Annotated in this window: 49 protein-coding genes, 5 tRNA genes, 1 other RNA gene, 1 pseudogene and 1 riboswitch (1 of these 57 running past the window's edge); of the genes and pseudogenes, 21 read left to right on the forward strand and 35 right to left on the reverse strand. The window is 54.0% G+C overall.

The window, feature by feature from the left end:
* Nucleotides 1-352: 352 nt before the first annotated feature.
* Entirely contained in the window at nt 353-1,942 is a 1,590-nt protein-coding gene (purH, locus tag LZP96_RS14710; RefSeq protein WP_064324404.1) for a bifunctional phosphoribosylaminoimidazolecarboxamide formyltransferase/IMP cyclohydrolase, read from the forward strand.
* A gap of 15 nt (nt 1,943-1,957) precedes the next feature.
* Nucleotides 1,958-3,250: a phosphoribosylamine--glycine ligase gene (gene purD / locus LZP96_RS14715; RefSeq protein ID WP_064324403.1), complete on the forward strand. Its 1,293-nt coding sequence runs from the start codon at nt 1,958-1,960 to the stop codon at nt 3,248-3,250.
* An 84-nt stretch (nt 3,251-3,334) separates the two neighbouring features.
* Here purD and LZP96_RS14720 read toward each other — a convergent pair whose 3' ends face one another.
* The 6 genes and pseudogenes from LZP96_RS14720 to nudC form a co-directional block, all read right to left on the reverse strand.
* Nucleotides 3,335-4,027, reverse strand: a complete 693-nt coding sequence (locus LZP96_RS14720) for a DUF1481 domain-containing protein (protein WP_064324402.1) — start codon at nt 4,025-4,027, stop codon at nt 3,335-3,337.
* 11 nt (nt 4,028-4,038) lie between these two features.
* On the reverse strand, nt 4,039-4,311 hold the full coding sequence (gene hupA / locus LZP96_RS14725) for a nucleoid-associated protein HU-alpha (RefSeq protein WP_002445246.1): 273 nt from the start codon (nt 4,309-4,311) through the stop codon (nt 4,039-4,041).
* 186 nt (nt 4,312-4,497) lie between these two features.
* The gene (locus LZP96_RS14730) at nt 4,498-5,088 is read right to left on the reverse strand and encodes a YjaG family protein (protein ID WP_064324401.1); all 591 of its coding nucleotides are present in this window, start codon (nt 5,086-5,088) and stop codon (nt 4,498-4,500) included.
* A gap of 41 nt (nt 5,089-5,129) precedes the next feature.
* Nucleotides 5,130-5,801 (reverse strand): annotated as a pseudogene (gene nfi / locus LZP96_RS14735) (deoxyribonuclease V).
* A gap of 9 nt (nt 5,802-5,810) precedes the next feature.
* Nucleotides 5,811-6,875, reverse strand: a complete 1,065-nt coding sequence (hemE, locus tag LZP96_RS14740; RefSeq protein ID WP_064324399.1) for a uroporphyrinogen decarboxylase — start codon at nt 6,873-6,875, stop codon at nt 5,811-5,813.
* A gap of 38 nt (nt 6,876-6,913) precedes the next feature.
* The gene (gene nudC, locus LZP96_RS14745; protein ID WP_064324398.1) at nt 6,914-7,687 is read right to left on the reverse strand and encodes an NAD(+) diphosphatase; all 774 of its coding nucleotides are present in this window, start codon (nt 7,685-7,687) and stop codon (nt 6,914-6,916) included.
* A gap of 94 nt (nt 7,688-7,781) precedes the next feature.
* Between nudC and LZP96_RS14750 the strand changes: the two genes are divergently transcribed.
* The 9 genes from LZP96_RS14750 to LZP96_RS14790 all read left to right on the forward strand — a co-directional run bounded on the left by LZP96_RS14750 (nt 7,782) and on the right by LZP96_RS14790 (nt 15,527).
* Nucleotides 7,782-8,279 (forward strand): Rsd/AlgQ family anti-sigma factor, encoded by a 498-nt coding sequence (locus LZP96_RS14750; RefSeq protein ID WP_064324397.1) that lies wholly within the window; start codon nt 7,782-7,784, stop codon nt 8,277-8,279.
* A 53-nt stretch (nt 8,280-8,332) separates the two neighbouring features.
* Nucleotides 8,333-8,441: riboswitch (TPP riboswitch) on the forward strand.
* A gap of 77 nt (nt 8,442-8,518) precedes the next feature.
* Nucleotides 8,519-10,414: a phosphomethylpyrimidine synthase ThiC gene (thiC, locus tag LZP96_RS14755; protein WP_064324396.1), complete on the forward strand. Its 1,896-nt coding sequence runs from the start codon at nt 8,519-8,521 to the stop codon at nt 10,412-10,414.
* Nucleotides 10,414-11,049: a thiamine phosphate synthase gene (gene thiE / locus LZP96_RS14760; RefSeq protein ID WP_064324395.1), complete on the forward strand. Its 636-nt coding sequence runs from the start codon at nt 10,414-10,416 to the stop codon at nt 11,047-11,049. The genes thiC and thiE overlap by 1 nt, the downstream gene beginning before the upstream one ends.
* Nucleotides 11,042-11,797, forward strand: a complete 756-nt coding sequence (locus tag LZP96_RS14765) for a HesA/MoeB/ThiF family protein (protein ID WP_064324394.1) — start codon at nt 11,042-11,044, stop codon at nt 11,795-11,797. The genes thiE and LZP96_RS14765 overlap by 8 nt, the downstream gene beginning before the upstream one ends.
* The gene (gene thiS, locus LZP96_RS14770) at nt 11,781-11,981 is read left to right on the forward strand and encodes a sulfur carrier protein ThiS (protein WP_064324393.1); all 201 of its coding nucleotides are present in this window, start codon (nt 11,781-11,783) and stop codon (nt 11,979-11,981) included. Before LZP96_RS14765 ends, thiS begins: the two co-directional genes overlap by 17 nt.
* Nucleotide 11,982: 1 nt before the next feature.
* A complete protein-coding gene (gene thiG / locus LZP96_RS14775; RefSeq protein WP_064324392.1) occupies nt 11,983-12,753 on the forward strand; it encodes a thiazole synthase in 771 nt (256 codons plus the stop codon).
* Nucleotides 12,750-13,883 (forward strand): 2-iminoacetate synthase ThiH, encoded by a 1,134-nt coding sequence (thiH, locus tag LZP96_RS14780; protein ID WP_258926135.1) that lies wholly within the window; start codon nt 12,750-12,752, stop codon nt 13,881-13,883. The genes thiG and thiH overlap by 4 nt, the downstream gene beginning before the upstream one ends.
* 1,018 nt (nt 13,884-14,901) lie before the next feature.
* A complete protein-coding gene (locus tag LZP96_RS14785) occupies nt 14,902-15,210 on the forward strand; it encodes a PTS sugar transporter subunit IIB (RefSeq protein ID WP_064324390.1) in 309 nt (102 codons plus the stop codon).
* Nucleotides 15,210-15,527, forward strand: coding sequence for a PTS lactose/cellobiose transporter subunit IIA (locus tag LZP96_RS14790; RefSeq protein WP_064324389.1), 318 nt, complete (start codon nt 15,210-15,212; stop codon nt 15,525-15,527). The genes LZP96_RS14785 and LZP96_RS14790 overlap by 1 nt, the downstream gene beginning before the upstream one ends.
* 89 nt (nt 15,528-15,616) lie before the next feature.
* Here the strand turns inward: LZP96_RS14790 and rpoC are convergent, their stop codons facing one another.
* The 13 genes from rpoC to LZP96_RS14855 all read right to left on the reverse strand — a co-directional run bounded on the left by rpoC (nt 15,617) and on the right by LZP96_RS14855 (nt 29,805).
* On the reverse strand, nt 15,617-19,840 hold the full coding sequence (gene rpoC / locus LZP96_RS14795; protein ID WP_064324388.1) for a DNA-directed RNA polymerase subunit beta': 4,224 nt from the start codon (nt 19,838-19,840) through the stop codon (nt 15,617-15,619).
* Nucleotides 19,841-19,916: 76 nt separating this feature from the next.
* Entirely contained in the window at nt 19,917-23,945 is a 4,029-nt protein-coding gene (rpoB, locus tag LZP96_RS14800; RefSeq protein WP_064324387.1) for a DNA-directed RNA polymerase subunit beta, read from the reverse strand.
* A gap of 320 nt (nt 23,946-24,265) precedes the next feature.
* Complete coding sequence (gene rplL / locus LZP96_RS14805; protein ID WP_064324386.1) at nt 24,266-24,631, reverse strand: 50S ribosomal protein L7/L12; 366 nt, start codon at nt 24,629-24,631, stop codon at nt 24,266-24,268.
* Between the two features lie 66 nt (nt 24,632-24,697).
* Nucleotides 24,698-25,195, reverse strand: coding sequence for a 50S ribosomal protein L10 (rplJ, locus tag LZP96_RS14810; protein ID WP_007704673.1), 498 nt, complete (start codon nt 25,193-25,195; stop codon nt 24,698-24,700).
* Between the two features lie 412 nt (nt 25,196-25,607).
* The gene (gene rplA / locus LZP96_RS14815; protein ID WP_006176745.1) at nt 25,608-26,312 is read right to left on the reverse strand and encodes a 50S ribosomal protein L1; all 705 of its coding nucleotides are present in this window, start codon (nt 26,310-26,312) and stop codon (nt 25,608-25,610) included.
* 3 nt (nt 26,313-26,315) lie between these two features.
* Nucleotides 26,316-26,744, reverse strand: a complete 429-nt coding sequence (rplK, locus tag LZP96_RS14820) for a 50S ribosomal protein L11 (RefSeq protein ID WP_064324385.1) — start codon at nt 26,742-26,744, stop codon at nt 26,316-26,318.
* A 156-nt stretch (nt 26,745-26,900) separates the two neighbouring features.
* A complete protein-coding gene (nusG, locus tag LZP96_RS14825) occupies nt 26,901-27,446 on the reverse strand; it encodes a transcription termination/antitermination protein NusG (protein ID WP_064324384.1) in 546 nt (181 codons plus the stop codon).
* A gap of 1 nt (nt 27,447) precedes the next feature.
* Entirely contained in the window at nt 27,448-27,831 is a 384-nt protein-coding gene (gene secE / locus LZP96_RS14830) for a preprotein translocase subunit SecE (RefSeq protein ID WP_049842136.1), read from the reverse strand.
* A 229-nt stretch (nt 27,832-28,060) separates the two neighbouring features.
* Complete coding sequence (gene tuf / locus LZP96_RS14835) at nt 28,061-29,245, reverse strand: elongation factor Tu (RefSeq protein WP_064324383.1); 1,185 nt, start codon at nt 29,243-29,245, stop codon at nt 28,061-28,063.
* A gap of 118 nt (nt 29,246-29,363) precedes the next feature.
* A tRNA-Thr gene (locus LZP96_RS14840) sits at nt 29,364-29,439 on the reverse strand.
* 5 nt (nt 29,440-29,444) lie between these two features.
* Nucleotides 29,445-29,519: transfer RNA gene (locus LZP96_RS14845), tRNA-Gly, on the reverse strand.
* Between the two features lie 117 nt (nt 29,520-29,636).
* Nucleotides 29,637-29,721, reverse strand: a tRNA-Tyr gene (locus LZP96_RS14850).
* An 8-nt stretch (nt 29,722-29,729) separates the two neighbouring features.
* Nucleotides 29,730-29,805: transfer RNA gene (locus LZP96_RS14855), tRNA-Thr, on the reverse strand.
* Between the two features lie 332 nt (nt 29,806-30,137).
* Between LZP96_RS14855 and coaA the strand changes: the two genes are divergently transcribed.
* Nucleotides 30,138-31,088, forward strand: a complete 951-nt coding sequence (coaA, locus tag LZP96_RS14865) for a type I pantothenate kinase (RefSeq protein ID WP_064328048.1) — start codon at nt 30,138-30,140, stop codon at nt 31,086-31,088.
* A gap of 53 nt (nt 31,089-31,141) precedes the next feature.
* Here coaA and dppF read toward each other — a convergent pair whose 3' ends face one another.
* The 10 genes from dppF to LZP96_RS14915 all read right to left on the reverse strand — a co-directional run bounded on the left by dppF (nt 31,142) and on the right by LZP96_RS14915 (nt 41,887).
* Entirely contained in the window at nt 31,142-32,155 is a 1,014-nt protein-coding gene (dppF, locus tag LZP96_RS14870) for a dipeptide ABC transporter ATP-binding subunit DppF (protein ID WP_064324382.1), read from the reverse strand.
* Nucleotides 32,152-33,135 (reverse strand): dipeptide ABC transporter ATP-binding protein, encoded by a 984-nt coding sequence (dppD, locus tag LZP96_RS14875; protein ID WP_064324381.1) that lies wholly within the window; start codon nt 33,133-33,135, stop codon nt 32,152-32,154. Before dppD ends, dppF begins: the two co-directional genes overlap by 4 nt.
* Nucleotides 33,136-33,145: 10 nt before the next feature.
* Nucleotides 33,146-34,048 (reverse strand): dipeptide ABC transporter permease DppC, encoded by a 903-nt coding sequence (gene dppC / locus LZP96_RS14880; protein ID WP_064324380.1) that lies wholly within the window; start codon nt 34,046-34,048, stop codon nt 33,146-33,148.
* A gap of 9 nt (nt 34,049-34,057) precedes the next feature.
* Nucleotides 34,058-35,077: a dipeptide ABC transporter permease DppB gene (dppB, locus tag LZP96_RS14885; RefSeq protein ID WP_064324379.1), complete on the reverse strand. Its 1,020-nt coding sequence runs from the start codon at nt 35,075-35,077 to the stop codon at nt 34,058-34,060.
* 156 nt (nt 35,078-35,233) lie between these two features.
* Nucleotides 35,234-36,841, reverse strand: a complete 1,608-nt coding sequence (gene dppA / locus LZP96_RS14890) for a dipeptide ABC transporter periplasmic-binding protein DppA (RefSeq protein WP_064324378.1) — start codon at nt 36,839-36,841, stop codon at nt 35,234-35,236.
* 621 nt (nt 36,842-37,462) lie between these two features.
* Nucleotides 37,463-37,595: non-coding RNA, RtT sRNA (locus LZP96_RS14895), on the reverse strand.
* Nucleotides 37,596-37,633: 38 nt separating this feature from the next.
* Nucleotides 37,634-37,710 (reverse strand) — tRNA-Pro (locus LZP96_RS14900).
* 91 nt (nt 37,711-37,801) lie between these two features.
* Nucleotides 37,802-39,493, reverse strand: coding sequence for a kdo(2)-lipid A phosphoethanolamine 7''-transferase (gene eptB, locus LZP96_RS14905; RefSeq protein ID WP_064324377.1), 1,692 nt, complete (start codon nt 39,491-39,493; stop codon nt 37,802-37,804).
* Between the two features lie 260 nt (nt 39,494-39,753).
* Complete coding sequence (locus LZP96_RS14910; protein ID WP_064324376.1) at nt 39,754-40,956, reverse strand: L-lactate MFS transporter; 1,203 nt, start codon at nt 40,954-40,956, stop codon at nt 39,754-39,756.
* A gap of 238 nt (nt 40,957-41,194) precedes the next feature.
* Nucleotides 41,195-41,887 (reverse strand): autotransporter domain-containing protein, encoded by a 693-nt coding sequence (locus tag LZP96_RS14915; RefSeq protein ID WP_064324375.1) that lies wholly within the window; start codon nt 41,885-41,887, stop codon nt 41,195-41,197.
* Nucleotides 41,888-42,043: 156 nt separating this feature from the next.
* On the opposite strand from LZP96_RS14915, the gene tag reads away from it, so the two are divergent.
* Both tag and LZP96_RS14925 read left to right on the forward strand, forming a co-directional pair.
* Nucleotides 42,044-42,625 carry a DNA-3-methyladenine glycosylase I gene (gene tag / locus LZP96_RS14920; protein ID WP_064324374.1) on the forward strand — a complete coding sequence of 194 codons (582 nt, stop codon included), beginning with the start codon at nt 42,044-42,046 and terminating at the stop codon, nt 42,623-42,625.
* Nucleotides 42,603-43,043, forward strand: a complete 441-nt coding sequence (locus tag LZP96_RS14925) for an N-acetyltransferase (protein ID WP_064324373.1) — start codon at nt 42,603-42,605, stop codon at nt 43,041-43,043. The genes tag and LZP96_RS14925 overlap by 23 nt, the downstream gene beginning before the upstream one ends.
* Here LZP96_RS14925 and LZP96_RS14930 read toward each other — a convergent pair.
* Nucleotides 43,012-45,339: a molybdopterin guanine dinucleotide-containing S/N-oxide reductase gene (locus LZP96_RS14930; protein WP_071892301.1), complete on the reverse strand. Its 2,328-nt coding sequence runs from the start codon at nt 45,337-45,339 to the stop codon at nt 43,012-43,014. The two genes, LZP96_RS14925 and LZP96_RS14930, sit on opposite strands and share 32 nt — an antisense overlap.
* Before the next feature lie 168 nt (nt 45,340-45,507).
* On the opposite strand from LZP96_RS14930, the gene LZP96_RS14935 reads away from it, so the two are divergent.
* From LZP96_RS14935 to ghrB, 6 genes are all read left to right on the forward strand, one after another.
* Nucleotides 45,508-46,170 carry an OmpA family lipoprotein gene (locus LZP96_RS14935; protein WP_064324371.1) on the forward strand — a complete coding sequence of 221 codons (663 nt, stop codon included), beginning with the start codon at nt 45,508-45,510 and terminating at the stop codon, nt 46,168-46,170.
* Between the two features lie 130 nt (nt 46,171-46,300).
* On the forward strand, nt 46,301-47,317 hold the full coding sequence (locus LZP96_RS14940) for a LacI family DNA-binding transcriptional regulator (RefSeq protein ID WP_064324370.1): 1,017 nt from the start codon (nt 46,301-46,303) through the stop codon (nt 47,315-47,317).
* A gap of 102 nt (nt 47,318-47,419) precedes the next feature.
* Nucleotides 47,420-48,169 (forward strand): sugar phosphate isomerase/epimerase family protein, encoded by a 750-nt coding sequence (locus LZP96_RS14945; protein ID WP_064324369.1) that lies wholly within the window; start codon nt 47,420-47,422, stop codon nt 48,167-48,169.
* A gap of 4 nt (nt 48,170-48,173) precedes the next feature.
* Nucleotides 48,174-49,112 carry a sugar kinase gene (locus tag LZP96_RS14950; protein ID WP_064324368.1) on the forward strand — a complete coding sequence of 313 codons (939 nt, stop codon included), beginning with the start codon at nt 48,174-48,176 and terminating at the stop codon, nt 49,110-49,112.
* A 65-nt stretch (nt 49,113-49,177) separates the two neighbouring features.
* On the forward strand, nt 49,178-50,458 hold the full coding sequence (locus tag LZP96_RS14955; protein ID WP_064324367.1) for an MFS transporter: 1,281 nt from the start codon (nt 49,178-49,180) through the stop codon (nt 50,456-50,458).
* A gap of 26 nt (nt 50,459-50,484) precedes the next feature.
* Nucleotides 50,485-51,459, forward strand: a complete 975-nt coding sequence (ghrB, locus tag LZP96_RS14960; protein ID WP_064324366.1) for a glyoxylate/hydroxypyruvate reductase GhrB — start codon at nt 50,485-50,487, stop codon at nt 51,457-51,459.
* A gap of 57 nt (nt 51,460-51,516) precedes the next feature.
* Here the strand turns inward: ghrB and cspE are convergent, their stop codons facing one another.
* On the reverse strand, nt 51,517-51,729 hold the full coding sequence (gene cspE / locus LZP96_RS14965; protein WP_006177792.1) for a transcription antiterminator/RNA stability regulator CspE: 213 nt from the start codon (nt 51,727-51,729) through the stop codon (nt 51,517-51,519).
* Nucleotides 51,730-51,972: 243 nt separating this feature from the next.
* On the reverse strand, nt 51,973-52,683 hold the full coding sequence (locus tag LZP96_RS14970) for a DUF3053 domain-containing protein (protein ID WP_064324365.1): 711 nt from the start codon (nt 52,681-52,683) through the stop codon (nt 51,973-51,975).
* A gap of 331 nt (nt 52,684-53,014) precedes the next feature.
* Here LZP96_RS14970 and LZP96_RS14975 point away from each other — a divergent pair, with 331 nt between their 5' ends.
* Nucleotides 53,015-53,293 (forward strand): HTH-type transcriptional regulator, encoded by a 279-nt coding sequence (locus LZP96_RS14975; protein ID WP_064324364.1) that lies wholly within the window; start codon nt 53,015-53,017, stop codon nt 53,291-53,293.
* 58 nt (nt 53,294-53,351) lie between these two features.
* On the opposite strand, the gene LZP96_RS14980 is transcribed toward LZP96_RS14975, so the two are convergent.
* The 3 genes from LZP96_RS14980 to glyQ all read right to left on the reverse strand — a co-directional run.
* Nucleotides 53,352-54,971: an ABC-F family ATP-binding cassette domain-containing protein gene (locus LZP96_RS14980; RefSeq protein ID WP_064324363.1), complete on the reverse strand. Its 1,620-nt coding sequence runs from the start codon at nt 54,969-54,971 to the stop codon at nt 53,352-53,354.
* Between the two features lie 278 nt (nt 54,972-55,249).
* Entirely contained in the window at nt 55,250-57,319 is a 2,070-nt protein-coding gene (gene glyS, locus LZP96_RS14985) for a glycine--tRNA ligase subunit beta (RefSeq protein ID WP_064324362.1), read from the reverse strand.
* 9 nt (nt 57,320-57,328) lie between these two features.
* Nucleotides 57,329-57,671, reverse strand: partial view of a glycine--tRNA ligase subunit alpha gene (gene glyQ, locus LZP96_RS14990; protein WP_064324361.1) — the 3' portion only. 569 nt of this gene lie beyond the right edge of the window; the window shows 343 of its 912 coding nt (coding positions 570-912); its start codon lies off the right edge, out of view — the gene reads right to left on this strand; the stop codon is at nt 57,329-57,331.

Genomic DNA, 57,671 nt, shown 5'->3' on the forward strand with positions numbered 1-57,671 from the left:
ACCCTGAATTTCAGGATTTTTTCTCTTCAACCGAACCGGCTGTTTGTGTGAAGTGATTCACATCCGCCGTGTCGATGGAGGCGCATTATAGGGAGTTCTCACGCCGCCGCAATACTTAAATGACAGAAAAATGACTGACTGCTGCAATCCCCAGCAAAACCCCGCCTTATACCTTTTTTCACACAGACTTATCCACAAGACTGCGAAAATTTGAAAAATGACGAGCGATGCGCAAACGTTTTCGTTAAAATGCCCGCGCAAAACAAGGATGCTCCGTTAGAGGTGTTAGATGAGTTTTTTGCGGAAAATTCATCTAACGCTCTCTGTTATCGTGAAATCCAGGGGATTTACCATGCAACAACGTCGTCCAGTTCGCCGCGCTCTGCTCAGTGTTTCTGATAAAGCCGGTATCGTCGAATTCGCTCAGGCACTTTCTGCACGTGGTGTAGAGTTGCTTTCCACCGGCGGTACCGCTCGCCTGTTAGCAGATAAAGGTCTGCCGGTAACGGAAGTCTCCGATTACACCGGCTTCCCGGAAATGATGGATGGACGTGTAAAGACCCTGCATCCAAAAGTACATGGCGGGATCCTGGGTCGTCGCGGTCAGGACGACGGCATTATGGACGAGCATGATATCGCGCCTATCGATATGGTTGTCGTTAACCTCTATCCGTTTGCCCAGACCGTTGCCCGCGAAGGCTGTTCTCTGGAAGATGCCGTTGAGAATATCGATATCGGCGGCCCAACCATGGTGCGCTCCGCGGCCAAGAACCATAAAGATGTGGCCATCGTCGTCAAGAGCAGCGACTACAACACCATTATTAATGAGATGGATGCCAATGAGGGTTCACTCCAGCTGGCTACCCGCTTCGACCTCGCTATTAAAGCCTTCGAGCACACCGCCGCGTACGACAGCATGATCGCCAACTACTTCGGTAGCCTGGTGCCTGCTTATCACGGCGAAACCAACGAACCTTCCGGGCGCTTCCCGCGCACGCTCAACCTGAACTTCATTAAGAAGCAGGATATGCGCTACGGCGAGAACAGCCACCAGCAGGCTGCCTTCTATATAGAAGAAGAAGTAAAAGAAGCGTCCGTTGCCACCGCACAGCAGGTTCAGGGTAAGGCGCTCTCTTATAACAACATTGCTGACACCGATGCCGCGCTCGAATGCGTGAAAGAGTTCAACGAACCCGCGTGTGTGATTGTGAAGCACGCCAACCCATGCGGCGTAGCAGTCAGCACGTCTATTATGGATGCTTACGATCGCGCCTATAAAACTGACCCCACCTCTGCATTCGGCGGCATTATCGCGTTCAACCGCGAACTGGATGCCGACACGGCACAGGCGATTATCTCCCGCCAGTTTGTTGAGGTCATCATTGCCCCTTCCGCAACCGAAGAAGCGTTAAAAATTACGGCGGCAAAACAGAACGTCCGCGTACTGGTTTGCGGTCAGTGGGCAGAACGTACCCCGGGTCTGGATTTCAAACGTGTTAATGGTGGCCTGCTGGTTCAGGATCGCGATTTGGGGATGGTCACCGCGAACGATCTTCGCGTCGTGACGAAACGTCAGCCCACGGAACAAGAGCTGCGTGATGCGCTGTTCTGCTGGAAGGTCGCGAAGTTCGTGAAATCCAATGCGATTGTCTATGCCAAAGAGAACATGACCATCGGAATAGGTGCAGGCCAGATGAGCCGCGTCTACTCGGCGAAAATTGCGGGAATTAAAGCAGGTGATGAAGGTCTGGAAGTGAAAGGGTCCGCGATGGCCTCTGATGCTTTCTTCCCGTTCCGTGACGGGATCGATGCCGCCGCCGCCGTGGGCATCACCTGCGTGATCCAGCCGGGTGGTTCTATCCGTGATGATGAAGTCATTGCCGCCGCCGATGAACACGGCATTGCGATGATCTTCACCGACATGCGTCATTTCCGCCATTAATCTTCGGAGCAGACAATGAAAGTTTTAGTAATTGGTAACGGCGGGCGTGAACACGCCCTGGCATGGAAAGCGGCACAATCTCCGTTAGTGAAAACCGTCTTCGTCGCACCGGGTAATGCGGGCACCGCGCTGGAACCTACTTTGCAAAACGTGGCGATTTCTGTCACCGATATTCCGGCGTTGCTGAGTTTTGCCCGGAATGAAAAAATCGATCTGACCATTGTTGGACCAGAAGCCCCGCTGGTGATTGGCGTGGTAGATGCGTTCCGTGCTGAAGGGCTGACGATTTTCGGCCCAACCGAAGGCGCTGCACAGCTGGAGGGCTCCAAAGCCTTCACCAAAGATTTCCTTGCTCGCCATAGGATCCCGACGGGTGAATACCAAAACTTCACCGACGTTGAGCCTGCGCTTGCCTATCTGCGTGAGAAAGGCGCGCCGATTGTGATTAAAGCGGACGGTCTTGCCGCGGGTAAAGGCGTGATTGTTGCGATGACGCTCGAAGAAGGCGAAGCCGCCGTGCAGGATATGCTGGCCGGTAACGCCTTTGGTGATGCTGGTCATCGCATCGTCATCGAGGAGTTCCTGGATGGCGAAGAAGCCAGCTTTATCGTGATGGTGGATGGTGAACACGTCCTGCCAATGGCCACCAGCCAGGATCACAAACGCGTCGGTGATGGCGATACGGGTCCAAATACCGGCGGGATGGGTGCGTACTCCCCTGCGCCGGTGGTCACCGATGAAGTTCATCAGCGCACCATGGAACGCATCATCTGGCCAACCGTGAAAGGCATGGCGGCAGAAGGAAATACCTACACCGGTTTCCTGTATGCAGGCCTGATGATCGACAAGCAGGGCAACCCGAAGGTAATCGAATTCAACTGCCGCTTCGGCGATCCGGAAACTCAGCCCATCATGCTGCGCATGAAATCTGACCTGGTCGAACTGTGCCTGGCGGCCTGCGATGGCAAGCTCGACGAGAAAACGTCTGAGTGGGACGAACGTGCCTCTCTGGGCGTGGTGATTGCGGCGGGCGGCTATCCAGGCAATTACAGCACCGGTGACGAGATCCACGGCCTGCCGCTGGAAGCAGTAGACGGCGCAAAAGTGTTCCACGCGGGCACAACGCTGTCTGACGACGATCGTGTCCTGACTAACGGTGGCCGCGTGCTGTGCGCGACCGCATTGGGTCACACCGTCGCGGAAGCGCAAAAGCGCGCCTATACGCTGATGGCTGATATTCACTGGAACGGCAGCTTTAGCCGCCAGGATATCGGTTATCGCGCCATTGCGCGCGAGCAGGGCGAGTAATTTAGCCTCACCCCTCTTCCACTGGGAGAGGGGATCTTACGCAGCCGGATAAGCGTTAGCGCCCTCCGGCTTCATCCGCAGAACTCAGAAGCTCTTCTCGGTTGGCTGCCAGGTGCAGAAATCTTCATTCGCCACCAGCAATAGCTGAGCCCCTTCCGGTGCTTCAAGCCACGCTACGCTCACTTCCAGTGATGAGTGACGCTGACGGCGTTCAATATGCGCCAGCGCCCAGGATTCCAGATCGGGCTTAACGGTTTGCCCTTCACAGGTGGTCACAGAGCCATCGGAATGCCAGCGTCCCTGACGTAACACCACCCTGCCCTGACGCAATGCGTCGCTGGTCTGACGAACCTGTTCAGCCCGGTAACGATAGAGCGCGATTTGATCGCTGGAGAGTTGTTGTTTTTGACCATCGATTTCGCGCTGCATAAAGCTGAGCTCGCCATGGTCATCAAAACGTACGCGAACGTGCTCGGGCGTTTTGCTGTAGATATTCAGTTCAATCAGCGTCAGCGCATCGCCTTGCCAGCGGTATTCTGCCGTAGAGGTGTTGCCGGTATGCCATGGACTGAACGCAGAAAGGAGGTGGACTTCGCCGTCCGTGTCTTTTCGCCAGACCCTTACCGCGCCCTGATCGGCGGCATAGCCGCTGGCGGTAAACGGCGGCAGGGAGTTGTCGTGGCTACAGGCTGAAAGCAATAACACGCCTGCCAGCGTGAGTGCGCCACGCCAGAAAGACAAAAGGGGCGAAATCGCCCCCTTGTTAAAACTGTTCACTGCCACGCTTATTACTTAACAGCGTCTTTCAGTGCTTTGCCAGAAACAAAGGCCGGTACGTTTGCAGCGGCGATTTTGATTTCTTTACCGGTCTGCGGGTTGCGGCCAGTACGCTCAGCGCGGTGGTTCACTTTGAAGGTACCGAAACCAACCAGTTGTACAGCATCGCCTTCTTTCAGAGACTCAGTAATAGCAGCCAGGGTGGATTCCAGAGCAGCTTTAGCCTGCACTTTAGACAGATCAGCCTTGTCCGCAATTACATCAATCAGTTGAGTCTTGTTCATAAGTTATCCTTTCAATGTGTTTATCGCTTGCTAAGCATCGAGTGCGACGAAAATGCCAAAAAAGCACTCTCCTGCATACACGCACCGATAGCCACTTTTTTTCGCCCCCCAAATGTAGACCAGACGGGGGGCAGAAGGGAAGAGTCGAGGTGCGACAAAACAGGCGTTAAATCACGTTTTATTGTCTCATTGGTTAAAAATTATACCAATATTACTCTCGCCCGCCTCACGTAAGTCCGCGCGCAGACCTTTAATCAGGTCAATATCGCGTTCTTCACAGTCGGCAAGGAGTCGGAAAATTTCCCACTGGATGTCCCATTCTTGCTCTACAGCCGGGTTTGCTCTCAGCTCTTCGTCGGTCATTTCACGACCTGCCTGGGTCATTTCCAGCATGGCGACCGTGGTAATGGAGGCCTTGCTGACTTCAATCGCATGCTCCAGCGTTTCGCCACTCAGGCGGGAGTGAATCAGCTCACTTAATGCAACGCAGGCATCGATGGCCGGGTAGACACCGTACATGTCAAAGTCATCCGCCGCCGGGATCGCCTCTTCCAGCTTTTCGAGCTGGGAGTCGAAGTTCACCTTCGCGTCTTTAACCGTCAGCGTTTCCCAGATTAAATCCAGGATGCGGCGATAAATCTGGCCTTCACCAAAGCTGGTCTGCTTACAGAACGCGGCATAGTTGGGATACATGCGCTCGCACAGGCAGGCCATAAACGTGGTGTGCTGCCAGCTTTCCAGCTTCTCAAGGCGCAGATGAATCGGGTTTTGTAACATGATGATGTCTCGAATCGGAAATTAGCCGCAGTTTACCTGAATCATGGCTGAATTTCCTGCCAACGAACAAAAGCAGGACGCCCGGATGCGACCGCATCCGCCCAGCGAGTGGGTTCAGGCAAGCGATACCCTGTCATACAGCGCTGCACCCAGGCCAGCGCACTGTCGGTACTGACCCGATGCCCTGTGGCAATAAACAGGGGATTACAGCGCGCTTTGCTGCGCCAGACCCACGCCAGTTGCTCGCCTTTGTCGAGAAGCGGTGCCAGCGCGCCGGGTTCGGCAGAAAGCGGTTCAAACTTCCCACAGAGCCGTTTCTAGGCGACGCCGATGGTCGGCACGTCCACCAGCAAGCCAAAGTGGCTGGCAACGCCCAGGCGGCGCGGATGGGAAATGCCATGCCCATCAACGAACAGCAGGTCGGGCTTTTGCGAAAGTTGCTCCCACGCTGCAAGCAGCGCGGGGTATTCACGGAAGGAGAGAAAACCGGGAATGTAAGGCATGGTGGTGGCGATACGCGCGACTTTGTACTCCACCAGCTCCAGCGAGGGGTACTTCAGTATCACCATCGCCGCCCGCGTCACTTCACCACCCTGCTCGAACCCCACGTCCGCGCCGCCAATGTACTGCGGGGGATCCGTATCCAGACGATCCTCGCGGATCACTGATGAGGCCAGTTCTATCTGTTGAGCGCGTAACGACGCGAGATCCATAACCACTCCTTACTTGTGATACTGGGCAGAAAGCCGATGCACCGCCTCCACAAAGACGCCAGCGTGTTCTGGCGGCACATCCTGGTGAATGCCATGACCGAGGTTAAAGACGTGTCCTTCACCCTGGCCGAAAGCAGACAGTATAGTCGACACTTCTTCTTCAATACGGGCAGGCTGGGCATAAAGCATAGACGGGTCCATATTGCCCTGCAGCGCCACTTTGTCGCCCACGCGACGGCGCGCCTCGCCGATGTCGGTGGTCCAGTCGAGACCCAGCGCATCACAGCCGGTTGCGGCCAGCGCTTCCAGCCACTGCCCGCCGCCTTTGGTAAACAGGGTAACCGGCACGCGGCGGCCTTCGTTTTCACGAAGCAACCCATCCACAATTTTATGCATGTAATACAGGGAGAACTGCTGATAATCGCGCCCGGTGAGCACGCCGCCCCAGGTGTCGAAAATCATCACCGACTGCGCGCCCGCTTTAATTTGCGCATTCAGGTACAAGGTGACGCTTTTCGCCAGCTTGTCGAGCAGCGCATGCAGGGCCAGCGGCTCCGCGTACATCATTTTTTTGATGAGGGTAAAGGCCTTGCTGCTGCCGCCTTCAACCATGTAGGTCGCCAGCGTCCACGGGCTGCCGGAAAAACCAATCAGCGGCACTTCGCCCTTCAGCTCGCGACGAATAGTGCGCACCGCGTTCATCACGTAACCCAGTTCGCCTTCCGGATCGGGGATCGGCAGTTTATCTACGTCGGCTTTGCTTTTGATTGGGGAGGTGAAGCGCGGGCCTTCGCCGGTTTCGAAATACAGCCCCAGCCCCATGGCATCCGGGATCGTGAGGATATCTGAAAAAAGAATCGCAGCATCAAGCGGGAAGCGACGCAGTGGCTGTAGCGTAACTTCGCAAGCCAGCTCCGCATTTTTGCACAGCGACATAAAATCGCCCGCCTCCGCGCGCGTGGCTTTATACTCCGGCAAATAGCGCCCAGCCTGGCGCATCATCCACACCGGGGTGATATCAACGGGTTGGCGCAGTAGCGCACGCAGATAACGATCGTTCTTCAGTTCGGTCATTTTTGCAGTTCCTTAAGCGTCATGGCCTCAGTGTAACACTACTCATACTCGGCCCGACACATTGCGACGGTATCTTCAATTAAGCGCCGCGCCACGGTGCCTGGTGGTGGTAACAGCGGCAAATCGTCGTAGCGATACCAGTTCGCGCTAAGCAACTCCTTCGGATCAATCACGATTTCCCCGCTGTCGTAGTCGGCCATAAAGGCGGTCATCAGCGACATAGGGAACGGCCACGGCTGAGAGGTCACATAGCGCAGGTTTTTAACCTTGATGCCGCTCTCTTCCATCACTTCGCGGGCGACGGTTTGTTCGAGCGTTTCGCCAACCTCAACGAAACCCGCCAGTACGGTATGAATGCCGTTACGGTGGCGAACGTGTTGCGCCAGCAGGATACTGTCACCGCGACGGATAGCCACGATAATGCAGGGGGCGATTTGCGGGTAGTAGCGCTCGCGGCAGTGACTGCACAGCAGCGCCCATTCGGTTTTGCTGGGGCGCATCGAATGACCACAGTAACCACAGAACCGGTGAGAACGGTAAAATTCAGCGAGCTGCACGCCGCGACCGGCAAGCTGGAACAGGCCCGGGTCAAGATCGAGCACCTGGCGAACCGATCCCATCTCCTGAGAACGATTTTGTTGGATCAACCACACCGGCTCGCCCTGCCACTCGCCGATCTTTAACGCGGGCTGGCCCGCAAGATCGAAATTTTTTGCCTCGCCGTAAGGTATTTCTCCCGCAGGAAGCCATAATTTTTGTTCATGGCTGACAATCCACCAGCCGCGATCTAATTTTTCAATTATACGATCCATATCTATTGCACAACCTTTGCTTCACAGGCATGTTGGTAACATTATTATTACATTTTGAGTGGGCAGCTTTTATCTCAACCTTGCGGAGTCAAACATGCTAAACCAGCTAGAAACCCTGACAGAGCGCGTTGGCGGAAGTAACAAACTGGTCGATCGCTGGCTGCATATGCGCAAGCATTTGCTCGTTGCCTACTACAATCTTGTTGGCATTAAGCCTGGCAAAGAATCGTATATGCGGCTCAATGAAAAAGCGCTGGATAACTTTTGCCAGAGTCTGGTCGACTACCTTTCCGACGGCCATTTCAATATTTATGAACGTATTATCCGTGAAATGGAAGGGACTAATCCGTATTTAACCGCTTCCAAACTCTACCCGCTGCTGGAAGCGAATACGCAACAGATCATGGATTACTACGATTCCACGCTTGAGAATGCTATCGATCATGATAACTATCTTGAGTTCCAGCAAGCGTTGTCTGACCTGGGCGAAGCGCTGGAGGGCCGATTCACGCTGGAAGATAAGCTGATCACCCTTGTGCTGGATAATAATCTGAAGGCGAGCAACGAAGAGAACATCGCGCGCCCTGCTTGAGTTATGAATCATTAACGTATAATTTACATGCACTGCTCCTGTTTCAGGGGAGCACATTCTTGTCGGAGTGCCTAGCGCGAAAGCCGGGCTGAGACCGTTAATTCGGGATCCGCGGAACCTGATCAGGCTAATACCTGCGAAGGGAACAAGAGTCAAACAGCTGTTGAATCGCCCTGGGCGATCCTCTCTTGCTTCATCCGTCGTCTGACAAGCCACGTCCTTCTTTTTTGGAATGAGCTATGTCTGCACCTAAAATGACCCGCCGCGAACAGCGCGCACAAGCACAACGCTTTATCGATACGCTCGAAGGTACCGCCTTTCCCAACTCAAAACGTATCTATATTACGGGTTCGCAGCCGAATATCCGCGTGCCCATGCGTGAAATCCAGCTCAGCCCAACGCTAATCGGCGGGAGCAAAGACACCCCCCAGTATGAAGACAACGAAGCGGTGCCGGTGTACGACACCTCGGGCCCGTATGGCGATCCCGATGTGGCGATTGACGTGCAGCAGGGGCTGGCAAAACTGCGTCAGCCGTGGATTGATGCCCGCCAGGACAGTGAAGACCTGCCCGTGCGCAGCTCCGCCTACACCAACGAACGTCTGGCAGACGATGGGCTTGATGAACTGCGCTTTACCGGCCTTCTGACCCCTAAACGTGCTCTGGCCGGGAAATGTGTGACGCAGCTTCACTACGCCCGCCGGGGGATCGTGACGCCTGAAATGGAGTTTATTGCCCTGCGCGAGAACATGGGACGCGAGCGTATTCGCAGCGAAATACTGCGTCATCAGCATCCCGGCGAAAGCTTTGGCGCTTGCCTGCCTGAAAACATTACGCCTGAGTTTGTCCGCGACGAAGTGGCTAAAGGACGCGCCATTATTCCTGCCAATATCAACCATCCGGAATCGGAACCCATGATCATCGGGCGTAACTTCCTGGTGAAGGTTAATGCCAATATCGGCAACTCTGCGGTGACCTCCTCTATCGAAGAAGAGGTAGAAAAATTGGTCTGGTCGACGCGCTGGGGTGCCGACACGGTCATGGACCTCTCTACCGGCCGGTATATTCACGAAACCCGCGAATGGATCCTGCGTAATAGCCCGGTCCCCATTGGTACCGTCCCGATCTATCAGGCGCTGGAAAAAGTGAATGGGATCGCTGAAGATCTCACCTGGGAAGCGTTCCGCGATACGCTGCTGGAGCAGGCTGAACAAGGGGTGGACTATTTCACCATCCACGCAGGCGTGCTGCTGCGCTACGTGCCAATGACCGCGAAACGCCTCACCGGGATTGTGTCGCGTGGCGGCTCCATTATGGCGAAATGGTGTTTGTCACATCATCAGGAAAACTTCCTGTATGTGCATTTCCGCGAAATTTGCGAAATCTGCGCGGCCTACGATGTCTCGCTCTCGCTGGGAGATGGCCTGCGCCCAGGGTCGATTCGTGATGCCAACGATGAAGCACAATTCGCCGAGCTACATACCCTGGGCGAGCTGACGAAAATTGCCTGGGAATATGATGTGCAGGTGATGATTGAAGGCCCGGGGCACGTGCCGATGCAGATGATCCGCCGCAACATGACCGAAGAACTGGAGCGCTGCCACGAAGCGCCGTTCTATACCTTAGGGCCGCTGACGACCGATATCGCGCCGGGCTATGACCATTTCACCTCCGGCATCGGTGCCGCCATGATCGGCTGGTTTGGCTGTGCCATGCTCTGCTACGTTACGCCAAAAGAGCATTTGGGCCTGCCCAACAAAGAGGACGTGAAGCAGGGGCTTATCACCTACAAAATCGCCGCGCACGCCGCCGATTTGGCGAAAGGCCATCCAGGCGCGCAAATCCGCGATAACGCCATGTCGAAGGCGCGCTTTGAATTCCGCTGGGAAGATCAGTTTAACCTGGCCCTCGACCCGTTTACCGCCCGCGCCTACCACGATGAAACCCTGCCGCAAGAGTCCGGCAAAGTGGCGCACTTCTGCTCCATGTGTGGGCCTAAATTCTGCTCGATGAAAATCAGCCAGGAAGTGCGTGACTACGCTGCCGCACAGGCGATTGAGGTGGGCATGGCGGATATGTCGGAAAACTTCCGCGCCAAAGGCGGCGAAATCTACCTCAAAAAAGAGGAGGCCTAATGTATCAGCCTGATTTTCCGCCCGTCCCTTTCCGGTTAGGGCTCTATCCGGTTGTGGACAGCGTGGAGTGGATAGAACGTCTGCTGGCCTCCGGGGTTCGCACGATCCAACTGCGCATCAAAGATAAACGCGATGAAGACGTTGAGGCTGACGTGGCCGCCGCCATTGCCCTGGGCAAGCGGGTTAACGCCCGTCTGTTTATCAACGATTACTGGCGGCTGGCCATTAAGCACCGCGCGTACGGCGTGCATCTCGGTCAGGAAGACCTGGAAACCACCGACCTCAACGCTATCCGCGAAGCCGGGCTACGCCTTGGCGTCTCAACGCACGACGACATGGAAATCGACGTGGCGCTGGCGGCACGTCCATCTTACATCGCACTCGGTCACGTTTTCCCTACCCAAACCAAACAGATGCCTTCGGCTCCGCAGGGTCTGGCTCAACTTGTGGAGCACGTAACGCGCCTGCGCGATTATCCCACCGTCGCCATTGGCGGCATCAGTCTGGCGCGTGCCCCAGCGGTACTGAATACCGGTGTAGGCAGCATTGCCGTCGTCAGCGCGATTACCCAGGCGGAAGACTGGTCGCTCGCGACCCGACAACTCTTGCAACTGGCAGGAGCAGGCGATGAATGATCATGACTTTATGCGCTACAGCCGCCAGATAATGCTTGAGGATATCGCGATTGACGGGCAGCAGAAACTGCTCGCCAGCCGGGTGTTGATTGTCGGACTTGGAGGGTTAGGCGCCCCCGCGGCGCTCTATCTGGCCGGTGCCGGGGTTGGCTCACTGGTGTTGGCTGACGATGACGACGTACATCTGAGTAATTTGCAGCGGCAAATCATCTTTACCAGCGAAGACATCGGCAGGTCAAAAGTTGACGTGTCTCAGGCGCGATTAAGCGAGCTTAATCCGGCAATTCACGTCACTGGGCTTCATGAACGACTGGCAGGAGAAAGCTTACGTCAGCAGGTTGCACAGGCAGATGTGGTGCTCGACTGCACGGACAATATGGCGACCCGCCAGGCGATCAACGCCGCGTGTGTGCGCCTCAACACGCCTCTGATTACGGCCAGCGCCGTGGGTTTGGGCGGACAGATGATGGTTCTCACGCCGCCCTGGAACCAGGGGTGTTACCGCTGCGTGTGGCCGGAGGAAGAAGAACCGCAGCGCACGTGCCGCACGGCAGGCATTCTTGGTCCGGTCGTCGGCGTAATGGGAACCTTGCAGGCGCTCGACGCCATCAAACTCCTCTGCGGGATGGCGGCTCCCAGCAACACGCTACGCCTGTTTGATGGACGCGCGGGAAGCTGGCGCCAGCTTGCCCTGCAGCGCGCCAGCGACTGCCCGGTTTGCGGAGGGCACCATGCGGATCACGTTTAATGACGAACCCATGCAGTGCCGGGAGGAATTAACGGTCGCCATGCTGCTCGATCAACTCTGCCAGCTGAAACCCGGCATCGCGCTGGCCCTCAACCAACAGATCCTGCCGCGTGAGCAGTGGGAACGTCAGCAGGTGCGCGACGGCGATAACATCCTGCTTTTTCAGGTTATTGCGGGAGGCTGATATGTTACGTATTGCAGACAAAACGTTTGATTCCCATCTCTTCACCGGCACAGGGAAATTTGCCTCACCGCAGCTGATGCTGGAGGCGATTCGTGAAAGCGGTAGCCAGCTCGTGACGCTGGCGATGAAACGCGTGGATCTCCGGAATCGTAGTGATGCCATTCTTGCCCCGCTGCTGGACGCTGGCGTGACGCTGCTGCCCAATACCTCTGGCGCCAAAACTGCAGAAGAGGCCATTTTTGCCGCACAGCTTGCGCGTGAAGCCCTGGGTACACGCTGGCTGAAGCTGGAGATCCATCCTGACGCTCGCTGGCTATTGCCCGACCCTATCGAAACGTTAAAAGCCGCAGAAATGCTGGTGAAACAGGGATTCATCGTTCTCCCTTATTGCGGCGCCGACCCTGTGCTGTGCAAACGTCTGGAGGAGGTGGGCTGCGCCGCGGTGATGCCGCTGGGGGCCCCTATTGGTTCCAACCAGGGCCTGGAGACGCGTGCGATGCTGGAAATTATCATTGAACAGGCCACCGTGCCCGTCGTCATTGATGCAGGGATTGGGGTGCCCAGCCATGCGACGCAAGCGCTGGAGATGGGCGCGGACGCCGTGCTGGTCAATACGGCGATTGCGGTTGCCGACTGCCCGGTGACCATGGCGCGTGCGTTTCGTCTGGCGGTCGAAGCCGGCCTGCTGGCGCGTCACGCCGGGCCCGGCGCTCGTCAACGCGTAGCGCAGGCCACCAGTCCGCTCACCGGCTTTCTGGAGGCGTACCCATGAAGAGCTTTGTGGACCGCTGGCGGGAGCTGGACTGGGATGATATCCGACTGAAAATTCACAGCAAAACCCCGGAGGACGTTGAGCGGGCCTTAAACGCGCGTCATCCCGGCCGGGAAGAGATGATGGCGTTACTCTCCCCTGCCGCAAGTGCCTTACTGGAACCCATGGCCCAACGCGCGCAGCGTCTTACCCGTCAACGTTTCGGCAATACGGTGAGTTTTTACGTTCCGCTCTATCTCTCGAACCTTTGCGCCAATGACTGTACGTACTGTGGTTTCTCTATGAGTAACCGCATCAGGCGCAAAACGCTGGACGAACACGAGATTGCCCGCGAGTGTGCAGCCATTAAAGCGCTGGGATTTGACCACCTGTTGCTGGTGACCGGAGAGCATCAGGGGAAAGTCGGAATGGACTATTTTCGTCAGCATCTTCCCGCCATTCGACGCCAGTTTTCGTCCTTGCAGATGGAGGTTCAGCCTCTGTCGACGCAGGAATATGCCGAGTTGAAAACGCTCGGGCTGGACGGGGTGATGGTTTATCAGGAGACCTATCACCCGAAAATGTATGCCCAACATCATCTTAAAGGTAAAAAGCAGGGTTTCTTCTATCGTCTGGAGACCCCTGACAGGCTAGGCCGTGCCGGAATCGATAAAATCGGTCTTGGGGCGCTCATTGGTTTATCTGACAGCTGGCGTGTAGATTGCTTTATGGTGGCCGAACATCTGTTATGGCTGCAACAACACTACTGGCAAAGCCGCTATTCCGTCTCTTTTCCCCGGCTGCGGCCGTGCGCGGGGGGCATTGAACCTGCGTCTCTGATGGACGAACGGCAGTTAGTCCAGACGATTTGCGCGTTCCGCTTGCTCGCCCCCGAAGTAGAACTCTCGCTCTCAACGCGTGAGTCTCCGGCCTTCCGCGACCAGGTGATCCCGCTGGCCATTAACAACGTGAGCGCTTTCTCTAAAACGCAGCCGGGCGGTTACGCTGATGATCATCCCGAACTGGAGCAGTTTGCCCCTCACGACGCTCGTCGACCTGAAGAAGTGGCAGAGGCGTTAACGGCGCAAGGTTTACAGCCGGTATGGAAAGACTGGGATAGCTGGCTGGGGCGCGCGTCGCAAAACCGCTGAAAGAAGATGTAACGAAACGGAATGATTACAAAGCGGCTCGTAGAGCAGTGAATGGCAGATTGTTGTGGTCCGCGTGTTTTCTTATTCTGCCGCCGTCAGCAACGGAAGCTGACCAGGGCGAAAAGCTTCTTCCTCGTTTCGCCCTGCCTTCGCGTCTGCCGCTCGGGCAATTCAACTGGGTGATTGATAACATTATAAAAAAGCCCTGACCATTGCAGTCAGGGCTTTTAAGGTACTGCGAACTTCAAAATTAACATTAATAGACTTAATTGCGGATTACTGCTTATGAGACTGCTGTTTAATGTACAGGTTTAACACAGATAATATTGGATGCTTCAAATTTTCCAAAAGACTCCTCTATTAGTTGTTTAACTTACGCGCCCGCCAAATAAATACGGCGGCATCTTAAACAAGTACATTCCCCATCGCGACATAAACTCTTTGATGCATTGCCTTACTGCTTTGCGGTTCACTTACATAAAAACCATCACCGCAACTTTTTACTCTTAAAACATGGCGTTACATCGTCGCGCTTTCGATACTTCTTTGCGATTTCCTGTTTCAACATCGAGACCTTGAAGCTTTAGCGAAGCGAGAAACATTATTTATCCCGTTTCGACTAACCCAAACAACATAACTTCGTGGCCTTCATCGCAACCCCCAATAAAGCTCACTAACACTTTCTGGATAAACAGCATATAACGCTTTCTCTGCTGTTGAGTACCAATCTACACAGTTGAAATGCAGAGTCAATACTGTTTTTAATAACATGCAAATATCAACAGTACTTTATTAACGCGGCCATTTTCGTCCCGCCGGCCAATGCTCAACGATCGCATTATTCGCGTCAAACCGCCCCTGCACTTTGCTCCGTCTCAGATTTGTTTAGCAGAATTGTAACCGGTTTCAGAAAAACCAGAATTCTTTGTGATGCCTGACACACAATCGCGGTAAAGCGGTTGTTGAAGCGGTCTGCACGGGATAATTATCAATAAACACATGTAGATCGAGGCTGACTATGAAGAACATCGTTTTATGCTGTGCAGCGGGAATGTCTACCAGCATGCTGGTTCAACGCATGAAAGACGCCGCGCAGAAAAAAGGGGTCGAAGTAAGTATCAAAGCCGTTCCGGTTGCGGAGTTTAAAGACATTATCGCCACAGCGGATATCGTTTTACTGGGGCCACAGGTGAAGTACGAGCTTGCCAAACTGCAGGCGCAGGCTGAACCGCTGGGTAAACCCGTCGCAGTGATCGACATGATGGATTACGGCATGATGAAAGGCGAAGCCGTTCTGGAAAAAGCGCTTAAGTTACTGGAGTCATAATGGAAGATTTAGAAACCACCATCATGGAACTGCTGGTCAATGCTGGCGCGGCGCGTAGCGCTGCTCTGACTGCATTGCAGCTGGCGCGTAAGGGTGAGTTTGACGAAGCCGAAAAGGCGATGGAAGAGTCACGCGACTACGTTAAGCAGGCACACACCATCCAGACACAGCTGATCGGTTTTGACGAAGGCACCGGAAAGCTGCCGGTCAATCTCATTACCGTTCACTCACAGGACCACCTGATGAATGCAATGGTCATCCAGGATCTGGCGGGCGATATGATTGAGCTTTACCGTCGACTGCCGCTGGTCAACTGATTAACGCCAAACGACACTCAACTCATCAGGCCCAGTAACAGCATAAAAAAAACCCGCCGAAGCGGGTTTTTTATTGGCTGCATCAACGATTAATCGTTGTCGGAACCGCCCAGACCTGCGTTAAGCAGTTCTGCCAGGCTCGCGGATGCATCTTCAGCAGTGACCTGCGGTGCGGCTGGCAGTTCGCCCGCTGCACGACGACGCATACGATCCTGATGGTACGCATAACCGGTACCGGCAGGGATCAGACGACCCACGATGACGTTCTCTTTCAGACCGCGCAATTCATCACGTTTACCTGCAACAGCGGCTTCGGTCAGGACACGCGTTGTCTCCTGGAAGGATGCTGCAGAGATGAAGGACTCGGTTGCCAGAGACGCTTTGGTGATACCCAGCAGGTCGCGAGCATAGGTTGCCGCCACTTTGCCGTTCGCTTCCAGATCGCGGTTGGCAATCTTAACGCGAGAGTATTCAACCTGTTCGCCTTCCAGGAAGTCGGAGCTGCCAGTGCTTTCGATGGTTGCTTTACGCAGCATCTGACGAACGATAACTTCGATGTGTTTATCGTTAATCTTAACGCCCTGCAGACGGTAAACGTCCTGAACTTCGTTGGTGATGTAACGCGTAACCGCGTGAACACCACGAAGACGCAGAATGTCATGCGGCGCTTCTGGACCATCGGAAACCACATCACCACGTTCTACACGTTCACCTTCGAACACGTTGAGCTGACGCCATTTTGGAATCATCTCTTCGTATGGCTCGCTACCGTCTAACGGAGTGATAACCAGACGACGTTTGCCTTTGGTTTCTTTACCGAAGGAGATGATACCCGTGATTTCCGCAAGGATAGCTGGCTCTTTCGGACGACGTGCTTCGAACAGGTCAGCAACGCGTGGCAGACCACCCGTGATGTCCTTGGTACCGCCGGATTCCTGTGGAATACGAGCCAGCGTGTCACCCGCGCTGATCTGTACGCCATCTTCCAGCTGAACAATCGCTTTACCTGGCAGGAAGTACTGAGCCGGCATATCGGTGCCCGGGATCAGAACGTCGTTACCGTTGGCATCGAGGATTTTCAGTGCTGGACGCAGATCTTTACCACCTGCGGTACGTTCTGCAGAATCCAGAACCACCAGAGATGACAAGCCGGTCAGTTCGTCGGTCTGACGAGTAATCGTCTGGCCGTCGATCATATCCGTGAAGCGAATAAAGCCACCCACTTCGGTGATAACTGGCATGGTGTGCGGATCCCAGTTTGCAACGGTTTCACCGCCAGCAACCTGCTCGCCATCACCTTTTGCCATGACTGCACCGTAAGGTACTTTATAGCTCTCTTTGGTACGACCGAATTCGTCGATCAGCTTCAGCTCGGTATTACGAGAAGTCACGACCAGTTTACCGGCAGAGTTTGTAACCGACTTCGCGTTGCTGAGCTTGATGCTACCTTTGTTTTTCACCTGGATGCTGGATTCAGCAGCAGAACGAGATGCCGCACCACCGATGTGGAACGTACGCATCGTCAGCTGTGTACCCGGCTCACCGATGGACTGTGCTGCGATAACCCCGATGGCTTCACCTTTGTTGATGATGTGACCACGTGCCAGGTCGCGACCGTAGCAGTGTGCACACACGCCGAAGTCGGTTTCGCAACCTACAACGGAACGTACTTTCACGCTATCAACAGAGTTGAGTTCTAACAGGTCACACCATTGCTCATCGAGCAGGGTGTTACGTGTTACCAGGATATCCGCTGTACCCGGCTTCAGGATATCTTCAGCCGTGACACGACCCAGAACGCGGTCGCGCAGTGGCTCTTTCACGTCGCCACCTTCGATGACCGGAGTCATCAGAATGCCTTCGTGCGTGCCACAGTCATCTTCGGTGACAACCAGATCCTGCGCGACGTCAACCAGACGACGAGTCAGATAACCGGAGTTAGCCGTTTTCAGTGCGGTATCCGCCAGACCTTTACGCGCACCGTGCGTGGAGATGAAGTACTGGAGTACGTTCAGACCTTCACGGAAGTTCGCGGTGATTGGCGTTTCAATGATCGAGCCATCTGGCTTAGCCATCAGACCACGCATACCTGCCAGCTGACGAATCTGTGCTGCAGAACCACGCGCACCGGAGTCGGCCATCATGTAGATGCTGTTGAAGGAAACCTGCTGCTCTTCTACGCCGTCGCGGTTAACCACGGTTTCGGTTTGCAGGTTATCCATCATCGCTTTGGATACACGATCGTTCGCCGCTGCCCAGATATCGATAACTTTGTTGTAACGTTCACCTGCGGTGACCAGACCAGACTGGAACTGTTCCTGGATTTCAGCAACTTCAGCTTCTGCTTCAGAGATGATTTCCGTTTTCTTCGCCGGGATGACCATGTCATCAATACCAACAGAGACACCTGAACGCGCTGCATAAGCAAAGCCGGTGTACATTGTCTGGTCAGCAAAGATTACCGTAGGCTTCAGGCCCAAAATACGGTAACAGGTGTTCAGCATCTTGGAGATGGCTTTCTTGCCCAGCGCCTGGTTGACGATGGAGTAAGGTAAGCCTTTCGGTACGATCATCCACAGAATCGCACGGCCAACGGTCGTGTCTTTCAGGCTGGTGTTCGCAACGAATTCACCGTTAGCGTCTTTTTCATATTCAGTGATACGCACTTTGACACGCGCATGCAGTGAGGCCAGGCCAGCGCGATAGATACGCTCAGCTTCTTTAGGGCCAGACAGCACCATGCCTTCGCCTTTGGCGTTAACACAGTCACGGGTCATGTAGTACAGACCCAATACAACGTCCTGAGAAGGAACGATGATTGGCTCGCCGTTCGCTGGTGACAGAATGTTGTTGGTAGACATCATCAGCGCACGCGCTTCCAGCTGAGCTTCAAGCGTCAGTGGAACGTGTACTGCCATCTGGTCACCATCGAAGTCGGCGTTATAGGCCGCACAAACCAGCGGGTGCAGCTGGATAGCTTTACCTTCGATCAGAACCGGTTCAAATGCCTGGATACCCAAACGGTGCAGGGTTGGTGCACGGTTCAGCAGTACCGGGTGTTCGCGGATAACTTCGTCCAGGATATCCCAAACGACAGCTTCTTCACGCTCAACCATTTTCTTCGCGGCTTTGATGGTGGTGGCCAGGCCACGCAGTTCCAGCTTGCCGTAAATGAATGGTTTGAACAGCTCCAGTGCCATTTTCTTCGGCAGACCGCACTGATGCAGACGCAGGTATGGACCTACGGTGATAACAGAACGACCGGAGTAGTCAACACGCTTACCGAGCAGGTTCTGACGGAAACGACCCTGTTTACCTTTGATCATGTCGGCCAAAGATTTCAGAGGACGTTTGTTAGAACCGGTGATTGCACGACCGCGACGACCGTTGTCCAGCAGAGCATCGACCGCTTCCTGCAGCATACGTTTTTCGTTACGTACGATGATGTCAGGCGCAGCCAGATCCAGCAGACGTTTCAGACGGTTGTTACGGTTGATGACGCGACGATACAGATCGTTCAGGTCAGACGTCGCGAAACGACCACCATCCAGCGGTACCAGTGGACGCAGATCTGGCGGCAGAACCGGCAGAACGGTCAGGATCATCCACTCTGGTTTGTTACCAGACAGGACGAACGCTTCCAGCAGTTTGATACGCTTGGTCAGCTTTTTACGCTTGGTTTCGGAATTCGTTTCGTTCAGCTCTTCACGCAGCTGCTCGCACTCTTTCTCCAGATCCATGTTTTTCAACAGGGCCTGAATAGCTTCCGCACCCATCTTCGCGTCGAATTCGTCACCGAACTCTTCCAGCGCGTCCAGATACTGTTCTTCGGTCAGAATCTGGTTACGTTCCAGATTCGTCATCCCGCCTTCGATCACAACATATGATTCGAAGTACAGAACACGTTCGATATCACGCAGCGGCATATCCAGCAGCAAACCGATACGGGACGGCAGTGATTTCAGGAACCAGATGTGAGCCGTTGGAGACGCCAGCTCGATGTGGCCCATGCGTTCACGACGCACTTTAGTCTGGGTCACTTCAACGCCGCACTTCTCACAGATCACACCACGGTGTTTCAGGCGCTTGTACTTACCGCACAGGCACTCGTAATCTTTTACTGGCCCGAAAATACGCGCACAGAAAAGGCCGTCACGCTCAGGCTTGAACGTACGGTAGTTGATGGTTTCCGGCTTTTTAACTTCACCGAAAGACCATGAACGGATCATGTCTGGCGAGGCCAGAGCAATTTTGATCGCATCAAACTCTTCGGTTTTAGTCTGCGCTTTCAGAAACTTTAATAAATCTTTCACGGATTTGCTCCCGTCGGAGTTAGCACAATCTGGTGCCGGGTTTTATCCCGGCACCAGTGACCTGTTTGAGCGAGAGTTACTCGTCTTCCAGCTCGATGTTGATACCCAGAGAACGAATCTCTTTCAACAGTACGTTGAAGGATTCTGGCATACCTGGTTCCATCTGATGGTTGCCGTCCACGATGTTTTTATACATCTTGGTACGACCGTTGACGTCATCAGACTTAACGGTAAGCATTTCCTGCAGGGTGTATGCCGCGCCGTATGCTTCAAGCGCCCATACTTCCATCTCACCGAAGCGCTGACCACCGAACTGTGCCTTACCACCCAGCGGCTGCTGAGTAACCAGGCTGTAAGAACCGGTAGAACGCGCATGCATCTTGTCATCAACCAGGTGGTTCAGTTTCAGCATGTACATATAGCCGACGGTAACCTGGCGCTCGAATTGCTCACCGGTACGTCCGTCGAACAGCGTGATCTGACCAGAAGTTGGCAGGCCACCCAGCTGTAACAGTTCCTTGATTTCAGACTCTTTCGCACCGTCAAAGACTGGCGTTGCGATTGGCATACCTTTTTTCAGGTTCTCAGCCAGACGCATCACTTCATCATCAGAGAAGGTGTTCAGGTCAACTTTCTGACGAACATCAGTACCCAGATCGTACGCACGCTGGATGAATTCGCGCAGTTTCGCGACTTCTTGCTGCTGTTTCAGCATGGCGTTGATCTTCTCGCCAATACCTTTCGCAGCCATACCCAGGTGAGTTTCAAGGATCTGACCAATGTTCATACGAGACGGTACGCCCAGCGGGTTCAGTACGATATCTACCGGCGTACCGTTAGCATCGTGCGGCATATCTTCGATCGGGTTGATCTTAGAGATAACACCCTTGTTACCGTGACGACCTGCCATTTTATCACCAGGCTGAATCTGACGTTTAACGGCCAGATAGACTTTAACAATCTTCAGCACGCCAGGTGCCAGATCGTCGCCCTGAGTGATTTTACGGCGTTTCGCTTCGAGTTTTTTCTCGAACTCGTGTTTCAGTTCGTCGTACTGCTCAGCCAGTTGCTCCAGCTGATTTTGTTTCTCTTCGTCGGTCAGGCCCAGTTCCAGCCAGCGATCGCGAGGCAGTTTGTCGAGCTTCTCAGCTTCAACACCACCGGCAACCAGCACCGCGTAGATACGACCAAACAGGCCCGCTTCGAGGATCTGCAGTTCTTCAGACAGGTCTTTCTTCGCCTGCTTCAGCTGCATCTCTTCGATTTCCAGCGCACGTTTGTCTTTTTCTACGCCATCACGGGTAAAGACCTGAACGTCGATGATCGTACCGGAAACACCGTTTGGTACGCGCAGAGAAGAGTCTTTAACGTCAGACGCTTTCTCACCGAAGATGGCGCGCAGCAGTTTCTCTTCTGGCGTCAGCTGGGTTTCACCTTTCGGCGTCACTTTACCAACCAGAATGTCGCCGCCGGTCACTTCAGCACCGATGTAAACGATACCGGATTCATCCAGTTTGGAGAGCGCAGCTTCACCCACGTTAGGGATGTCAGCGGTGATCTCTTCTGGCCCCAGCTTGGTGTCACGGGACACACATGCCAGTTCCTGAATGTGAATCGTGGTGAAACGATCTTCCTGAACCACACGCTCGGAGACGAGGATGGAGTCTTCGAAGTTGTAACCATTCCACGGCATGAACGCTACGCGCATGTTCTGACCGAGCGCCAGTTCACCGAGATCGGTAGACGGACCATCTGCCAGCACGTCGCCGCGCTCAATAGGTTCACCCAGAGACACACATGGCATCTGGTTGATACAGGTGTTCTGGTTAGAACGGGTGTATTTGGTCAGGTTATAGATGTCGATACCTGCTTCGCCCGGGTACATCTCATCTTCGTTAACTTTGATAACGATACGAGAGGCATCCACGTACTGAACAGTACCGCCACGTTTAGCAACCGCAGTTACACCGGAGTCAACGGCAACAGCACGTTCCATACCGGTACCAACCAGCGGCTTATCAGCGCGCAGAGTTGGAACGGCCTGACGTTGCATGTTCGCACCCATCAATGCACGGTTGGCGTCATCGTGTTCCAGGAACGGGATCAGGGACGCACCGACAGAAACCACCTGCTGGGTGGAAACGTCCATGTAGTCAACCTGGTCACGGCTGAACAAGCTGGATTCGCCTTTGCTACGGCAGGTAACCAGATCTTCTACAAAGTGGCCTTCGTCATCCAGGTTGGAGTTCGCCTGAGCGATAACGTAGTTGCCTTCTTCGATAGCAGACAGGTAATGAATCTCATCGGTCACCACACCGTCAGTCACTTTACGATACGGGGTCTCAAGGAAACCGTATTCGTTCGTCTGTGCGTAAACGGACAGGGAGTTGATCAGACCGATGTTTGGACCTTCAGGCGTTTCGATTGGACATACGCGACCGTAGTGAGTCGGGTGTACGTCTCGAACTTCAAAGCCTGCACGTTCACGGGTCAAACCACCCGGGCCCAGTGCGGAGATACGACGTTTGTGCGTAATCTCAGACAGCGGGTTGTTCTGGTCCATAAACTGAGACAGCTGGCTGGAACCGAAGAACTCTTTCACTGCGGCAGAGATTGGCTTGGCGTTGATCATATCCTGAGGCATCAGGGTATCCAGATCGCCCAGAGACAGACGCTCTTTCACCGCACGCTCAACACGTACCAGGCCAACGCGGAATTGGTTTTCCGCCATTTCGCCTACGGAACGGATACGACGGTTGCCGAGGTGGTCGATGTCATCCACTTCGCCTTTGCCGTTACGGATATCGATGAGCTTTTTCATCACTTCGATGATGTCTTCTTTGCTCAGGATACCGGAACCTTCAATCGAATCACGCAGCAGAGAACGGTTGAACTTCATACGACCAACCGCAGACAGATCGTAGCGGTCTTCAGAGAAGAACAGGTTCTCAAACAGGTTTTCAGCTGCTTCGCGAGTTGGCGGCTCACCAGGGCGCATCATGCGGTAGATTTCTACCAGTGCGCTCAGACGATCGGTGGTTGGGTCGACGCGTACAGTTTCAGAAATGTAGGCACCGTGGTCCAGATCGTTCGTGAACAGCGTTTCGATACGTTTGTGACCGGACTGGCTCAGTTTAGCCAACAGATCCAGACTCAATTCCATGTTCGCCGGGCAGATCAGTTCGCCCGTTGATGCATCGACGTAATCTTTCGCGGATACTTTTCCTGCAATGTATTCAACCGGGACTTCGATGAGTTTGATATCATCTTTTTCCAGCTGACGGATGTGACGCGCAGTAATACGGCGACCTTTTTCCACATACACTTTGCCGTCGAATTCGATGTCGAACGACGCGGTCTCACCACGCAGACGTTCCGGCACCAACTCCATTTGCAGCTTGTTGTCGCGGATCTCAAAGATCACTTTCTCAAAGAACAGGTCCAGGATCTGCTCAGTGGTATATTGCAGCGCACGCAGGATGATGGTTGCAGGCAGTTTACGACGACGGTCGATACGGACAAACAGGTTGTCTTTCGGATCGAACTCGAAGTCCAGCCATGAACCACGGTAAGGAATGATGCGAGCGTTATACAGTACTTTACCGGATGAGTGCGTTTTACCTTTATCGCTGTCAAAGAAGACGCCCGGGCTACGATGCAGCTGGGAAACGATAACACGCTCAGTACCGTTGATAACGAAAGTACCGTTGTCTGTCATGAGTGGAATTTCACCCATGTAGACTTCTTGTTCTTTAATGTCTTTAACGGTGCCTTCAGGCGCTTCGCGCTCGTAGATCACCAGACGCAGTTTTACGCGCAGCGGTGCGGAATAGGTCACGCCACGGATCTGACATTCCTGAACGTCAAACACCGGTTCGCCAAGGCGGTAGCTGACGTATTGCAGCTCAGAATTACCGCTATAGCTTTTAATCGGGAATACGGAACGGAAAGCTGCTTCCAGACCATACTGCCCTTCAGGATCTTGCTCGATAAACTTCTGGAACGAGTCAAGCTGGATAGAAAGGAGATAAGGTATATCCAGAACTTGTGGACGTTTACCAAAATCCTTACGAATACGTTTTTTCTCGGTATAGGAGTAAACCATTAGGGTTCCTCAGCTCGCTGACAAGTCGACCCATCTGCCCGACGAAGGGACAGTTTGTGCAACACCGTTTTGTTGATCGGAAAATCGAATACTTTCCGCAATACCTGTTGCTATCACGCTTAAACCATTTCGTTGCAATTTACACAGCCCCTGCGGTCTGTTGCAGTATATTAAGACGTCGATAGAAACAAGCATTGTCAGGACAGCCAGCAGTCAAACAGTGTGAAATGCTACTGGCGCCTTACAGCGCAAAAAGGCTGGTGACTAAAAAGTCACCAGCCATCAGCCTAATTACTCAGGCTGCAACCGGAAAGGTTGGCTTATTTAACTTCAACTTCTGCGCCAGCTTCTTCCAGAGATTTTTTCAGTGCTTCAGCGTCATCTTTGCTCACGCCTTCTTTCAGTGCAGCTGGAGCAGATTCTACCAGGTCTTTAGCTTCTTTCAGACCCAGGCCAGTTGCGCCACGTACTGCTTTGATTACTGCAACTTTGTTCGCGCCGATACCTTTCAGAATCACGTCGAATTCAGTTTTTTCTTCAGCAGCTTCAGCTGGGCCAGCAGCTACAGCTACAGCGGCAGCAGCAGAAACGCCGAATTTTTCTTCCATTGCAGATACCAGCTCTACAACGTCCATTACAGACATAGCTGCAACTGCTTCGATGATTTGATCTTTAGTGATAGACATTTAAATTGTTCCTGAAAATCAGAATAAGTTTATACGTAAGCGAATGCTTTATAAAGAAGGCGGCTATTAAGCAGCTTCTTTCGCATCGCGTACAGCAGCCAGAGTGCGAACCAGTTTGCCAGCCGAAGCTTCTTTCATGGTTGCCATCAGGCGTGCAATTGCTTCTTCGTAGGTTGGCAGTGTAGCCAGGCGATCGATTTGCGATGCCGGGATCAACTCACCTTCAAAGGCTGCGGCTTTGACCTCAAATTTTGCATTCGCTTTAGCGAAATCTTTGAACAGACGAGCAGCTGCGCCCGGGTGTTCCATAGAATATGCAATCAGGGTCGGACCAACGAACGCGTCTTTCAGGCACTCAAACTGAGTACCTTCAACAACACGGCGCAGCAGGGTGTTACGAACAACACGCATGTATACGCCGGCTTCGCGACCTGCTTTACGCAGTTCAGTCATTTTGTCAACAGTAACGCCACGGGAATCCGCAACTACTGCAGACAGCGCGCCTTTGGCTACTTCGCTGACTTCAGCAACAATCGCTTGTTTGTCTTGAAGATTTAAAGCCATTAGCTTTGCTCCTGGATGTTTGCCAGGGCTCATGCCCTGGAACTCACTTCACTCTTACCAACGGCAAGAGCGTCTTAATACGGTGAGCAGAAACAAGCCAGAGTATCCAAAAATAATCTTAGCGTTCTGTCACCGTCTACGCAGGGGATTAAGTTTCTTGCGAAACACCTGCGGTCTTCGACGGAGGCCTGGATAGGCCAGGCTCCAACGAACAAATCTTGTCTATCCATCGCTATTCAATCTGTCGCGGCGTTGACTGCCTTCGTTCACACCCGTCACATAGTTAACTATGCTCCTGGCGATTCACCCAGTTGTCGCCTTGCCACAGCCTGAATATCTCGGACATACGTCTGCATTAAGCAGAATACGTGGGGGTAAGATTGTAGACAAATCCACCGCCCACGTAAAGGCATTAGTTTGCAGCAGCGCTCAGGCCAGCCTGGTCAACTGCAACACCTGCACCCATGGTGGTGGAGATGCTAACTTTCTTGATGTACACGCCTTTCGCCTGAGTTGGTTTCGCTTTTTTCAGCGCAACCAGCAGAGATTCCAGGTTTTCTTTCAGTTTGTCAGCGTCAAAGTCCACTTTACCGATGGTGGTGTGGATGATGCCGTTTTTGTCGTTACGATAACGAACCTGACCTGCTTTAGCGTTCTTAACCGCTTCAGCAACGTTAGGGGTTACAGTACCGACTTTCGGGTTTGGCATCAGGCCGCGTGGACCCAGAACCTGGCCCAACTGGCCAACAACGCGCATTGCATCTGGAGATGCGATAACAACGTCGAAGTTCATTTCGCCTTTCTTGATCTGATCAGCCAGATCTTCCATACCTACCAGTTCAGCGCCGGCAGCTTTAGCAGCTTCAGCGTTTGCACCCTGAGCAAATACAGCTACGCGAACGGAACGGCCAGTACCGTGTGGCAGTACAGTTGCGCCACGAACGTTCTGATCGGATTTACGAGCATCGATGCCGAGGTTAACGGCAACGTCAACGCTTTCTACGAACTTAGCAGTAGCCAGTTCTTTCAGCAGAGCGATAGCTTCGTTGATATCGTACTGCTTAGTTGCGTCAACTTTGTCACGAATGACGGACATGCGCTTGGTCAGTTTAGCCATTTCTTAGTCCTCCACTACCAGGCCCATGGAACGTGCAGTACCTTCAATGGAGCGAGTCATCGCTTCAATGTCGGAACCAGTCATGTCGGCAGCTTTGGTCTGCGCGATTTCCTGCAGCTGAGCGCGGGAAATTTTACCTACTTTGTCTTTGTTCGGCTTACCGGAACCAGACTTGATACCAGCCGCTTTTTTCAGCAGAACTGCTGCCGGCGGGGTCTTGGTAATGAAGGTGAAAGAACGGTCAGCGTAAACGGTAATAACAACCGGAGTTGGCAGGCCTTTTTCCAGGGATTCTGTTTTGGCGTTGAACGCTTTACAGAATTCCATGATGTTAACGCCCTGTTGACCCAGAGCCGGACCTACTGGTGGACTCGGGTTAGCCATACCCGCTGCAACCTGCAGCTTAACGTAGGCTTGTACTTTCTTAGCCATTCTAAAATCCTCTGTGTGGGTTATAACGCCTCAGTGAGGCTCCCCGTGATATAAATTCGTTTTACGGGCCGCAACCCATAAAAACAAAAGGCGCGAAATTGTATTCCAATCTCGCGCCCTGTGCAACGATTAAATCGTCGCTTTTTTACGCTGTGCTTAGGCTTTTTCGACCTGTGCAAAGTCCAGCTCTACCGGGGTCGCACGACCAAAGATAGAAACAGATACTTTCAGGCGGGACTTTTCATAGTCCACTTCTTCAACCACGCCGTTAAAGTCAGCAAACGGACCGTCGCTAACACGCACCATTTCACCCGGTTCAAACAGCGTTTTAGGACGCGGCTTATCACCCACCTGCTGCAGGCGGTTCATAATCGCATCAACTTCTTTGTCGCTGATTGGTGCCGGACGGTCGGACGTGCCGCCGATAAAGCCCATTACGCGCGGGACGCTGCGCACCAGGTGCCAGCTTGCATCGTTCATCACCATCTGAACAAGCACGTAACCCGGGAAGAATTTACGCTCGCTTTTGCGACGCAGGCCGCCACGGATCTCGACCACTTCTTCGGTCGGTACCATGACTTCGCCAAACAACTCTTCCATATTGTGTAATTTGATATGCTCGCGCAGCGACGTTGCTACACGGCCTTCAAAACCGGAAAACGCCTGAACGACGTACCAGCGCATCTTAGGGGCTTCAGACATCTTAGAACCTCAGGCCAGTGATAAAGGAGACCAGGCGAACCAGAATGCCATCCAGTCCCCACAGGATCAGTGACATTACAGCAGTCACCGCTGCCACAATCAGCGTGGTGTGCAATGTTTCCTGGCGAGTCGGCCAAATGACCTTGCGAACTTCAGTTCGCGCTTCGCGGGCAAAAGCAACGGTCGCTTTACCTTTTGTCGTCAACAGCGCGACACCACCCGCTGCAGCAATAAGAATTACTACGGCCAGCGCACGCAACGGCAGCATCATGTCACGATAAAGGTAGTTGCCAACGATCGCTACAATCAGCAGCACGGCTACAATGACCCACTTCATCGCTTCCAGGCCGCGACCGCTCCCTTGAGCTTCGGTATTCGCACTCATAAACCAACCTGTCAGAAGAATTCTACAAACATTTTCACCCCGCGATTGCGAGGCGAACCAAGCCGAAATGCACTGCAGCTTTTCGGACTAAACGCCCTCTACAGAGCCTGTCTCAGCAATGATTATGACAAATAAAATCACTGATGAGCCAGGTTCTGGTTCGAAAGCGTGCAAAAAGGGCATCAAATGATGCCCTTTTATCGCGCATTGCGTCAAATGTTATCGGCTATTAGCCCAGAACTTTTGCAACAACGCCCGCACCAACGGTACGACCACCTTCACGGATTGCGAAACGCAGACCGTCATCCATCGCGATTGGGTGGATCAGGGTAACAACCATCTGAATGTTGTCGCCTGGCATGACCATCTCAACGCCTTCTGGCAGTTCGATGGTACCGGTCACGTCAGTTGTACGGAAGTAGAACTGTGGACGGTAGCCTTTGAAGAACGGAGTATGACGGCCGCCTTCATCTTTGGACAGGATGTAAACTTCAGATTCGAATTTGGTGTGCGGCTTGATAGAGCCTGGCTTAGCCAGAACCTGACCACGTTCGATTTCTTCACGTTTGATACCACGCAGCAGAACACCAACGTTCTCACCAGCGCGGCCTTCGTCCAGCAGTTTGCGGAACATTTCAACGCCGGTACAGGTAGACTTAGCAGTCTCTTTGATACCAACGATTTCAACTTCTTCGCCAACTTTAACGATACCGCGCTCTACACGACCGGTAACAACAGTACCACGGCCGGAGATAGAGAATACGTCTTCGATTGGCAGCAGGAATGGCTTGTCGATAGCACGTTCTGGTTCTGGGATGTAAGAATCCAGGAAGCCAGCCAGTTCAACAATCTTCGCTTCCCACTCAGCTTCGCCTTCCAGCGCTTTCAGAGCAGAACCACGTACGATTGGAGTATCGTCGCCTGGGAAATCGTACTGAGACAGCAGTTCACGAACTTCCATCTCTACCAGTTCCAGCAGTTCTTCGTCATCAACCATGTCGCATTTGTTCAGGAACACGATGATGTAAGGAACGCCTACCTGACGACCCAGCAGGATGTGCTCACGCGTCTGAGGCATAGGGCCATCAGTCGCAGCAACAACCAGGATCGCGCCGTCCATCTGCGCAGCACCGGTGATCATGTTTTTAACATAGTCGGCGTGGCCTGGGCAGTCTACGTGTGCGTAGTGGCGAGTCGGGGTGTCATATTCAACGTGAGAGGTGTTGATGGTGATACCACGAGCTTTTTCTTCTGGTGCGTTATCGATCTGGTCGAATGCACGAGCAGAACCACCGTAGGTTTTAGCCAAAACGGTAGTGATTGCAGCGGTCAGCGTTGTTTTACCATGGTCAACGTGGCCGATAGTACCGACGTTGACGTGCGGTTTTGTACGTTCAAACTTTTCTTTAGACATCGATTGTCCCTCTAAGACACGGATAAATCGGTGATATCACCACATCAACCAGGCAAAACGCCTGAACTGTTGAATTTATTTAAATTGAAACAGAGAGAAACGGGAGGGATAAGTGAAGTGGTGCTGATACCCAGAGTCGAACTGGGGACCTCACCCTTACCAAGGGTGCGCTCTACCAACTGAGCCATATCAGCACGTTTGGAGCGGGCAGCGGGAATCGAACCCGCATCATCAGCTTGGAAGGCTGAGGTAATAGCCATTATACGATGCCCGCATCCTGAAACTCGGCTACCCAGTTCTTTCTGTAACAAAAAAAGAGATTTCTCTCTTTTTAAGTTCGAGCTGATTAATTTTTCTAACCAGCTCTGGCGGCATTTACGCTGCCAGAAAGTGGTGGTGGGGGAAGGATTCGAACCTTCGAAGTCTGTGACGGCAGATTTACAGTCTGCTCCCTTTGGCCGCTCGGGAACCCCACCGGACTTGATGGTGCCGACTACCGGAATCGAACTGGTGACCTACTGATTACAAGTCAGTTGCTCTACCTACTGAGCTAAGTCGGCATCAAGTAGCGCGCATTTTATGGAGACATGCCGGTTCATGCAACTAAAAAATTGCATAAATTGTTCTTTCGCTCACATTTTGTGCGTAACCAGGAAAAAACGCTGTAATTTCACGCGTTGCAGGTCAAATAACCAGCGACAGAGGGCCAAATACTTCTTTTATACGTACCGTGATGACTCCCGCGGAAGCATCACTTGCCCATATTTTTTCTTATTATTCGCGTCATCTGGTGTTAACCTCCTGCCCATTGTCCAAAATTAACTACTAAGTGATGGACTTCTGCTCGCCCGCTTGCCCGATTGAGTCGGTACAGAGTTCACAGATCATGCTTATGAGCAAAAAAGAGCAATCGTTAATGACACCCTACCTTCAATTTAACCGTAGCCAGTGGGCTGCACTGCGTGATTCCGTCCCTATGACGCTGACTGAAGGCGAGATAGCACGGTTAAAAGGGATCAACGAAGATTTATCGCTTGAAGAAGTGGCTGAGATCTATTTGCCTTTGTCGCGTTTGCTTAACTTCTATATTAGTTCCAACCTGCGCCGCCAGGCGGTGCTGGAACAGTTTCTCGGCACTAACGGCCAGCGCATACCTTATATCATCAGCATTGCAGGCAGCGTAGCCGTCGGGAAAAGCACCACCGCTCGTGTTCTTCAGGCCCTGCTCAGCCGCTGGCCAGAGCACCGCAGCGTAGAGCTGATCACCACAGATGGTTTCCTGCATCCCAACGACGTATTAAAAGAACGCGGCCTGATGAAGAAAAAAGGCTTCCCGCTCTCTTATGATATGCATCGCCTGGTAAAATTTGTCTCTGACCTGAAATCCGGCGCGCCGAACGTGACCGCCCCGGTTTACTCTCATCTTATTTATGATCGTATTCCCGATGGCGATAAGACCGTAGTCCAGCCGGATATCCTGATTCTGGAAGGCTTAAATGTTCTGCAAAGCGGTATGGATTATCCCCACGACCCGCATCATGTCTTTGTTTCCGATTTCGTCGATTTCTCTATCTATGTCGATGCCCCGGAAGATTTACTGCAAAACTGGTATATCAACCGCTTCCTGAAATTCCGCGAAGGGGCGTTCACCGATCCGGACTCTTACTTCCACAACTATGCCCAGCTTTCCGAGCAGGAAGCGATTAACGTGGCAACATCCTTGTGGAACGAAATCAACTACGTGAACCTGAAAGAGAACATCCTGCCCACGCGCGAACGTGCCAGCCTGATCCTCACCAAAAGTGAAAACCACGCGGTCGACCAGGTTCGTTTACGTAAGTAGGCGAGACGCAGAGACAAAAAAACCGGCGAACATCGCCGGTTTTTTATTTTAGGTTATGCGTGAGGTTTCTCACCGTTTTCATCCTGATCGACTGCAAAGCAGGCTACCAGCTGACCGCCATACTCTTTCAGCTGAGGCTGTAGCTGAGTACAAGGGCCAAAACGTCGACGGCAACGGGCGTTGAAAGCGCAGCCCGGCGGTGGACTCAGCGGGCTTGGCAGCTCGCCGGTCAGCTTGATACGCTCGCGTCGATCGTCAGGATTCAGGCGCGGTGTCGCTGAAAGCAAAGCCTGCGTATACGGGTGACGAGGATTATTAAAAATCTGATCCTTCGTGCCCTTTTCTACGCAGCGGCCCAGATACATCACCATCACTTCATCGGCGATGTGCTCGACCACGGACAGGTCATGTGAAATGAACACATAGGACAGGCCCATATCCTGCTGTAAATCCATCATCAGGTTAAGCACCTGAGCACGCACCGAAACGTCGAGTGCCGATACCGGTTCATCGGCAATCACCACGTCCGGGTCAAGCATCAGTCCACGCGCGATGGCAATACGCTGGCGCTGCCCGCCGGAGAACATATGCGGGTAGCGATCGTAATGCTCGGTCTTCAGGCCGACCTTCGCCATCATCGCCAGCGCTTTCTCGCGACGCTGCTCTTTACTCAACTCGCTGTTGATTTGCAGCGGCTCTTCCAGAATCTGCCCCACTTTCTTGCGCGGGTTCAGGGAGCCGTACGGGTTCTGGAACACAATCTGGATTTTCTGTCGGCGCAGCTTTTGCGCCTGCGGATCGTGCTTAAGCAGATCCTGCCCCTGATAATAAAGCTCACCGCCGGTGGGCGTCTCAATCATCGTCAGCAGGCGTCCGAGGGTGGATTTACCGCACCCTGACTCCCCGACCACAGCCAGCGTCTTGCCGCGCTCAAGGGTGAACGACACCCCATCCAGCGCCTTTACCAGGCGTTCCGGGGCAAAAAGCCCCTTCTTCACCGGATAATGTTTTTTAAGATCGATCGCCTGCAACAGCGGAAGGTGCCTGGTGGCCTCTTGCGTACTCATAGTGTGGGCCTCCCGGCATCATCAAGGGGATAGTGACATTTCGACTGACGACCGTCATTTAAGGTAAACAGCTCAGGTTCTTCAGCACGGCATTTATCCGTCGCATACGGACAGCGAGGATTGAGCAAGCAGCCTGTCGGGCGATCGTATTTACCCGGCACTACGCCCGGCAGCGACGCCAGACGGGCTTTATCCTGCGCAAACTCCGGCAGTGCACGAAGCAAAGCCTGGGTATACGGATGACGGGGCGCACGGAAGATATCGTGCGAATTGCCGGTTTCCACCACCTGGCCTGCATACATTACAATGATTTTATGCGCCGCTTCGGCCACCAGGGCCAAATCGTGGGTGATCAGCACCAGCGCCATGTTCTCTTTCTGCTGTAATTCCAGCAGCAGCTCAATGATCTGCGCCTGAATGGTCACATCCAGTGCCGTCGTCGGTTCATCGGCAATGAGCAGCTTCGGCCGGCAGGCAATCGCCATTGCAATCATCACGCGCTGGCTCATCCCACCGGACAACTGGTGCGGATAAACATCCAGACGCGAGGCAGGATCGGGAATACCCACCTGATTCAGCAAATCGATCGCGCGCTGACGGCGCGTGCTCTTATTACCCCCCTGATGCACCTTAATGGCTTCCATAATCTGGAAGCCCACGGTATAGCATGGGTTCAGGCTGGTCATCGGGTCCTGGAAGATCATCGCCACTTCAGCGCCGACCAGCTGGCGGCGCTGCTTCTCGGAGATACGCTTCAGGTCCTGGCCGTTGAATTCGAGGCTTTCTGCCATCACGCGGCCCGGGAAATCAATCAGTCCCATAATCGCCAGCGAGCTGACCGATTTACCTGAACCAGACTCCCCGACAATGCCAACCACTTCACCCTGGTTCACGCTGTAGCTGATACGGTCTACGGCACGAAACTCGGTGCCTACGTCACCGAAGTGCACCGATAATTTATCTACATTTAATAACGCCATCTCGTGCCTCTTACTGCTTCAGTTTGGGATCAAGTGCATCACGCAGACCATCACCCATCAGGTTAAATGCCAGCACCGTTAGCAGGATCGCCAGACCCGGGAAGGTCACGACCCACCAGGCGCTTTGCGCGAACTGCAACACATCGGCGAGCATGGTGCCCCATTCCGGTGTTGGCGGTTGCGCACCCATGCCAAGGAAGCCTAAAGCAGCCATATCGAGAATCGCGTTAGAGAAACCGAGCGACGCCTGAACAATCAGCGGCGCAAGGCAGTTCGGAAGAATATTGACGAACATCTGACGCAGTGCGCCCGCCCCTGCCACGCGAGATGCCGTGACGTAATCGCGGTTCACTTCGACCAGCACCGCCGCTCGCGTTAATCGAACATAGTGCGGAAGCGCGACAAACGTCAGCGCCAGCGCGGCGTTACCAATGGATGGCCCAAAGACGGCCACCAGCACCAGCGCTAACAGCAGGCTTGGCAGCGCCAGCATGATGTCAACCACGCGCATGATGAGATTATCGATAATCCCGCCAAAATAGCCGGCGACCAGCCCCAGGATAACCCCGAGGATCAACGACAGCACCACCACCAGGCAGCCTACCAGCAGCGACAGGCGAGCACCGTACATTAGACGCGATAACACATCACGGCCGACATCATCGGTTCCCAACAGGTGCGCCATCGTGCCGCCGTCCTGCCAGGCTGGCGGAGCGAGCAGCACGTCGCGGAACTGATCGGCTGGGTTATACGGCGCCAGATAGTTCGCGAAGACCGCGATAATCAGCATGATGACCACGTACACCAGGCCGATAACCGCACCCTTGTTACGTTTGAAGTAATGCCAGAATTCCTGCAGCGGCGTCATCGGCACCGGGGCAGCAATAACTTTATTTGGAGTAACTTGTGACATGATGGCCCCTTACTTCTTATGACGAATACGCGGGTTCACCACGCCGTACAGCAAATCGACCAGCAGGTTAACGAGGATAATCATCGTCGCCACCAGCAACACACCCCCCTGCACCACCGGATAATCACGGCGCTGCAGTGCATCAATCAACCAGCGTCCCAGGCCCGGCCATGAGAAGATCGTTTCGGTCAGGATAGCCCCCGCCAGCAGCGTACCTACCTGCAAACCGATCACGGTCACCACCGGCAGCATGGCGTTTCGCAGGGCGTGAACAATGATGACGCGCATACGGGTCAGCCCTTTGGCGCGCGCGGTACGGATATAATCCTCACCCAGCACTTCCAGCATGGAGGAGCGTGTCATACGAACAATCACGGCCAGCGGGATCGTCCCCAACACCATGGCCGGTAAGATCATATGCGCCACCGCATCAATGAAGTTGCCCTCTTCACCCCAGATCGCGGTGTCGATAAGCATGAATCCGGTAAGCGGATTCGTATCATCAAGGAACACCATATCGCTGACGCGACCGGAAACGGGCGTCAGGTTCCAGTGCACAGAGACCAGCATGATCAACATCATGCCCCACCAGAAGATAGGCATGGAGTAACCGGTCAGCGCCAGGCCCACCGCAGTATGATCGAAGATGGAACCGCGTTTAACGGCAGCCAGCACGCCAACGGGGATACCCACGGCGGTGGCAAAAATCATGGCGCAGACACCCAGTTCGAGCGTCGCTTTAAAGCGAGGCACAAACTCGTCCCACACCGGAAGACGGCTTTTCAGCGAAATACCCAAATCACCATGCATGACGCCCCAGATATAGTTGAGGTACTGTTGCCACAAGGGCTTATTCAGGCCGAGTTCGGCCAACAGTTGCGCATGACGCTCGGGGGAGATTCCACGCTCACCCGCCATAATCATCACCGGGTCACCGGGGATCATATGGACAAAGGCAAAGGTGAGAAGGGTAATACCGATAAACGTGGGGATAACAAGTCCCAGACGTCGGAGGATGAACTGCAACATAACCCGGATTCTCTCTAATGACGCACAACCAGCGGCGTGACGTCTGTATTGCTCACAAATGTAAATATCTTCTCCTGCAGAGAAGATGAGGGTGAGAGGAAACCGATCCCTCTCACCCCGCCCCCTCCCGGAGGGAGAGGGTGAACACCCTACTTATTATTCAACAGAGACGTTTTCAAAGTGGTGTTTGCCCAGTGGATCAACCACATAGCCTTTCACTTCTTTACGCACTGGCTCGTACACCGTGGAGTGAGCAACAATCAGAGCCGGAGCCTGATCGTGCATCACAACCTGAGCCTGCTTGTAGAGTTCGATACGTTTGTTGTGGTCGTCGGTCGCACGCGCCGGCTGAATCAGGTCTTCAAACGGCTTGTAGCACCAGCGAGAGTAGTTAGAACCATCTTTCGCGGCCGCACAGCTGAACAGGGTCGCGAAGAAGTTGTCCGGATCCCCATTGTCGCCGGTCCAGCCCATCATCACAGCCTGATGCTCACCTGCTTTGGCGCGCTTCAGATACTCGCCCCACTCGTAGGTCACAATCTTGGCCTGAACGCCGATCTTAGCCCAGTCAGCCTGAACCATTTCAGCCATGCGGCGTGCGTTCGGGTTGTATGGACGCTGAACAGGCATCGCCCACAGCTCAACGGTAAAGCCTTTATCCTGACCTGCTTCTTTCAGCAGCGCTTTCGCTTTTTCCGGATCGTAGCTGTAGTCTTTGATGTCGTCGTTATAGCCCCACATCGTTGGTGGAATCAGGTTTTTCGCCGCAACGCCTGCGCCCTGATACACCGCTTTGATGATCGCTTCTTTGTTCACCGCGTAGGTCAGCGCCTGACGCACTTTCACGTCGTCGAACGGCTTCTTCTCGGTGTTAAAGGAGAGATAACCCACGTTCAGGCCAGCCTGCTCCAGCAGGTTGATATTTTTGTCCTGCTTCATGCGCGCAATGTCAGCCGGGTTCGGGTATGGCATGACCTGGCATTCATTTTTCTGCAGTTTGGCATAGCGTACAGAGGCATCAGGCGTGATGGAGAAGACCAGGCGGTCGATCTTCGGCTTGGTGCCCCAGAAGCCTTCAAACGCTTTGTACAGAATGCGGGAATCTTTCTGGTACTGCAGCAGCTGGAACGGACCGGTACCAATTGGATTAAGATCCACTTTCTCCGGGGTGCCCGCTTTCAGCATATTGTCTGCATATTCTTTTGACAGAATAGAAGCGAAGTCCATGGCCAGGTCAGCCAGGAATGGCGCTTCCGGGCGAGACAGCACGAACTGAACCGTTTTGTCGTCCACTTTTTTCACTTCGGTAATCAGGTCTGGCAGACCCATACCTTCGAAGTATTCGTAGCTGCCACCAGAAACTTTATGGTACGGGTTCTGGGCATTTTTCTGACGGTCGAAGGAGAACACAACGTCGTCGGCGTTTAAGTCGCGCGTAGGTTTAAATTCTTTGCTGTCCTGCCATTTAACACCCTGACGCAGGTGGAAGGTGTAGGTTTTGCCGTCTTCGCTGACTTCCCATTTCTCCGCCAGGCCAGGAATGACTTCCGTGGTACCGGTTTTGAATTCAACCAGACGGTTATAAATCGGCACAGAGCTTGCGTCGTACGTCGTACCAGAGGTGAAGAGCTGTGGGTTAAAGCCTTCCGGCGAGCCTTCAGAACAGTAAACCAGGGTTTTTGCCTGTACGCTTGCCGCGACGGTGAGAGCAACCAGGCTCAGACCAAGCTTCAGCATCCCTGACTTCTTCAAGGAAATACTCATTATTCTGCTCCAATGTGATGTTTTGCTTTGTTGTGTTACGCCGCCTGACCTTTATTTATTTTTTACCCGGTCCGGTCGGTGGTGCCCGAAGGCGTTATAAGGGATGGAGAATCCTTTCAGAAGAGCGACAGAGTTGCAGCGCAGATCCTCCCTGAAATGCCCCTCGTGCCCTACAATCTGTCAACAGAATGTGAAAACGTCAATACAGGTGACGGGGATTTACGTTGAGGGTGAGAAATGGCAAACAAAGATTAAAAAAACTCCAGGCACCTATTTTCAGCAGGGAAATTTATGCTACTCGCGATGTTGTAGCACAATTCTCTTCATATTTCGCAACATCCAGTGATTAACATTTATGCAGATTAGGTAAACTTTCTTACAGAACGGTGATAATGTGAGCACTTAATACCGCGAACGTTAAAACGCACAGCGGAAAATGCTGAGGTTATCCATAAGCAACGCGAAAAAAGATCAATCTATATATAAAAAAATACAATGGAATATGTCACAAAATCGTTAACAGGCAGGGCATAACGAGGATCAGGGGCATTTTGCAGGGTTGAAGGGAATAACGTCCTAATGCAAAAAGGGCCAACCTTGCGGTTAGCCCTTTTCTAAATGTGGTCGGCGAGAGAGGATGACTCGCCACTTCGTGGCTCGCCCTGCGGGCCGTTGCTAAAGCAACGTTCTCTCGCTTCGCTCGAGTCGAACCTCCTGCCCCGGAGTTTCTCATCCTCACATACATTGTGGATGCAAAAAGGGCCAACCTTGCGGTTAGCCCTTTTTTAAATGTGGTCGGCGAGAGAGGATTCGAACCTCCGACCCACTGGTCCCAAACCAGTTGCGCTACCAAGCTGCGCTACTCGCCGAATGCGGAGCGCATCTTACTGCTGAGGTATGCGCCCGTCAATCCCTTATGATAAAAAAGCCATTCGATCGGCGAGAAACTCGCCAGACCGGTTACTTCGTGGCTTTCGCGGTGTCGTCAGGAAGGTGACACCAGTTGTTATTCTCGTTAATTCCACCGTCAGGTGAGGTATAGCCGAGGCAGCCCATAATGGTGTCATACAGCTCTACGTGACGGCGAGGCACCTTCATTTCCGCTTCTTTCTTCAGATGCTGGAACATTTTCGCCTTCTCAGGCTCTTCAAGGTACTTATCCGACATCCAGACCATCATAGGCACGCGGAACTGCTCTGGTGGCGCCATTTTACGCGGCGTACCGTGCAGGTGCTCATACTCATTAATCGACTCACCGTGGTCAGCCGCGTAGAAAACAATCGCTTTCTTATCGCGGACCTGGTCAATGACGCTATCGATAAAGTGATCGACATACATCACCGTATTGTCATAGGAGTTGATCAGTTGCTCTTTGGTACAGTCCTTATCGACACCCACACATTCCGGCGTCCATTTTGCGAAGCTGCGCGGATAACGCTGCGTGTAGTTGAAGTGCGACCCTTTGGTATGCAGGATGATCATGTGCTTGCCATCCGGATTACCGTTTAACGAGTTCTTCATCTCGTCGATGAGCAGCATGTCGTCAACGCTCTTACCCCGGTTACGCGGCTCAGCACCAATCTGTTCACGGTAGGCGATATTCTTCGCCATGGTGTTGCTGTAGAACCACATCTCGCTCTGCATTGCGTACAGGTCGGCCGAAAAACCAAGCTGGTGTAACACAGAGAAGACGTTTTGCTCTTTCAGCGTACGCTGCGGGTTATCGCTCGCCCCGCCTTCACGCACGAACATACAGCGCAGCGAAAGCTTGGTGGCGGTATCACAAGAGTAGCCACGGAACGCAACGAGATTCTTTTCCTGCGACAGCTTAGGCGTAGTGTCGCGGTCGTAACCCAGCATGCCCATATGATCCCAGCGCGTCGTCTCACCAATGATGAACACAACGTAGGTATCATCGATGTCTTTCGGCGCTTCATAGGTAAACTTCTTCGCCGGGTTCATCAGCGATTTATTATCAGAGGACTCGTCCACCTGCGCCCAGGCGTACAGCCCAAGAGCCGAGATCCAGTTTGAGGGAAGATAAGAGTTGGCGATCACACCGCCATAGCTTGGCATATCAACGCCAGAGGTTCGTTCATCATTCTTTTGCTTCACTTCCAGCAGGCGAATTGGCCCCCAGACCATCAACCCTGCCAGCAGCACCACCGCGACGCTACGAATACGCAAACCCGGCGTGCGCATCTGGCGCAATAAGGTATAGCGGCAACGGTTGCTCCAGATAAACAGAAGCGGTAAGGCGCTCACGCCAATCAGCCAGAGGATGAAGTGTAAGCCAACGACCTCTTTCGACAGGTCGATATCGGTGGTCATGACCGAGGCAATAATACCGTAGCCTATCACCACATTCATAAAGGTCATGTAGTAGCTGGCCCCCGCCGAGCACAACACAACCAGAGACGCCAGTACGCGCCAGACACGTCGTCCGAAAAGAGAGAGCAAACGTAATAAGAAGAACGTCACCAGCACGGTACCGGCCAGTTCAACAACCGCGGCAATACCCTTCCAGAAAGTAAAATCTTGTGCATAACCGTCAAACCGACGGAAAAAAACAGCACCGTTCATAAACAGGCCGATGTACAACGCCAGCAGCAAACTCAGCTTTTGTTGAGTCATCGATTTAATGTATTTCATGCATGCAACCCGAAAAAAGGGACGGTCACGCCGTACACCTTTGAATCAAAAGTGAACAACGTAGATATTCGCTCAGGGGATCGTTATAGGAAACGTCTACAAGCGTGGTAAGTAGACCACAGGGAAGGGAAAAAGTGGCAGCAGAGTGTGTGATCGCGGCAGTTATTTACAAAAAAACAAACTCTGACTTGACTGATACTGTCTTTTATCAGAACGCAGACAGCAAAAAGGCCGGATAACCGGCCTCGTTCATCGCATGATTACGCGTGTGCTTCCTGGAAGCTTTCACGCCGTGGCTGACGAATAGTTGTCGATAGCGCCAGAGAGAGAATCAGCAGGGCGAAGATGACGCAGAAGGTCACGTAGAAGCCACCAAACAGCGATGCAATCAGGGAGCCGCAAATACTGCCAATCCCAAAGCCCAGGTAAATCACACCGTAATTTTTCGCCAGGTTGTTCAGGCCAAAGAACTCGCTGACCAGCGACGGGAAGACGGTGATGGTGCCACCAAAGTTAAACGCGACACAGGCGATGGCGGCAAAGAAGGTCATTTCGTTTAGCGGTGCGAACAGCAAGGCAGCCATACCCACCAGCGACACGACCTGGCCCAGCGTAATCACGCGGATACGTGACATTTTATCTGAGAGGATACCCAGCACCAGACGGCCCGACAGGTTTGCAATGGAGATCACCGTCACCGCATTCGCCGCCGTCATTGCGTCCAGTTTCACCATTCCCTGTGCGATATCCTTCGCCACGCCAATGACGTACAGGCCACTCATGCAGGCGGTCAGGAACATTACGGCCAGCATCCAGTACTGTGGTTTACGCATGGATTGCGCCAACGTGAAGTCGTTTTCCACCACCCCGTTCACTGTTTTGACCTCCTGCTGAGGGGCGTCTTTCATCAGCGTTGCGCCGAAAAGAATCATCACCAGCACGATAGCGCCCCAGATCATGAAGGTCTTTTCCAGGCCAACGGAAGCCAGAAGATGCGAGTCAATGAATTTGAAACCCAGGCTGCCCAGGCCATACGAACCGATGGAGAAGGCAGAAATCAGCCCCTTGCGCTCCGGGAACCATTTCACACAGTTTGACAGCGTTAACAGATAACCTGCGCCATCCGCCAGGCCGACTAACACCCCTGCGCTCAGCCACAACATCATCAGGCTGCTGGAATGCGCGGTCAGGAAGAAGCCCACTCCCAGCAGGATCCCGGAGGCCATCGTCACGCGTTTAACACCAAAACGTTCCTGTAATTTGCCCGCCACCGAGGAGGACAATGCTAACCCCAGGCTTAACAGACCAAAGGAAAATGCGACCTGGCTTACCGGCGCGCCGAGCTTATCGGACAATGCGCTGTTAAACAGGCTCCAGGTATAAACCGATCCCAACGCGAACTGCGTCACGATGGTGCCAAAAAGGGTCAGCCAGCGCGTACGATTGTAGTTTGATGTGTTCATGGCAGTTGTCCTGCAAGAGAAAGTAAGGGAATTCGCTGTAGACAACGATAAACAAAACCCTTCTCTTCAGGGGGAAAACGGCACGAGTTGCAGGAGAAACGGAATGAAATGCCTTTAATCCGGCATGAACGACCTTGCCGGGGCAGGAAATGACGTGAAGTTAGCGTCTACTATCGCCCTGAACCCGGCTGTTCCTGTATACAAGATGTTACAACAAGGTTGAAGAATCGCACAATATTTAAAATCTGGCGCTCACGCCCAGCGTATAAAGATAATCTTCCCCCGTCATGGCATTATCGGCCTGGGACAGCGACGCATAGGCGGCCATATGCGGATGAAGCAAGACGTCTGCCCCCACGGTGACATCGGTCCAGTTGCCGTTTTGCATGCTGGCGGAGAGGCGATTGAGGCCTGACTGCGATTTCCACTGATTATCACCGAACTGCTGGTTATAACTTATCTGCGCCCATGGACGCAGTTCGCCCCACTGTGAATCCACGCGCCACCCCAACGTGCTGACGCTGGCATGCCAGAGCGGATCGGTCAGCGTGGCAGTATTCACATTATCGCCAAACTCATTGTATAAAGAGGACGATGAGCCGTCGTAATGCCAAGCCGCAACCGGCCCGGTCGTAATATTGCGCGTGACAGGAATGCTGACGCCCAGGCTCAGCGTACTCGTCGATTCCGCCGGATAATTCTCCGGCATGGTTAATGCCAGCCCTGAGACGGTTTGCGACGTGCGGATGCGCTCTTCGAGGATGTCCTCATAGCGCGGTTGGTGATCGGCATCCCATGTATAGCGTTCTGTCGTATTACTTTCTGCGTCTGAAACGATATATTCCTGTTGCCATGCATAAGCTGAGTGGCACAGAAATAGCCCCGCCAGGCTTATGTAAGCATGGCGACCACTGATTTTTTTTATCATCATCAAAGCGACTCCAGAGAGCCGAATTCGGCGATATTTCTCATTGTGTACGAAGAGGTATAAGGACATAGCCCTGTATTAACTATTGTCTTTTTAACAGACACGTCAAGCAGGGCTGATGAAATATTTCTCCACTGGAATCAACAAGGGAGCGAAATCATGCAACGTTGCGGGTGGGTCAGTCAGGATCAGCTTTATATTGATTACCATGACCAGGAATGGGGGGTGCCGGAGACCAACGCACAGAAGCTTTTCGAGATGATCTGTCTTGAAGGCCAACAGGCCGGCTTATCGTGGATCACCGTACTGAAAAAACGCGAAAATTACCGGCGCGCCTTCCATCATTTTGATCCGTTAGCCGTAGCCGCCATGACCGATGAGGATGTGGAAAGACTGGTGCAGGATGCAGGAATTATCCGCCACCGGGGGAAAATTCAGGCCATCATCGGCAACGCCCGCGCCTTTCTGACGATGGCGCAAAACGGGGAACCTTTCGCAGAGTTTGTCTGGGGATTTGTCGACCACCAGCCGCAGGTTTCCCATGCCGCCACCCGGGCCGACATTCCAACGTCGACACCCGCTTCTGATGCACTCTCAAAGGCGTTGAAAAAACGCGGCTTTAAGTTCGTGGGCACCACCATTTGCTACTCGTTCATGCAGGCCTGCGGGCTGGTCAACGACCATATTACAGGATGTATTTGTTACCCGGGAGGAGGGAATGATTCACAAATGGCAAAGTAACGATACCGCCCCGCTGCTGCGCTTGTGGATGGAAAGCACCACCGAAGCGCACCCGTTTATCGATGCCCAATACTGGAAAGAGAGTGAACCTCTGGTTCGCAACACCTGGCTGCCTTCAGCAGAAACCTGGGTCTGGATGGACGCTGGAGAACTGCGGGGGTTTATCAGCGTGATGCATTCGCAATTTATAGGGGCCCTGTTTGTCGACCCCGCATATCTTGGAAAAGGCATCGGCAAGGCGCTGATCGCCCATGTAAAACAGCGCTATGCCGATCTCACTCTGGAGGTTTACCAGAAGAACAGTCGGGCGGTGAATTTCTATCATGCGCAGGGCTTTCGCATTGAAGACAGCGCCTGGCAAGACGAAACGCAACACCCCACCTGGATCATGCGCTGGCAGGAGGATCAAACGCCGTGAGCGTAAGCTCAGGGCCTGTATATTTCTCAACCCATGCCAGTGCCGTATTCCCGGCACAGCCGTTCCCCAGCTTTGAGCTGGGGAGATCTTTGGTCAGCACGTTGACCGCGCCGTTTTTACAGATCCCGCCGTTGGTGCGATCCAAATCGGGCCATGCGCCCTGGTGAATACAGATGACGCCCGGCCTGATACCATCGCTCACCACGGCCCCCGCCAGAACCTGTCCGCGATCGTTCCAGACGCGCACGACGTCACCCTCCGCAATACCGCGCGCGTTCGCATCCTGCGTATTCAGGGTCACCGGCTCACGCCCTGCGACGGCATAGCGCTCACGCAGTGAAGCGTAATTCAACTGGCTGTGCAGACGATGCGCCGGATGGGCGGACAATACCTGCAACTGCTCGGGCCGGGCATTGCCCTGCCACTCATCTGGCTCAAGCCACATCGGATGCGGCGGGCAGTCCGCATAGCCATAGCGGGCGATCCGCTGGCTATAGATTTCTATTTTGCCGCTCTCGGTTTTGAGGGGATGATTTTGCGGATCGCGACGGAAATCGGCAAACCGGACAAAGCGGTCATTTTGCTCGCTCTCCGGCATTTCGAAGATCGCGTTGGCCTGCCAAAACTCAGCAAAGGGCGGCAAGGTCACGCCGTGCGCCGCGCCGCGTTCTCCGGCAATGTGGTAGAACGTTTCCAGCCACTGGAGGTCCGTTTTACCTTCAGTAAAGCGCTCGCGTCCACCCGTCTCCCAGCGCTCGCAGAGATCGGCGAACACCTCAAAATCATCGCGGGCTTCATCACGCGGCGCGACAACGCGCTTCATCGGCACCATGTGCTGATTACTGTAATCGCCGGTCATGGTGAGATCGTTACGCTCGAACGACGTGGTGGCGGGTAAGACGATATCCGCGTGTTTGGCCGCTGCGGTCCAGAAGCACTCGGAAATGACGACCAGCTCCGGCTTTTTCCATGCACGAATCAGGCGGTTGGTGTCCTGATGATGGGTAAAGTTTGCTCCGCCGGCCCACCAGACGAAACGAATATCCGGGAAGTGTCGATCCATGCCGTTGTGCTGATAAAAACCGCCGGGGTTTTCCAGCGCTTCAACAATACGGGCGACGGGGATTTTATCCACCGCGTCGGTCCCGTTTTTCACCAGCCCCTGCATCGAGGCCAGGACCGCAGCTTTACGCGTCGGATTGCCGCCGTTCGCAAAATGATAAGAGAGGCCAAAACCCCCGCCCGGCGTACCAATCTGCCCAAGCATTGCGGCCAGCGTCACCAGCATCCAGTGCTTTTGTTCGCCAAACTGCTGGCGCTGCATACCCCAACCGGACATCAACATGGTGGTGTGGTTATGGAATAGCTCTGCAAGCTCGCGAATTTTAGGCGCACTTACGCCACAAATTTCTGCCGCCCACTCCGCCGTTTTGGCGATACCGTCGGCATGGCCCAATAAATAGTCAGCAAATTTGTCATAGCCTGTGGTGCAACGCGCAAGGAAAGCTTCGTCATGCCAGTTGTTTTCAACCAGCGTATGCGCAATCCCCAGCATCAGCGCCACGTCCGTGCCCATATGCGGCGCAATCCACTCCGCGCTGTCGCCCATAAAATCCATCGTTTCCGAACGCATCGGATCGATACACAGGATGCGTTTGCCGCTTTTACGCAGCGCGTCAAAATACCCGATGCCCTGCTCGTCGCTGGCATTCCAGGCAATTTTCAGCGTGTTGAGAGGGTTGGCGCTCCAAAGCACCACCACGTCAGTATGTTCCAGCACCAGCGGCCAGCTGGTTTGCTGCTGATAAACTTCGTTTCCCCCCACCACGTACGGCATGATTGCCTGCGCCGCGCCGGTGGAATAATCACCGAGATGCCCCGTATACCCACCCGCCAGGCTCATATAACGCTGGAGCAGCGTCGCCGCTTTATGCAGCACCCCATTTGAACGCCAGCCATAGGAACCGGCAAAAATCGACGCCGGGCCATAGCTCTGGCGAATACGCTTGTGCTGCGCGTCAATCAGGGCCAGTGCGTCATCCCAGCTTACGCGAACAAACTCATCCTCCCCGCGTACGCCCTGCGGTTTATCGGGTGACGCAAGAAACCCTTTGCGCACCATCGGCCAGCGCACGCGGGTTTTGCTGTGCACCTGATCGCGAACGGCAGTTTGTAACGAATTCGGGTGCTGCACGGGCAGCGCGCCCCGCGAGGAGAAAACAGTGTCACCGTCAGTCTCCACCAGCATGGGGCCCCAATGGGCGGCGGTCAGAATGGTTTTTGTCGAAGTGGTCAAAGCGTGCGCTCCCGGGTTGCCTGTTGCAGGTATGACGGCCTTCTGTTGAGGCTGTTTATGGTTTGACACAAATTTCGGAGTTATCCCTGAAATTTTCTAACTATTTGGACGTCATAATCAACCGCCACGCTCGCTGTGGCAAAGAATAAAAAGGATTAAGGAAATAAGATGAATAAACGCGTACTGGTTATTGCCGCTCTGGTGAGCGGTGCACTGGCTGTTTCAGGCTGCACAACAAACCCTTACACCGGCGAACGCGAAGCGGGTAAATCCGGCATCGGCGCGGGCCTTGGCTCCCTGGTGGGTGCAGGCGTTGGCGCGCTCTCCTCGTCCAAAAAAGATCGCGGCAAAGGCGCGTTGATTGGTGCAGCGGCTGGCGCAGCCCTGGGCGGCGGCGTCGGGTATTACATGGATGTGCAGGAAGCGAAACTGCGCGACAAAATGCAGGGTACCGGCGTCAGCGTGACGCGAAGTGGTGACAACATCATCCTGAACATGCCGAACAACGTTACGTTTGACAGCTCCAGCGCCACGCTGAAACCTGCTGGTGCGAATACCCTGACGGGCGTCGCGATGGTGCTGAAAGAGTATCCTAAAACTGCGATTAACGTCATCGGTTACACCGACAGCACCGGCGGCCAGGATCTGAATATGCGCCTGTCACAGCAGCGTGCAGATTCCGTCGCCAGCTCGCTGATTACACAGGGCGTCGTGGCCACCCGTATCCGCACCAGCGGCATGGGTCCGGCAAATCCTATCGCCAGCAACAGCACGGCGGAAGGCAAAGCGCAAAACCGCCGCGTTGAGATCACCTTAAGCCCTCTTCAATAAAGGCGCTCCCTCCCTCTCCCGGTGGGAGAGGGCTGGATTAACACCCTCCGGCTAAGCACGCCATCATGAAGCGCTTGCCATCGCTCATTTTCCCGCTAAGGTGTTCTCACTATTCATAAGGGAATCAGCGATGAGCAAACCAGCACGCGCCACCATCAGCGACGTGGCGAAAGCCGCCAGGACCGGGAAGACCAGCATTTCGCGCTATCTGAATGGCGAAAAACACCTGCTGTCCGATGCGCTGCTGGCGCGTATTGAACAGGCCATTGCCGATCTCAATTACCGCCCCAGCCTGATGGCGCGCGGCCTGAAACGGGGCAGAACACGCCTGATTGGGCTCATCATCGCCGATATTACCAATCCCTACTCCGTCAATGTGCTCAGTGGAATTGAAGCCGCCTGCCGCGAAAAAGGGTTCACCCCTTTGGTGTGTAATACCAATAACGAACTGGATCAGGAGTTGCACTACCTCGATCTGCTGCGGAGCTATCAGGTCGAAGGCATCGTGGTCAACGCCGTCGGCATGCGCGAAGAGGGGTTAAACCGGTTGCAGCAATCCTCTTTACCCATGGTCCTGATCGACCGCAAAATTCCGGATTTCGCCTGCGACGTGGTCGGGCTGGATAATACTCAGGCGGCGACCACCGCCACAGAACATCTTATCGAGCAGGGCTTTGAAGCGATTCTGTTCCTCAGCGAACCGCTGGGTATGGTCAATACCCGGCGCGATCGCCTGAGTGCTTTTCGCGCCACGCTGGCGCGCTATCCAGGCGTCATTGCCGAAAATGCCGAAACCCCGCTGCATGAAGCCGGGCAGATTGATAATGCCCTGCGCCAGTTCCATACGCATCACCGTGGAATGCGTAAAGCGATTATTTCCGCCAACGGTGCGCTCACGCTTCAGGTGGCCCGCTCGCTCAAACGCCTCGGTCTGCACTGGGGAAGCGATATTGGGTTATTAGGGTTCGATGAGCTGGAGTGGGCGGAGCTTGCGGGTGTGGGGATAACCACCCTCAAACAGCCCACCTGGCAAATCGGCTACGCCGCCGTAGAGCAGGTCGTGCGCCGCATCGAAGGCCTCGATGACCGGGTTCGCGAGCAGGTTTTCTCCGGTGAACTGATCGTTCGCGGTTCGACCGCCCGTTAATTTCCCCTTCGTGATGGCGATCATAAATTACACACACTGACCTTTCCTTTGGAACCGGTTCCATCTAGCGTAATAGTATCGATTAGGTGATGGAGTCAGGCAATGGTCAGGAAAATAATGGTCGTTACCGCCGCGTATGGCGCGGATCGGGTACGAGAGGCAGGTGGTCAGAGCGCGATACTGCCGGTGATTGCTGCCGGCGGCGCGGATGGCGTAGAAATTCGTCGTGAACTCTTCACCCCGGAAGAACTCAACGCGCTGCCTGACCTCGCCCGGTCTATCGAAGGGCTGGATTTACTGGCGTGTTATTCCGCCCCAGCCGCCCTCTTTATGCCGGACGGCACCCTCAACCCGGACCTTCCGCTCTATCTTCAGGAAGCCTCAGCGCTGAATGCCCTGTGGCTCAAACTATCTCTGGGACAGTTCCACGATAAAAAACCGCTGGAACACTTACGCATGCTTCTCAGCGAGAGCGGAATGGCGCTGGTGGTGGAGAACGATCAGACCGACTGTGGTCAGCTCGCCCCCATGCAACGTTTTAAAGCCGCCTGCCGGGTCATGGCATTACCCGTCACCCTGACGTTTGACACCGGCAACTGGCTCTGGGTCGGCGAATCACCGGAAGAGGCGGCCCGTCATCTGGCGCCAGCCGTCAGCTATATTCATGTCAAAGCGGCCGTCCCGCATCATCAGCACTTTCGCGCCATAGCGCCCGATTGCGCAGACGCGCGCTGGATGGCGCTGCTGGAACAACTGCCGGGCGATGCGCCACGAGGCATTGAATTTCCCCTGGAAGGCCCGGATTTAGCCGCGGTCACACGCCATTATGTCAACCTGCTGCGTGAGGAGTAACGCCATGCAAAAGAGGCTGGATGTCATCACCATTGGTGAGGCGATGACCATGTTTGTCGCCACCGAAACCGGCGATCTGAGCCACGTCGAACGCTTTATCAAACGCGTCGCGGGCGCGGAGCTGAACGTTGCCACCGGGCTGGCACGCCTGGGGCTGAACGTCGGCTGGGTGAGCCGCGTAGGGAACGACAGCTTTGGGCAGTATGTTTTAGATTGCCTGAAAAAAGAGGGGATTGATTCAACAGGCGTGACGCTGGATGACCGGTATCCAACCGGTTTCCAGGTTAAATCGAAAGTCGATAATGGAACCGATCCCATTGTGGAGTATTTCCGTAAAGGCTCCGCCGCGAGCCACCTCTCTACTGAGGATTTCAGTCCGGGCTATTTCAGTTCAGCACGCCATTTGCACCTGAGCGGTGTGGCGGCGGCGCTGTCCGCCAGCTCCTGGGCACTGCTCGATCATGCCGCAACGAACTTCAAAGCTCAGGGGAAAAGTATCTCCTTTGATCCCAACCTTCGTCCCGTTCTCTGGAAAAGCGAAGCCGAGATGGTGGAAAAACTCAACCATCTGGCGTTTAAGGCCGACTGGGTTTTGCCCGGCCTCAAAGAGGGAACCATTCTCACTGGCGAAACGACGCCGGAAGGCATTGCCGATTTTTATCTGGAGCGAGGCGTTAAGGCCGTGATCGTCAAGATCGGCGCTGACGGTGCCTGGTTCAAAACATCCGCCAGTGAGCAAGGCACCGTTCCGGCGGTTCACGTCGATAACGTCGTCGATACCGTTGGTGCGGGAGATGGTTTTGCCGTGGGGGTCATCAGCGCCCTGCTGGAAGGCAAAACGCTGCAGCAGGCCGTCGCCCGGGGTAACCACATTGGTTCGCTGGCGATTCAGGTGCAGGGCGACAGTGAAGGATTGCCCACGCGCAACCAGTTATCCGAATAACCCAAATTCACCACCGTGTACCCTACATACAACGGCGGTATCACCTCAACCACAGAGGCAAGCCCATGAATAAGTCGACAAATGCATTAAAACGCTGGTGGTACATCATGCCGATCGTGTTTATCACGTACAGCCTGGCGTACCTCGACCGTGCAAACTTCAGTTTCGCTTCCGCCGCAGGCATCACGGAAGATCTGGGGATCACCAAAGGTGTCTCGTCATTATTGGGCGCCCTGTTCTTCCTGGGTTACTTCTTCTTCCAGATCCCCGGCGCTATCTATGCCGAACGCCGCAGCGTACGCAAACTGATTTTTATCTGCCTGATTTTATGGGGAGCCTGCGCCTCGCTCACGGGGATGGTAAATAATATTCCTGCGCTGGCCGCTATCCGCTTTATCCTCGGCGTCGTTGAAGCTGCCGTCATGCCCGCCATGCTGATTTATATCAGCAACTGGTTTACCAAATCAGAACGCTCGCGAGCCAATACCTTCCTGATCCTGGGGAACCCGGTCACGGTGCTGTGGATGTCCGTGGTGTCAGGTTACCTGATTCAGTCGTTCGGCTGGCGCCATATGTTCATCATCGAAGGCGTGCCGGCCATCATCTGGGCCTTCTGCTGGTGGGTGCTGGTAAAAGACAAACCTGCACAGGTGAACTGGCTCTCTGGCGATGAAAAAGCCGCGCTGCAGGCCGAGCTGGAAAAAGAGCAGCAAGGGCTGAAGCCGGTACGAAACTATGGCGAGGCCTTCCGTTCCCGCAACGTGATCCTGTTGTGTATGCAGTATTTCACCTGGAGCATCGGGGTGTACGGCTTTGTCCTGTGGCTGCCTTCTATTATCCGCAGCGGTGGGGAAAACCTGGGAATGGTCGAAGTGGGCTGGCTCTCTGCCGTACCTTATCTGGCGGCGACTATCGCGATGATCGTTGCTTCCTGGGCCTCCGATAAGCTGCAAAACCGTAAGCTGTTTGTCTGGCCACTGCTGCTGATTGCTGCCTGTGCATTTATTGGTTCCTGGGCGGTCGGCGCCAATCATTTCTGGATCTCTTACACGCTGCTGGTCATCGCGGGCGCCGCGATGTACGCCCCATACGGTCCGTTCTTTGCCATTATTCCGGAGATGCTGCCGCGGAACGTTGCCGGTGGCGCGATGGCGTTAATCAATAGTATGGGCGCATTAGGATCGTTCTTCGGCTCCTGGTTTGTGGGCTACCTTAACGGAAGCACCGGCAGCCCGTCCGCCTCATACATTTTTATGGGGGTGGCACTTTTCGCCTCGGTATGGCTTACTCTCATTGTTAAGCCTGCTAATAATCAACAAATTCCTGCTGGCGCACGCCACGCCTGACCCCTTTCAACTCAACGGAGATTAGCATGAAGCCGTCCGTCATTTTGTATAAAGCACTGCCTGAAGATCTGCAGAAACGACTTGAAGAGCACTTTACCGTGACCCGCGTGAAGGATCTCAGTCCGGAAACCGTCGCGCAGCATGCGGATGCTTTTGCCCGCGCCGAAGGCTTGCTGGGTTCAAGCGAAAAAGTGGATGCCGCTTTGCTGGATAAAATGCCTGCGCTGCGTGCCACATCAACCATTTCAGTGGGTTATGACAATTTCGACGTTGATGCCCTTAATAACCGACAGATCCTGCTCATGCACACGCCCTATGCGCTAACGGAAACGGTAGCTGATACGCTGATGGCACTGGTGCTGAGCACCGCGCGCCGCGTCGTGGAAGTGGCCGAGCGGGTTAAGGCGGGCGAATGGACTAAAAGCATTGGGCCGGACTGGTTTGGCGTGGATGTTCATGGCAAAACGCTGGGGATTGTCGGCATGGGCCGTATTGGCCTGGCACTGGCACAGCGTGCGCATTTTGGCTTTAACATGCCCGTCCTCTACAACGCGCGTCGCCATCATCAGGAGGCGGAAGAGCGTTTTGACGCACGCTACTGTGAATTAGATACCCTGCTTCAGGAAGCCGACTACGTCTGCCTGATCCTGCCGCTGACTGACGAAACGCATCATATGATCGGCAAAGCAGAATTTAAGAAGATGAAAAAGTCGGCCATTTTCATTAACGCGGGGCGTGGCCCGGTCGTCGATGAGAAGGCACTGATTGACGCCTTGCAGCAGGGTGAAATTCACGCCGCAGGGCTGGACGTGTTTGAGCAGGAACCCTTGCCGGTCGACTCGCCGCTGCTCAGTATGGCGAACGTCGTCGCGCTGCCGCACATTGGGTCTGCCACACATGAAACCCGCTACAACATGGCTGCAACGGCAGTAGACAATCTGATCGATGCGCTGAAGGGAAAGGTAGAAAAGAACTGCGTTAACCCGCAGGTAAAAGCCTAAAACGAAAAAACCCGCCATAAGGCGGGTTTTAAAATTCTTTGCTGCTGAGTTGGAAGCTTACAGGCTTACAACGTTACCAGCTGCTGGGCCTTTAGCGCCGCTTTCGATGGTGAAGGAAACTTTCTGACCTTCGTCCAAAGATTTGTAGCCTTCGTTCTGGATAGCAGAGAAGTGTACGAATACATCTTTAGAGCCATCGTCAGGAGTGATGAAGCCGAAACCTTTATCAGCGTTGAACCATTTTACCAGACCAGTCATTTTACCAGACATAGATATTACCTTTTTAAAAATTTGTTTTGCCTTCCGGCGCGATGATGGAATGTATTACAGATTTTTAAGCGATGAAGGAAGGGTCACTACGAAGGGTATCTAAGATAACTCATCTGGACTGCTTAACTAAACTGCTTTAGGTCTGTGAACAAACCGACGAACATAGTTATACGTGGGTGGTACTCGAATGACAAGCTTTATTTTCGCCATTGATAAAAAACCCCGCCAGAAGCGGGGTGTTTTTTACTCGGTTGCCGCGACTGCGGCGCTCCAGGCCTGACTAAATGCCTGATGCTGCGAGGCAAGTGGACCAATAAGCGTATTGTACTGACTGGCTTGCTGAGACGTCGGGAACTGAATGCCGTTAGAGACAAAGCTCACCTGCGTATCCTGCGAAGCGATAAAATCACCCACCTGAACCAGCTGCTGCGTGAAGATCTGCGCAGCCGGAATCAGTGGCTCCAGCGCACTTGCGGGTTTGGTCACCACTTTCTCGTACGCCTGATCGAACACCGGCTTGAGGTCTTCTTCATGCTTCAGCGCGGAACGTGCGGCGTCTGCCTGCATTTTCGCGTTCTGTAACTGCTGGCTAAGCACGCCCAGCGCCCCGTTAGACTGACGCAGCGGTTCACGCTGAGTCATATAATCCTGCGGTACGCGGATGGCATTCACGCTGTCCACAACCGGACGAAGCCCGGAATCCATCGCCTGATTCACCTGCTGTGAATAACCATAAAGAATGGCGTAATCGGAAACAAAGGGACCGAGCTGTTTTTTCTGATCTGCGGTCAGCGTAGGCAAATGCTCGCCGCTACGCATTACGGTATTTTGCAGAAAATCGATGAACGCCTTGCGCTGATCGCCTTCCTTATCGAAACACCCACTCAGGCTAACTACCATCAGTAGCGCCGCAAGAGGCGCAAACCAGCGAGAGCAGGACTTTCCTGTCGCCATTTTATTACTCCTTTCACCCAAAAAATACGCACTCTGGCACACGTGTGCCCAATGGTGACAAGAATAGTCCAGGTCACGTCCGCAAGATACTCTTTTCATGCAAAACGGCTATTGCTGGATTTTTTCTGACGATTTACAAAAAAATACCATTCGAAACCTGCTTATGATTAATCAGGTAATTAGCATAACTATCCAGTCTGCTGAAACGCTCAGGCAATGCTTACCGCACGATTAATCACTCCCGCAACGATCCAAGGTTCCTTTTTGCAACTATTCTTAAATGGCTCTCTGATGTTCATGATCCCGTTGTGAGATTTATGAGGAGTTCTTAATGGAATCTAAAGACCCAATGTTTGAGCTGTTAACCAGCCTGGAACAAATTGTATTTAAAGATCTATCGCAGACGGTGACGTTGGCGCAAAAATCCAATCCCTTTACTGAATTTGAGCGATTGCGCAAAGGGACAGGATTGAAAACAATTGATTTCGCTAGAGAAATGGGCGTAAGCGTCGCTCAGGTTCAGGAATGGGAATCAAAACGTGTTAAACCTTCCATGACCGAGTTAAAGCTGATGCGCCTGATTCAGGCAACGCCCGTACTCAGCCCGTAGTAAGGCCTAAAATGCATTAAAAAAGTTTACGCCCCCGCGAATGCGGGGGTTTGTGTTTTTAGCGTTCTCTGCAATACCACCCCGCCTGTTGCCAGACCAGCTCATGGGTCAGCTTAAGCCCGTCCAGGAAGGCATCATCATGTGAAACAACCAGTATCGCCCCCGGAAAATCGGCCAGCGCCGCCTCGATTGCCTGTACCGAGTCCAAATCCAGATGGTTGGTTGGCTCATCCAGCAGCAGCAACTGGGTTGCCTCGGCTCGCCACAGTACGCAGGCCAGGGCGGCTTTTAACCGTTCTCCGCCGCTCAGTTCGGCGAGGGGCAATGACACTTTATCCGCCCCTAATTGCAGCTGTGCCAGACGCGTGCGCAGAACGCCCTCCTCCAGAGGAGTATTGTTCAGGTTGAGAAGCGTCATGACCGATTGCGTCAGATCCAGCGAAGAGAGATGCTGATCGAGATACGCCATCTTCACCGACGCGTGACAATGCCCGGCAAGCGGAGCGATCTCACCCAATATCACCTTGAGAAGCGTCGACTTTCCGCAGCCATTAGGTCCGCGCAACGCGACCCGCATCGGCCCGTCCATCCGCCAGGTCAAGGGTGGCATCGCAACAAAAGGCAATTGCACGTCTTCCAGTACCAGCGCCTGCTTTCCTTCGGCGATCTGGCTGCCGGGCAGGGTAAACATCACCGGGTTATCTTCAGTCACCTTTTCTCGCGCCAGATTGACCGCCCTGTTCAGGGCGTCATTCTGCTCATGGTGCTGTTTGCGCCAGGCAGCAGGACGCTCCTTCGCCTCTGCTTTATACCTGACGCGTTCAAAGGAGGCGATGTTCAGACTGTCCACCTTGCGCAGCGTCTTCGCAGACCGCCGGAGACTGTCGTCATGCTCTTTTTGCATACGTGCCCGCGTCCGCTTGCGCTCCGTGGCGGCATGTTCGAGCGCCGCGCGGGCTGCCTGTTGCTCGCTCCCGCGCTGACGCTGATAGTCCGTATAATTTCCACCGTAACGCCGCAGTCCTGCCCCGCTCAGTTCCAGAATGCGGTTCATCTTCTCCAGCAGTTCACGATCGTGAGAGGCGACGAGTACCCCGCCACGCTGGCGGAAAAGCTCCGCGTAAAACCATTCACGGCCTTGCCTGTCGAGGTGATTGGTAGGCTCATCAAGCAGCAAAAAGTCGGCATCGGCTGTAAAGGCACCACAAAGCAAGGCGCGAACACGCTCGCCGCCGCTCAGTTCTGCGGCACGCTTATCGGGGGAGAAAGGCGGGAGGCTGGCCTGAGCAAATGCCTGCGTGAGTCGCTCGCCAAGGTCCCAGTGTCCGTCGAGCCGCTCCAGATCGTCCGGCAGGTAATCCCCGCTATCGATGCGCCGCCGGGCGGCGAAAATGGCCTCGACGCCCAGCAGTTCTGCAAGCGTGGTGTGGGGTGATACGACATGATGCTGCGCCACATACACCCACGAACCGAAACGCTCGATATGCCCGGATGCAGGCGTATCCAGCCCAGCCAGTAGCCGCAATAAGCGTGTTTTACCGCTACCGTTACGCCCCACCAGCGCGCACAGGGACGGCTCTATGGACAGACTCAGCGGACCAAAAAGAATATCGCCCGTCGCGAACTGACAGGTGACCTGATGCAAAATAAAAGAAGGGGACTGCACAAAATGAGCCATAAGCACTCCTGAATGAAATCAACACATCCCCTGCCAACGCGGTTGCGTTTAGCAAGGATCGAAATTCATCAGTCGTGATTGTTCATTTTTGGGGGGCGCTCCAGAGGGCGAAAAGTCATCGGGATCAGGATAACGGGTTCAGGCGTCTCCTTTCAAGGTTATTTTTTCAGCAATGTGCCGAATAACCGCGCCTGGTGCAATAAATAACAAAACCCGCCGAAGCGGGTTTTGACAGTTCACTACCCGGCAAACTTACATCGCCGGGCATAAAGGGTCTCTTACTGCAGCAGCGAAATATCCGCCACGCGCAGGAACAGTTCGCGCAGTTTCTCAAGCATAGAGAGACGGTTAATTCGCAGCTCTTTATCCTCGACGTTCACCATGACCTTCTCGAAGAAGGCGTCGATGACTTCACGCAGTTCCGCCAGTTCGACCAGCGCTTCCTGATAGCGACCTTCTGCAAAGAACGGCTCCAGCTTGTCGCGCAGCACCACAACCTGCAGCGCCAGCGCAATCTCTTCTGGCTCTTTCAGCGTGGCTGCGTTGACACGCTCGTTCAGCGTTTCGTCAGATTTCGCAAGGATGTTGGAGACACGCTTGTTCGCCGCCGCCAGCGCCGATGCCGCTTCCAGCGTACGGAAGTGAGAAACCGCCTTCATACGCGCATCGAAATCTGCCGGACGGGTCGGACGACGCGCCAGCACCGCCTGAATGGTGTCGACGGTATAACCTTCGTCCTGATACCAGGCGCGGAAACGGCCCAGCATAAAGTCGATCACGTCATCCACCACTTTCGCGTTGGTCAGCTTGTCACCGTACAGACGCACCGCTTCTTCGGTCAGGGTCTGCAGATCCAGATTCAGGTTCTTCTCAACGATGATACGCAGCACGCCCAGCGCAGCACGACGCAGCGCAAACGGGTCTTTGTCGCCTTTCGGATGCTGGCCAATACCGAAGATACCCGCCAGGGTGTCCATCTTATCGGCAATCGCAACCGCACAGGCCACCGGGTTGGACGGCAGATCGTCACCCGCAAAACGCGGTTGATACTGTTCGTTCAGGGCCACGGCCACATCTTCCGCTTCACCGTCGTGGCGCGCGTAGTGCATGCCCATCACACCCTGAGTGTCGGTAAATTCGAACACCATGTTGGTCATCAGGTCGCACTTAGACAGCAGACCCGCACGGGTGGCGTGGTTGACGTCTGCACCGATTTCACGCGCGATCCAGCCGGACAGCTCCGCAATACGGTCGGTCTTGTCGCGCAGCGTACCCAGCTGTTGCTGGAACAGCACGGTTTGCAGGCGCGGCAGATGATCTTCCAGACGCTTTTTACGGTCGGTATTAAAGAAGAACTCAGCATCTGCCAGACGTGGACGGACAACTTTCTCGTTACCGGAGATAATCTGCATCGGATCTTTCGATTCGATGTTAGCCACGAAGATAAAGTTTGGCAGCAGCTTGCCGTCTTCAGCGTAAACCGGGAAGTACTTCTGGTCACCCTTCATGGTGTACACCAGCGCTTCAGCCGGAACCGCGAGGAATTTCTCTTCGAATTTCGCGGTCAGCACGACCGGCCATTCCACCAGCGAGGTCACTTCTTCCAGCAGGCTTTCGCTCAGATCGGCTTGACCGCCAATCTTACGCGCTGCCTCTTCTGCATCCGCCTTGATTTTGGCTTTACGCTGTTCGTAATCGGCGATCACTTTACCGCGCTCAAGCAGGATCTGCGGATACTGGTCTGCGTTATCAATCGTGAACTCTGGCTCGCCCATAAAGCGGTGGCCGCGGATCACGCGATCGGACGCAATGCCCAGAATCGTTGCCGGAATAACGTCACTGCCTAACAGCAGGGTCACGGTGTGAACCGGACGCACAAAGTGCACGTCGGACGCGCCCCAGCGCATCAGTTTTGGAATCGGCAGTTTTGCCAGAGAAGTGGCAATCATGTTTGGCAGCAACGCTTCGGCGCTTTCGCCTTTAACATGGGCGCGATACAGCAGCCATTCGCCTTTATCGGTGGTCAGACGCTCGGCCTGATCAACGGTGATGCCACAACCACGTGCCCAGCCTTCTGCTGCTTTGCTCGGCTTGCCTTCGGCATCAAACGCCTGGGCAATCGCAGGGCCGCGTTTTTCAACTTCGCGATCGGGTTGCGATGCCGCAAGGTTCGCCACCTTCAGCGCCAGACGACGCGGAGCAGCAAACCATTCAATATTACCGTGTGCCAGGCCAGCGTTATCCAGCTCAGCCGTCACGTTTGCAGCGAAGGACTCCGCCAGGCTGCGCAGGGCTTTTGGTGGCAGCTCTTCAGTGCCAATTTCCACCAGGAAAGTTTTCTCAGACATGGCCGCCTCTTATTTGTTTCGGTTGCACATCGGGAAGCCAAGGGCTTCACGGGACGCATAGTAAGCTTCTGCAACGGCTTTGGTCAGGGTGCGAATACGCAGGATATAACGCTGACGTTCAGTCACGGAGATGGCTTTGCGGGCGTCCAGCAGGTTGAAGCTGTGGGCGGCCTTCAGAATACGCTCATAGGCTGGCAGCGGCAGTGGAGACTCCAGCGCCAGCAGCTGCTGGGCTTCTTTCTCATACTGCTCGAAGCAGGTGAACAGGAAGTCCACGTCTGCGTATTCGAAGTTATAAGTGGATTGTTCCACTTCATTCTGATGGAACACGTCGCCGTAGGTGGTTTTACCC

The sequence above is a fragment of the Huaxiibacter chinensis genome, assembly GCF_022171985.1.
Lineage (GTDB): Bacteria > Pseudomonadota > Gammaproteobacteria > Enterobacterales > Enterobacteriaceae > Enterobacter > Enterobacter chinensis_A.

Coding starts and splice junctions, on each gene's coding strand:
- rplA (WP_006176745.1), bottom strand. CDS start 26,312: ATGGCTAAACTGACCAAGCGCATGTCCGTCATTCGTGACAAAGTTGAC.
- LZP96_RS14970 (WP_064324365.1), bottom strand. CDS start 52,683: ATGGCGACAGGAAAGTCCTGCTCTCGCTGGTTTGCGCCTCTTGCGGCG.
- LZP96_RS14785 (WP_064324390.1), top strand. CDS start 14,902: ATGAAGAACATCGTTTTATGCTGTGCAGCGGGAATGTCTACCAGCATG.
- dppB (WP_064324379.1), bottom strand. CDS start 35,077: ATGTTGCAGTTCATCCTCCGACGTCTGGGACTTGTTATCCCCACGTTT.
- tag (WP_064324374.1), top strand. CDS start 42,044: ATGCAACGTTGCGGGTGGGTCAGTCAGGATCAGCTTTATATTGATTAC.
- LZP96_RS14935 (WP_064324371.1), top strand. CDS start 45,508: ATGAATAAACGCGTACTGGTTATTGCCGCTCTGGTGAGCGGTGCACTG.
- LZP96_RS14975 (WP_064324364.1), top strand. CDS start 53,015: ATGGAATCTAAAGACCCAATGTTTGAGCTGTTAACCAGCCTGGAACAA.
- rpoB (WP_064324387.1), bottom strand. CDS start 23,945: ATGGTTTACTCCTATACCGAGAAAAAACGTATTCGTAAGGATTTTGGT.
- thiS (WP_064324393.1), top strand. CDS start 11,781: ATGCGGATCACGTTTAATGACGAACCCATGCAGTGCCGGGAGGAATTA.
- LZP96_RS14910 (WP_064324376.1), bottom strand. CDS start 40,956: ATGAACACATCAAACTACAATCGTACGCGCTGGCTGACCCTTTTTGGC.
- LZP96_RS14790 (WP_064324389.1), top strand. CDS start 15,210: ATGGAAGATTTAGAAACCACCATCATGGAACTGCTGGTCAATGCTGGC.
- dppF (WP_064324382.1), bottom strand. CDS start 32,155: ATGAGTACGCAAGAGGCCACCAGGCACCTTCCGCTGTTGCAGGCGATC.
- nusG (WP_064324384.1), bottom strand. CDS start 27,446: ATGTCTGAAGCCCCTAAGATGCGCTGGTACGTCGTTCAGGCGTTTTCC.
- thiH (WP_258926135.1), top strand. CDS start 12,750: ATGAAGAGCTTTGTGGACCGCTGGCGGGAGCTGGACTGGGATGATATC.
- dppC (WP_064324380.1), bottom strand. CDS start 34,048: ATGTCACAAGTTACTCCAAATAAAGTTATTGCTGCCCCGGTGCCGATG.
- LZP96_RS14950 (WP_064324368.1), top strand. CDS start 48,174: ATGCAAAAGAGGCTGGATGTCATCACCATTGGTGAGGCGATGACCATG.
- rplK (WP_064324385.1), bottom strand. CDS start 26,744: ATGGCTAAGAAAGTACAAGCCTACGTTAAGCTGCAGGTTGCAGCGGGT.
- eptB (WP_064324377.1), bottom strand. CDS start 39,493: ATGAAATACATTAAATCGATGACTCAACAAAAGCTGAGTTTGCTGCTG.
- cspE (WP_006177792.1), bottom strand. CDS start 51,729: ATGTCTGGTAAAATGACTGGTCTGGTAAAATGGTTCAACGCTGATAAA.
- secE (WP_049842136.1), bottom strand. CDS start 27,831: ATGAGTGCGAATACCGAAGCTCAAGGGAGCGGTCGCGGCCTGGAAGCG.
- LZP96_RS14940 (WP_064324370.1), top strand. CDS start 46,301: ATGAGCAAACCAGCACGCGCCACCATCAGCGACGTGGCGAAAGCCGCC.
- rplJ (WP_007704673.1), bottom strand. CDS start 25,195: ATGGCTTTAAATCTTCAAGACAAACAAGCGATTGTTGCTGAAGTCAGC.
- ghrB (WP_064324366.1), top strand. CDS start 50,485: ATGAAGCCGTCCGTCATTTTGTATAAAGCACTGCCTGAAGATCTGCAG.
- hupA (WP_002445246.1), bottom strand. CDS start 4,311: ATGAACAAGACTCAACTGATTGATGTAATTGCGGACAAGGCTGATCTG.
- LZP96_RS14765 (WP_064324394.1), top strand. CDS start 11,042: ATGAATGATCATGACTTTATGCGCTACAGCCGCCAGATAATGCTTGAG.
- nudC (WP_064324398.1), bottom strand. CDS start 7,687: ATGGATCGTATAATTGAAAAATTAGATCGCGGCTGGTGGATTGTCAGC.
- purD (WP_064324403.1), top strand. CDS start 1,958: ATGAAAGTTTTAGTAATTGGTAACGGCGGGCGTGAACACGCCCTGGCA.
- thiE (WP_064324395.1), top strand. CDS start 10,414: ATGTATCAGCCTGATTTTCCGCCCGTCCCTTTCCGGTTAGGGCTCTAT.
- dppD (WP_064324381.1), bottom strand. CDS start 33,135: ATGGCGTTATTAAATGTAGATAAATTATCGGTGCACTTCGGTGACGTA.
- thiG (WP_064324392.1), top strand. CDS start 11,983: ATGTTACGTATTGCAGACAAAACGTTTGATTCCCATCTCTTCACCGGC.
- tuf (WP_064324383.1), bottom strand. CDS start 29,245: ATGTCTAAAGAAAAGTTTGAACGTACAAAACCGCACGTCAACGTCGGT.
- dppA (WP_064324378.1), bottom strand. CDS start 36,841: ATGAGTATTTCCTTGAAGAAGTCAGGGATGCTGAAGCTTGGTCTGAGC.
- hemE (WP_064324399.1), bottom strand. CDS start 6,875: ATGACCGAACTGAAGAACGATCGTTATCTGCGTGCGCTACTGCGCCAA.
- coaA (WP_064328048.1), top strand. CDS start 30,138: ATGAGCAAAAAAGAGCAATCGTTAATGACACCCTACCTTCAATTTAAC.
- LZP96_RS14945 (WP_064324369.1), top strand. CDS start 47,420: ATGGTCAGGAAAATAATGGTCGTTACCGCCGCGTATGGCGCGGATCGG.
- LZP96_RS14955 (WP_064324367.1), top strand. CDS start 49,178: ATGAATAAGTCGACAAATGCATTAAAACGCTGGTGGTACATCATGCCG.
- thiC (WP_064324396.1), top strand. CDS start 8,519: ATGTCTGCACCTAAAATGACCCGCCGCGAACAGCGCGCACAAGCACAA.
- LZP96_RS14750 (WP_064324397.1), top strand. CDS start 7,782: ATGCTAAACCAGCTAGAAACCCTGACAGAGCGCGTTGGCGGAAGTAAC.
- LZP96_RS14730 (WP_064324401.1), bottom strand. CDS start 5,088: ATGTTACAAAACCCGATTCATCTGCGCCTTGAGAAGCTGGAAAGCTGG.
- LZP96_RS14925 (WP_064324373.1), top strand. CDS start 42,603: ATGATTCACAAATGGCAAAGTAACGATACCGCCCCGCTGCTGCGCTTG.
- purH (WP_064324404.1), top strand. CDS start 353: ATGCAACAACGTCGTCCAGTTCGCCGCGCTCTGCTCAGTGTTTCTGAT.
- LZP96_RS14980 (WP_064324363.1), bottom strand. CDS start 54,971: ATGGCTCATTTTGTGCAGTCCCCTTCTTTTATTTTGCATCAGGTCACC.
- glyS (WP_064324362.1), bottom strand. CDS start 57,319: ATGTCTGAGAAAACTTTCCTGGTGGAAATTGGCACTGAAGAGCTGCCA.
- LZP96_RS14915 (WP_064324375.1), bottom strand. CDS start 41,887: ATGATGATAAAAAAAATCAGTGGTCGCCATGCTTACATAAGCCTGGCG.
- rplL (WP_064324386.1), bottom strand. CDS start 24,631: ATGTCTATCACTAAAGATCAAATCATCGAAGCAGTTGCAGCTATGTCT.